General features: G+C 68.8%; 44 protein-coding genes and 2 pseudogenes (2 of these 46 running past the window's edge). 12 read left to right on the top strand and 34 right to left on the bottom strand.

Features of this window, described 5'->3' with window-relative positions; all coding sequences use genetic code 11:
- The 12 genes from ACI79U_RS00760 to ACI79U_RS00705 form a co-directional block, all read right to left on the bottom strand.
- On the bottom strand, positions 1–2,968 hold the 5' portion of the coding sequence (locus ACI79U_RS00760) for a type I restriction endonuclease subunit R (protein WP_457065156.1). 203 nt of this gene lie to the left of the window's left edge; only the first 2,968 of its 3,171 coding nucleotides appear in the window; it begins with the start codon at positions 2,966–2,968; its stop codon lies beyond the left edge, outside the window.
- On the bottom strand, positions 2,965–4,263 hold the full coding sequence (locus ACI79U_RS00755; RefSeq protein WP_457065158.1) for a hypothetical protein: 1,299 nt from the start codon (positions 4,261–4,263) through the stop codon (positions 2,965–2,967). The genes ACI79U_RS00760 and ACI79U_RS00755 overlap by 4 nt, the downstream gene beginning before the upstream one ends.
- A complete protein-coding gene (locus tag ACI79U_RS00750) occupies positions 4,260–6,215 on the bottom strand; it encodes a type I restriction-modification system subunit M (protein ID WP_457065160.1) in 1,956 nt (651 codons plus the stop codon). Before ACI79U_RS00750 ends, ACI79U_RS00755 begins: the two co-directional genes overlap by 4 nt.
- Before the next feature lie 147 nt (positions 6,216–6,362).
- The gene (locus ACI79U_RS00745; RefSeq protein ID WP_457065162.1) at positions 6,363–8,498 is read right to left on the bottom strand and encodes an N-6 DNA methylase; all 2,136 of its coding nucleotides are present in this window, start codon (positions 8,496–8,498) and stop codon (positions 6,363–6,365) included.
- Complete coding sequence (locus ACI79U_RS00740) at positions 8,495–8,953, bottom strand: NYN domain-containing protein (protein WP_457065165.1); 459 nt, start codon at positions 8,951–8,953, stop codon at positions 8,495–8,497. The genes ACI79U_RS00745 and ACI79U_RS00740 overlap by 4 nt, the downstream gene beginning before the upstream one ends.
- A gap of 607 nt (positions 8,954–9,560) precedes the next feature.
- Positions 9,561–10,088 carry a hypothetical protein gene (locus ACI79U_RS00735; protein ID WP_457065167.1) on the bottom strand — a complete coding sequence of 176 codons (528 nt, stop codon included), beginning with the start codon at positions 10,086–10,088 and terminating at the stop codon, positions 9,561–9,563.
- 71 nt (positions 10,089–10,159) lie between these two features.
- Positions 10,160–11,704, bottom strand: a complete 1,545-nt coding sequence (locus ACI79U_RS00730) for a hypothetical protein (RefSeq protein ID WP_457065169.1) — start codon at positions 11,702–11,704, stop codon at positions 10,160–10,162.
- A 90-nt stretch (positions 11,705–11,794) separates the two neighbouring features.
- The gene (locus ACI79U_RS00725) at positions 11,795–11,956 is read right to left on the bottom strand and encodes a helix-turn-helix domain-containing protein (protein ID WP_457065171.1); all 162 of its coding nucleotides are present in this window, start codon (positions 11,954–11,956) and stop codon (positions 11,795–11,797) included.
- 95 nt (positions 11,957–12,051) lie between these two features.
- Positions 12,052–12,231, bottom strand: coding sequence for a hypothetical protein (locus ACI79U_RS00720; RefSeq protein ID WP_457065173.1), 180 nt, complete (start codon positions 12,229–12,231; stop codon positions 12,052–12,054).
- Between the two features lie 362 nt (positions 12,232–12,593).
- Positions 12,594–14,894, bottom strand: a complete 2,301-nt coding sequence (locus ACI79U_RS00715) for a DUF4209 domain-containing protein (RefSeq protein WP_457065175.1) — start codon at positions 14,892–14,894, stop codon at positions 12,594–12,596.
- A gap of 777 nt (positions 14,895–15,671) precedes the next feature.
- Positions 15,672–16,526, bottom strand: a complete 855-nt coding sequence (locus ACI79U_RS00710) for a GIY-YIG nuclease family protein (RefSeq protein ID WP_457065177.1) — start codon at positions 16,524–16,526, stop codon at positions 15,672–15,674.
- 94 nt (positions 16,527–16,620) lie between these two features.
- Positions 16,621–17,601, bottom strand: coding sequence for a hypothetical protein (locus tag ACI79U_RS00705; RefSeq protein WP_457065179.1), 981 nt, complete (start codon positions 17,599–17,601; stop codon positions 16,621–16,623).
- A gap of 980 nt (positions 17,602–18,581) precedes the next feature.
- On the opposite strand from ACI79U_RS00705, the gene ACI79U_RS00700 reads away from it, so the two are divergent.
- The 3 genes and pseudogenes from ACI79U_RS00700 to ACI79U_RS00690 all read left to right on the top strand — a co-directional run bounded on the left by ACI79U_RS00700 (position 18,582) and on the right by ACI79U_RS00690 (position 22,703).
- A complete protein-coding gene (locus tag ACI79U_RS00700; RefSeq protein WP_457065181.1) occupies positions 18,582–21,230 on the top strand; it encodes a hypothetical protein in 2,649 nt (882 codons plus the stop codon).
- A 95-nt stretch (positions 21,231–21,325) separates the two neighbouring features.
- Positions 21,326–21,930, top strand: a pseudogene (locus tag ACI79U_RS00695) (IS3 family transposase); the annotation flags it as partial.
- Between the two features lie 608 nt (positions 21,931–22,538).
- Complete coding sequence (locus ACI79U_RS00690; RefSeq protein WP_457065183.1) at positions 22,539–22,703, top strand: hypothetical protein; 165 nt, start codon at positions 22,539–22,541, stop codon at positions 22,701–22,703.
- 155 nt (positions 22,704–22,858) lie between these two features.
- Here the strand turns inward: ACI79U_RS00690 and ACI79U_RS00685 are convergent, their stop codons facing one another.
- From ACI79U_RS00685 to ACI79U_RS00665, 5 genes are all read right to left on the bottom strand, one after another.
- On the bottom strand, positions 22,859–23,020 hold the full coding sequence (locus ACI79U_RS00685; RefSeq protein WP_457065185.1) for a hypothetical protein: 162 nt from the start codon (positions 23,018–23,020) through the stop codon (positions 22,859–22,861).
- A 90-nt stretch (positions 23,021–23,110) separates the two neighbouring features.
- Positions 23,111–23,785 (bottom strand): GntR family transcriptional regulator, encoded by a 675-nt coding sequence (locus ACI79U_RS00680; protein WP_457065431.1) that lies wholly within the window; start codon positions 23,783–23,785, stop codon positions 23,111–23,113.
- Between the two features lie 142 nt (positions 23,786–23,927).
- On the bottom strand, positions 23,928–24,572 hold the full coding sequence (locus ACI79U_RS00675; protein ID WP_457065187.1) for an ABC transporter ATP-binding protein: 645 nt from the start codon (positions 24,570–24,572) through the stop codon (positions 23,928–23,930).
- Positions 24,573–24,643: 71 nt separating this feature from the next.
- Positions 24,644–27,394: an ABC transporter permease subunit gene (locus tag ACI79U_RS00670; RefSeq protein ID WP_457065189.1), complete on the bottom strand. Its 2,751-nt coding sequence runs from the start codon at positions 27,392–27,394 to the stop codon at positions 24,644–24,646.
- 24 nt (positions 27,395–27,418) lie between these two features.
- A complete protein-coding gene (locus ACI79U_RS00665; protein ID WP_457072776.1) occupies positions 27,419–28,753 on the bottom strand; it encodes an ABC transporter substrate-binding protein in 1,335 nt (444 codons plus the stop codon).
- Between the two features lie 254 nt (positions 28,754–29,007).
- Here ACI79U_RS00665 and ACI79U_RS00660 point away from each other — a divergent pair, with 254 nt between their 5' ends.
- From ACI79U_RS00660 to ACI79U_RS00620, 9 genes are all read left to right on the top strand, one after another.
- Complete coding sequence (locus tag ACI79U_RS00660) at positions 29,008–29,766, top strand: SDR family NAD(P)-dependent oxidoreductase (protein WP_457065194.1); 759 nt, start codon at positions 29,008–29,010, stop codon at positions 29,764–29,766.
- A 33-nt stretch (positions 29,767–29,799) separates the two neighbouring features.
- Positions 29,800–30,591, top strand: coding sequence for an N-acyl homoserine lactonase family protein (locus ACI79U_RS00655; protein ID WP_457065196.1), 792 nt, complete (start codon positions 29,800–29,802; stop codon positions 30,589–30,591).
- A 58-nt stretch (positions 30,592–30,649) separates the two neighbouring features.
- Positions 30,650–31,381 carry an SDR family NAD(P)-dependent oxidoreductase gene (locus ACI79U_RS00650; RefSeq protein WP_457065198.1) on the top strand — a complete coding sequence of 244 codons (732 nt, stop codon included), beginning with the start codon at positions 30,650–30,652 and terminating at the stop codon, positions 31,379–31,381.
- A 135-nt stretch (positions 31,382–31,516) separates the two neighbouring features.
- Positions 31,517–31,948, top strand: a complete 432-nt coding sequence (locus ACI79U_RS00645) for a carboxymuconolactone decarboxylase family protein (RefSeq protein WP_457065200.1) — start codon at positions 31,517–31,519, stop codon at positions 31,946–31,948.
- A complete protein-coding gene (locus ACI79U_RS00640) occupies positions 31,941–33,587 on the top strand; it encodes an NAD(P)-binding domain-containing protein (protein WP_457065433.1) in 1,647 nt (548 codons plus the stop codon). Before ACI79U_RS00645 ends, ACI79U_RS00640 begins: the two co-directional genes overlap by 8 nt.
- A 19-nt stretch (positions 33,588–33,606) precedes the next feature.
- A complete protein-coding gene (locus tag ACI79U_RS00635) occupies positions 33,607–35,100 on the top strand; it encodes an NAD-dependent succinate-semialdehyde dehydrogenase (protein WP_457065202.1) in 1,494 nt (497 codons plus the stop codon).
- A gap of 64 nt (positions 35,101–35,164) precedes the next feature.
- Positions 35,165–36,094, top strand: coding sequence for a PDR/VanB family oxidoreductase (locus ACI79U_RS00630; protein WP_457065435.1), 930 nt, complete (start codon positions 35,165–35,167; stop codon positions 36,092–36,094).
- 38 nt (positions 36,095–36,132) lie between these two features.
- Positions 36,133–37,305, top strand: a complete 1,173-nt coding sequence (locus ACI79U_RS00625) for a cytochrome P450 (RefSeq protein WP_457065204.1) — start codon at positions 36,133–36,135, stop codon at positions 37,303–37,305.
- Between the two features lie 58 nt (positions 37,306–37,363).
- Positions 37,364–37,849 (top strand): HtaA domain-containing protein, encoded by a 486-nt coding sequence (locus ACI79U_RS00620; RefSeq protein WP_457065206.1) that lies wholly within the window; start codon positions 37,364–37,366, stop codon positions 37,847–37,849.
- Between the two features lie 864 nt (positions 37,850–38,713).
- Here the strand turns inward: ACI79U_RS00620 and ACI79U_RS00615 are convergent.
- The 17 genes and pseudogenes from ACI79U_RS00615 to ACI79U_RS00535 all read right to left on the bottom strand — a co-directional run.
- Positions 38,714–39,388 (bottom strand): GntR family transcriptional regulator, encoded by a 675-nt coding sequence (locus ACI79U_RS00615; protein WP_457065438.1) that lies wholly within the window; start codon positions 39,386–39,388, stop codon positions 38,714–38,716.
- A 154-nt stretch (positions 39,389–39,542) separates the two neighbouring features.
- Positions 39,543–40,712 (bottom strand): serine hydrolase domain-containing protein, encoded by a 1,170-nt coding sequence (locus tag ACI79U_RS00610; protein WP_457065208.1) that lies wholly within the window; start codon positions 40,710–40,712, stop codon positions 39,543–39,545.
- A 65-nt stretch (positions 40,713–40,777) separates the two neighbouring features.
- Positions 40,778–41,536, bottom strand: a complete 759-nt coding sequence (locus tag ACI79U_RS00605) for an SDR family NAD(P)-dependent oxidoreductase (RefSeq protein WP_457065210.1) — start codon at positions 41,534–41,536, stop codon at positions 40,778–40,780.
- A gap of 11 nt (positions 41,537–41,547) precedes the next feature.
- Complete coding sequence (locus ACI79U_RS00600; RefSeq protein ID WP_457065440.1) at positions 41,548–42,729, bottom strand: cytochrome P450; 1,182 nt, start codon at positions 42,727–42,729, stop codon at positions 41,548–41,550.
- A gap of 171 nt (positions 42,730–42,900) precedes the next feature.
- Positions 42,901–43,707, bottom strand: a complete 807-nt coding sequence (locus ACI79U_RS00595; RefSeq protein ID WP_457065212.1) for an ABC transporter ATP-binding protein — start codon at positions 43,705–43,707, stop codon at positions 42,901–42,903.
- 31 nt (positions 43,708–43,738) lie between these two features.
- Positions 43,739–44,581 carry an ABC transporter permease gene (locus ACI79U_RS00590; RefSeq protein WP_457065214.1) on the bottom strand — a complete coding sequence of 281 codons (843 nt, stop codon included), beginning with the start codon at positions 44,579–44,581 and terminating at the stop codon, positions 43,739–43,741.
- 11 nt (positions 44,582–44,592) lie between these two features.
- A complete protein-coding gene (locus tag ACI79U_RS00585) occupies positions 44,593–45,318 on the bottom strand; it encodes an ABC transporter permease (protein WP_457065216.1) in 726 nt (241 codons plus the stop codon).
- A 225-nt stretch (positions 45,319–45,543) separates the two neighbouring features.
- The gene (locus ACI79U_RS00580) at positions 45,544–46,509 is read right to left on the bottom strand and encodes an ABC transporter substrate-binding protein (RefSeq protein ID WP_457072775.1); all 966 of its coding nucleotides are present in this window, start codon (positions 46,507–46,509) and stop codon (positions 45,544–45,546) included.
- Positions 46,510–46,828: 319 nt separating this feature from the next.
- On the bottom strand, positions 46,829–47,872 hold the full coding sequence (locus ACI79U_RS00575; RefSeq protein ID WP_457065220.1) for a zinc-binding dehydrogenase: 1,044 nt from the start codon (positions 47,870–47,872) through the stop codon (positions 46,829–46,831).
- Complete coding sequence (locus ACI79U_RS00570; protein ID WP_457065222.1) at positions 47,869–49,269, bottom strand: MmgE/PrpD family protein; 1,401 nt, start codon at positions 49,267–49,269, stop codon at positions 47,869–47,871. The genes ACI79U_RS00575 and ACI79U_RS00570 overlap by 4 nt, the downstream gene beginning before the upstream one ends.
- A 415-nt stretch (positions 49,270–49,684) precedes the next feature.
- Positions 49,685–49,804 (bottom strand): annotated as a pseudogene (locus ACI79U_RS00565) (IS110 family transposase); the annotation flags it as partial.
- Positions 49,805–51,724: 1,920 nt separating this feature from the next.
- Complete coding sequence (locus tag ACI79U_RS00560; protein WP_457065224.1) at positions 51,725–52,225, bottom strand: undecaprenyl phosphate translocase family protein; 501 nt, start codon at positions 52,223–52,225, stop codon at positions 51,725–51,727.
- A complete protein-coding gene (locus ACI79U_RS00555) occupies positions 52,222–53,124 on the bottom strand; it encodes an EamA family transporter (RefSeq protein WP_457065226.1) in 903 nt (300 codons plus the stop codon). The genes ACI79U_RS00560 and ACI79U_RS00555 overlap by 4 nt, the downstream gene beginning before the upstream one ends.
- An 89-nt stretch (positions 53,125–53,213) precedes the next feature.
- On the bottom strand, positions 53,214–54,986 hold the full coding sequence (locus tag ACI79U_RS00550) for a thiamine pyrophosphate-binding protein (protein ID WP_457065228.1): 1,773 nt from the start codon (positions 54,984–54,986) through the stop codon (positions 53,214–53,216).
- Between the two features lie 115 nt (positions 54,987–55,101).
- The gene (locus ACI79U_RS00545) at positions 55,102–55,821 is read right to left on the bottom strand and encodes a class II aldolase/adducin family protein (protein WP_457065230.1); all 720 of its coding nucleotides are present in this window, start codon (positions 55,819–55,821) and stop codon (positions 55,102–55,104) included.
- A 75-nt stretch (positions 55,822–55,896) separates the two neighbouring features.
- On the bottom strand, positions 55,897–57,375 hold the full coding sequence (locus ACI79U_RS00540; protein ID WP_457065232.1) for a tripartite tricarboxylate transporter permease: 1,479 nt from the start codon (positions 57,373–57,375) through the stop codon (positions 55,897–55,899).
- Between the two features lie 109 nt (positions 57,376–57,484).
- Positions 57,485–57,671, bottom strand: partial view of a tripartite tricarboxylate transporter TctB family protein gene (locus tag ACI79U_RS00535; protein WP_457065442.1) — the 3' portion only. It continues 356 nt past the right edge of the window; the window shows 187 of its 543 coding nt (coding positions 357–543); the start codon falls outside the window, past its right edge; its stop codon occupies positions 57,485–57,487.

Genomic DNA, 57,671 nt, shown 5'->3' with positions numbered 1-57,671 from the left:
AGTCGAGGTCGGTGTTGGCCTTTGCCTTGGCCACGAGCGCCGGGTCCTTCTTGGCGTCGCGTAGGGCGTTTTCGATTTCAGGGACGGCGTCGTCGGCGGACAAGCCGCTGTCGGCGAACAGGCTGTTGATCGCGTCGATGATGTCGTCCCAGTGGGCCCGGTCGCGCTCGCGGGCCTGGGCGGTGCCCATCTCGACCAGTGGCGTCAGGGGGGTCGCCGCGCCGGCGGCGAGGTTGAGGCTCACCGGCTCCTTCTTCTGCACCTTGAAGCGGCTCAAGACCAGGTCGTCCACCGCGACCGTGATGCCGGGGGTGTCGTCCTGCAGCAGCTTGGCCAGCAGGCGGTAGTAGATCGACCGGCTCTCCATCTCCAGGTCGTAGGGCACGATCTGGGACAGGAAGTCGTAGGCCTTCACGTAGTTGGACAGGTCCGAGCGGAAGGTCTCCAGGCGGGCCATCTCGTCCTCGTCACCCGCGTCGCGCGCCTCGTTGCGCAGCTTGACGAAGCGCTCGGCTCCCGGGTCGACCGCGGCGACGAGGGCGCCGTGCGTGGCCTTGGGGTCGGTGGCAGCGACGGCAGCGGCGGCCATCTCGTCGTGGGTGTAGATCCGGTCCAGGCCGGTTGCGTCGAGCTTGAGCGCGAGCTGGTTGACCAGGTCGGGATCGGTGACCTGGGCCAGCGAGGCGCCCTCGTAGTAGGGCTTGAAGGCCTTCAGGATGTTTTCGGCGTCGTTGACGAAGTCGAGCACGTAGACCCGGTCCTTGCCTGCCCAGGTGCGGTTGAGTCGCGACAGGGTCTGCACCGCCATGACGCCGTCCAGGCGCTTGTCCACGTACATCGCGCACAGCAGGGGCTGGTCAAAGCCGACCTGGAACTTGTTGGCGGCGATCATGACCTGGTAGTTGGGGCCGTTGAGGGCGTCCTCCAGCGGCCGTCCGTTGGTGCCGGTGTTCACCGACGTCTCGGTGTAGTCCCCCACTGGGAGGAGGTGGTCCGGCGGGATGTCGGTGTCGTCGGGGGTGACGTTGACCGTGCCGGAGAAGGCCACGAGCGCGTGGACGTCGTCGATCCCGTGCTTGTCGAGGTAGCGCTCGAGCGCCTTGTAGTAGCGCAGGGCGTGCTTTCGCGAGGAGGTGACGATCATCGCCTTGGCGGTGCCGCCCAGCAGGTGGGCGACGTTCTTCCGGAAGTGCCGGACGATGATGTCGACCTTCTGGGAGATGTTGTGCTCGTGGAGCATCACCCACCGCTGCGCGGCCTTGCGGGCGGCCTCCTTGTCGACGGACTCGATGTCGTCTTCGTCCGCGGCGACCTTGCGGCCCAGCTCGTAGGCGACGTTGTATTCGGTGTAGTTGAGCAGGACGTCGAGGATGAAGCCCTCCTCGATCGCCTGGCGCATGGTGTAGCGGTGGAAGGGCCCGGGGGTCGGGTTGCCGTCGGCGTCGGGCTCGCCGGCGCCTGGGGTACCGAACAGCTCGATGGTCTTCGACTTCGGCGTGGCGGTGAAGGCGAGGTAGGTCAGGTTGGGCGTTTCGGCGCGCTGGGGCAGCTCGGCGGCCAGGATGCTCTGCGCGTCGACCTCGCCCTCGTCGTCGAGTTCGGCCTGCTCGGCGGGGCTGAGGACGGCCTTGAGCTTGGAGGCCGCCATGCCGGTCTGCGAGGAATGCGCCTCGTCGGCGATGACGGCGTAGTTGCCGCCGGTCTTCTCGGCCTGCTCGCGCAGCTTCTCCAGGGCGTAGGGCGCCGTCTGGATTGTGACGACGATGATGGGGGTCGTCAGGCGCAGGGCCTCGCCGAACTCCTGGGACTTGGAGCCACCCGTGCCATCGATGTTGACCATCTGGGCGGCGTGGGGGTCCAGCTGGCGCATGGCCGCGGACATCTGCTTGTCCAGCACGTTGCGGTCGGTGACGACAATTACCGAGTCGAAGACCTTGGCGTTCTCGGCGTCGTGTAACGCGGCGAGGCGGAAGGCCGTCCACACGATCGTGTCAGTCTTGCCAGAGCCGGCCGAGTGCTCGATGAGGTAGCGCTCGCCGGGGCCGTGCTCGGTCACCTTGGCGACGATCTTCTCGACGGCGTCCCACTGGTGAAAGCGCGGGAAGCGCAGCGAGGTCGACTTGACCACCTTGCCGGTGATCGGGTCGGGCTTCTCGTCGGTGCGCACGACCAAATACTTCGTCAGGATGGTGAGGAAGGCGTCGCGGTCGAGCACATCGCGCCAGAAGTACTCGGTGCGCGAACCCTGGGGGTTGACGGGGTTGCCGCGGCCGTTGCCGTTGCCCACGTTGAAGGGCAGGAACGTGGTCTTCGCCCCATCGATCTTGGTCGTCATCGAGACCTCGTTGTCGGTCACGACGAAGTGAACGAGTGCGCGCTTGCCCCAGGCGAACAGCACGTCCTTGCCGTCGGGCCCGGGGTCGCGGTCGTTCTTGAACTGGAGCTGGCCGCGGGCCACGGACTGGGTGAACTCGGTCTTCAGCTCGATTGTCGCCACGGGGATGCCGTTGCAGAACAGGACCAGGTCGACCGACTTGTGGGGGTTGGTCGGCGAGTAGTGCACCTGCTGCACTACTCGCAGGATGTTCTCCTCGTAGCGCTTGACCGTGGTCGGGTTCTTGGTCTCGGTCGGCTTCGCCTGCACCACGTCGAACCGTGAAGAGACACGCCGGAAGCCCTTGCGCAGCACGGTCAGCGTGCCGCCCTGGGGGCTGTCGAGGGTGGAGGCGAGGGCGTTGAGGATCCCGTCGCGGGCTTTCGCCGCGGCGGCGGGGTCGAGACCCTCCTTGAGGTGCTTGGCCAGCTCCTCAGGCTGGGTCTTCTCCAGCCACGTGAAGACGTCGTCGGGGAACAGCCCGCGCTGCCGGTCGTAGCGTGCTGCTGCGCCCTCCTCGTGGCACCAGCCGTGGGCGTCGAGGTAGGCGACGATCTCGGCCTCCATGGCCGCCTCGTTCTTCTTCAAGGTCATGGCGTCTCCTCGACGGTCTCAATACCGGTGCCGGGGTCGATGCCGCCGGTGACGGCGGCGGTGATGAGGGCCTCACGCCGCTCACGGAGGAGGCTGACGACGTCGTTGGCGGCGTCGATCATCTCGGCAAGCTGGGCGGTCTGCTGGTCGAGGGCAGCTGCGATGCGTCGCTGCTCGGCCAACCCAGGCGCGGCGAAATACTCGCGGTAGAACTCCTGGGCGTCGAGGTTCTGAATGCCACTGGTCTGTCGCACGAACACCTGGGTGAAGCCGGTGCTGTAGGCCGCCTCCTGCAGGTAGCACCAGAAGGCCGGGTCGTGCTCGTCGCGCAGGCGGACACACTCGATGAAGTTCGAGCTGATCGCACCTTCGGGGCCGTCGTATAGGACGACGGTGCCGACCGGGTTCTTGGCCGTGCCGCCGGACCGCTCGACCAGCAGGTCACCAGGGCGCAGGGCCTTCGCGCAGGCCTTGTCCGCCGAGACGGAGCGAGTAGTGGGGATGGCCGTGCCGGCCCGACGGTGAGCCCGATGGAAGTCGGCGACGCGCACGCACGACACGTCGACGTCATCGCTGCCGGGTTCCCCGCCCCACTCACCGGTGAAGCGAGACGCGATGACGTACTTGAAAGGAAGCAGCTCCCAGCCGGCGGGCAGGTCGTCGGCGTCCTGCTGGAGTCGCACGGCGGCAACCACCTCGGCGGTGCGCCGGGATCGCAGGACCGCGATTAGCTCGAGCTGCGCCTTGATCATCTCGTCGATCTGCGCGATCTCACGATCGAGGAAGTCCGCGATTGCTGCCCTTGCGAGCCTTGCTGGCCAAGGGATGCCCAACGTGCGGATATCACTTGGGGCGACTCGCTGATGACTGTTGGTGACCGAAGTGGTCATCGCGGCCAGGTGGGCGGCAACGACAGCGCTGCTGGCGACGTAGAAGAGGAACCGGTCGTCATCGGGGTCGTCGGTAGTCAGAGGGACGAACTCGCTGGACGCCACCGCAAGTTGTCCTGCCGGATCCGCTATTGCGACCGTCCCCTTGCGGGGGTTGAGCTTCGAGACAAGAACGACTGGTTCGGAGACAAGCCACTTATCGCTATCGATGGTGTCACCAGACTCGACTACGCCCGTGCCGGTGGCTTGGACATTGGGGATTGAGAAGTGGAGTACATCGAGTCCGTCGAGTTCCGCAGCAGTGACTTTGAACCTCGACGTGCGAGCCACCGAGTCCAATCGACGCAGCTCACCCGCAGCGTCGAGGAATCCTTGCGGCGTGTTCCTGGGTGCCGACTGCGTCATGCCTTGACCTCTGCGAAGAGAGCCTGGACACGGGCGATGGCACCCTGCACGTCGGAGTCGATCTCGGCCAGGGGACGCGGAGGCTGGTAGACGTAGAAGGTCTTGGCAAAGGGCACCTCGTAGCCGATCTTCGTCCTGCTGTGGTCGATCCAGGCCTCGGGTGCCCAGGGCAGGACCTCTCGCTTGAGGTAGGCGTCGACGTCCTCGGTGAGGGGCACGTTCTCGGTGTCCCGCAGGTCGGGGTCGGGCTCCGGCGCACCCGTCTTGTCGGTCACGAGCGTCCCTTCGGACGAGGACACGGCGAAGGCTGCGGTGACTGACCGGCGGTTGGCCGGGGTGAGGCCGATCCCCTGGCCGCCGAGGGCCGAGCCCAGGGCCTTGTCGAAGTCGCCCAAGGAAGTCCAGGTGGCTGTCTGGTCGAGCGAGCCGAGAGCCTCACGGAGGGCGTGGCGGGTGTCCTTGTCGAGCTTGTTGATGCCCCGCAGCCCCATGACGCGCTCGATGCCGTCGTCGTCCACGGCGAAGACCTGCCGGAGAGGTTGCTCGACGGTGATGGTTCGGTAGCCGAAGTCTTCGTTGCTCAGGACCTTTGAGAGCTTCGGGTCTGCGTCCTCGAACTCGCCGTAGAGGGCGACGATGGCGTTGATGTTGGCCCGCGAGAGCATCCGGCGCTTGTCGCCGATCGACTTGGGCATGGGGACCCAGAGCGAGGTGGCGTCGATGAGCTGGACCTTGCCCTGCCGCTCGGCGGGCTTGTTGTTGTCGAGGACCCAGATGTACGTGGCAATGCCGGTGTTGTAAAACATCTGGGTTGGCAGGCCGATGATCGCATCCACCAGGTCGTTCTTGAGCAGGTGCCTGCGAATCTCGGAGGGGCCGGAGCCCGCACCTCCGGCGAAGAGGGGCGATCCATTAAGGACGATGGCGCCGCGGCCACCGCCCTGGTCGGCGGGACGCATCTTGGAGACGAGGTGCTGCAGGAAGAGCATGGCGCCGTCGTTGACCGAGGGCACGCCTGCGGCGAAGCGGCCAGTCTCGCCGTCCGAAGCGCGCTCGGCGAGGACTGCCTTCTGCTGCTTCTTCCAATCCTGGCCGAAGGGAGGGTTTGCCAGGCAGTAGGTGAAGGTCTTGTCGGCGTGGCCGTCGTCGAGCAAGGTGTCGCCGAAGTAGATGTTGCGCGGGTCCTGGCGCCGGATGAGCAGGTCCGACTTCGCCATCGCGTGCGAGATCTCGTTGAACTCCTGGCCGTACAGGCTCAGGGTGGCCTGTCCGCCGTGGTCCTCCATCCACTGGTGGGCCTCCGACAGCATGCCTCCGGTGCCACAGGTGGGGTCGTAGACCTGGCGGATGAGGTTGGGGTCGGACAGGTCGTGGGTGTCCGGGGAGAACAGCAGCGAGACGCACAGGCGCACGACCTCGCGCGGGGTGAAGTAGTCGCCCGCGAGGTCCTTGCTGCTCTCCATGAACCGGCGGATGAGCTCCTCGAAGACATCGCCCATCTCGGCGTTGCTCACGAGGTCGGGGTGGACGTTGAGGACGGCGAAGCGCTTGACGATGTCGGGCAGGCGGTCGCGGTCGTCGAGCGTGCGGATGACGTTGTGCATGTCGAAACGCTCGAAGATCTGGCGGACCTCCTCGTTGTAGCCGTCGATGAGGTTGATGAGGTTTGCGGCTAGCTGGCTGGGGTCACCGAGGTCGGACAGGCTGACCTGTGAGGTGTTGTAGAAGTCCTGGCCGGCAGCGCGCTTCAGCATCGTGTCGCGCAGGAGCGGCGGGGAGTCCTCGTACTTGGCTGCCGCGGCCAGCACTGCCTTCTTGGTTGGGGCGAGCACCGACTCGAACCGCGCTAGGACCGTGAACGGCAGGATCACCGTGCCGTACTCCTTCGGACGGTAGGGGCCGCGGAGTAGGTCGGCGATCGACCAGATGAAGTTAGGGTCCGGCTTGGTCACGTTCGGTGCTCCTTTGAGGGGCGGTGCGGAGGGGGCGGCGGGCAGAGGACGTTAAGGAAACCTGCTGACATTTCCGGTTCATTGGGGGCACCGTCTGTCACCGAACGGGTGAATCGGGCCCGCTTGCGGCGGTCTGTCACCAGTTCGTCAGTCGCTCTCGTCGACGGTGAGAACTCCGGCGGCAAGGCCATCGACGACCCGTTGGGACATCCTCCCGGCCAGAATCGCGGCCAGTTCGCTGTCCCGACGTAGGGCATCGAGCTGTTGAAGCTGTCCGACGACGGACTGCTGGGCGTCGGGTGGCAGTAGCGGGACCTCCAGATCCCGGACGTGAGCGCGCGGAATGGCGTTGCCCATGAGGTGCCGGTTGTTCCACTCACTCGCCAGACATGCCGCCAGATAGCCCGGATGGATTGAGTTCGGGCGGGGCCGCAGCACCCACAGCGGCCAGGCGGCGATCGCCCCGCCCTTTTCGACGACGACTGCGCGGATCGGCCCACCCTCCGGCAGCACGAGCACGTCTCCGGCCTGGGTGCGCTCCACCCGTCCCTGGAGGACGTCGGCCGGCACGCCGAGACAGTCGGCCGGATCCGGCACCGCGCCCTGTCGGACATGCGAGGCCGTGATAACAGGTACCTCGCCAGCTGCATCCAGCTCATCGCGCGGCACGCGCTCGCCGCGGTACAGCGTCAGCTCTCCGTCGGTCACGAGTCGCTCTACCGACATACGCCGCGTCGCATGATCCGTGGCCGCCTGGACGTCCAGCCGCACATCCGGAGATGCGCCGAGCGCCCGCAGCGCGGAGGAAAGTCGACCGGCGTCCCGCCGCAACTCACCGATCACCTGCTCCGCGTCCGCCGACTCCAGGGCCGTCGGGATCCACCGGGACGGCAGGAGGGTGGCTTCGATCCCCAGCAGATCCAGCAGATTTGGGGCAACTGCCCAGTCCGCCTCACCCAGCTCGCCCGTGCGCCGCCACCGGTGGTACAGGTCGACCACGTCCGGTGCCCGAGACGAGAACGACGCTCGCTCGAAGGCCGTCGCGTCGATCAGCAACACCCGGTCCCGGGCCGGCGACTCCTCCGGCCGCGTAAGCACCCACAGGGCCAGCGCGATCCCGGTGCGGGGCACAAGGCCGCCAGGCAGCGCCACCACGGCTTCGACCGCGCCCTGCCGGATCAGCTCGTGCCGAATACGGCCATCTCCACCGCCGCGGGACAGTGACCCCGCGGGCAGGAGGACGAACGCGCGGCCACCGGGCGCCAAGTGAGCCACCGCGTGCTGCACCCAGGCCATGTCGGCGCTCTTCCCGGTCGGCTCCCCGAACCGCCAGCGGCGGTCGTGTCGAACCTCGTCGGCGCCCCAGTTGCTCAGCGCGAACGGCGGATCGAGGACGATCAGCGACGCCCTCAGCCCCGGCTCGCGGTCGTGAAGCAGGGTGTTCCCCCGGCTGACGGAGCCGTCGGCGCCGTGGACGATCAAGCGCAGGTTGGCTAGGCGCCATGCGCTCTCGTTCACCTCTTGGCCCGTGAGCTGGACGGGGCCCTCCGCCTCCCGGCGCGCCTCGAGCAACGCGCCGGCGACGCCCGCGGCCGGGTCATAAACCGTGCCATTGACCGGACGAGCCAGGTTGACGACCAGTTCGCTCAGCGGCTCCGCGGTGGTCCACTCCAGGCCACCCCGCCCGGTCGCCCGCCGCAGCATGCCGATAACCGCCTCGACCAGCCGCGCCGTGTCCTCGACCGGAATCTCCCCCACTAGCTGAAGCAGGTCCGCTGCCCTCTCCGGCAGCCGATCCAGCGGCGGCGCCAGCAGCCCGGTCAGCGACGGAGTTGCCGCCTCCACCCTGACGGCGGCGTGCCGCAGGTCGTCCAACTGCCGGTGGGGCGGGCTGGTCTCCACCGAAGCCCACATCTCCGGGGCGGGCGCTGCCCCCTCGGCGAGGTTGCGGGCGCGCTGCGGTAGGCCGGTGACGTAGCGCAGCGTCGCAACCGCGCAGACCGCCTCGAGCACGGTCTCCATCGGGAGCTCACCCCGGAACCGATCCATCGCCTTCCACAGCCGGTGCTCCACCCCGGGACGGCCCACGTACCGATCGGTCTGCCGAAGCCACTCCTCCACCTGCAAGGGGTCGAATAGCGGGCTTGCGGCGGTGCCCGCGACCGGCTGGGGGAAGTCCGCGAATCGCTTGCGCCAGTTGCTGACCGCGGGGCGGCCGACGTTTGCCAGCACCGCGATGTCCGCCAGCGTCAGCTGCGGCTGGCGCGCGCCTTCCCCCGTCATGCCGCGCTCCCCGCGGAGACCGGGACGGACACCCCTACGACGTCGAGATCGGCGAGGTAGACGACGTTCTTGGCCGCCAACGACAGCTGCGCCGACAGGCTGGCGCGCCGACTCACCACGGTGACCTCACATCCCGCGGTGGCCAAGCGGCCGGCCGTCGGGGCGAAGATGCCATCACCCGAGGCGATCACCACCCGCGAGAACCGATCCGACACGCCTTCGGTCTCGAGGACGTCGAGCAGCTCCCAGTCCGCGCCGTCGCGCCCGACTCCCAGGCGGTATCGGGCACAACCAGGCCCCCAGCCACAACCCACGTCGATCGGGCAGCCGCGGTTGCACGCGATGACGAACTGGCCCAACGGCCCGACTCCCACCAGGTCGAGGTAGGCGGACCGCGCCGCCACGACGTCGGACAACGCGGGTCGCCCCGACCCCACCAGGTTCTCGATGTCCACGACGTGCAGCGTGCGCACCCGCGACTGGACCGATCGCTTCGTGGCCCGCCGGGCTGGTCTGGTCGTCATGCGAATCATGCTGGCACAGATTCACGGGCCTTGCAAGTGTGAACCTGTGAACTAGTCTATTTCCTTTAGGACGGTCTGCAGCCGCGGGCGACAACAGCCTTGCTTCGCGCAGGTCGGCCGACAGCTCGGCGCCGTCTGCAAACGCCCGGTCACCGTAGTGACCGCGGAACGCGATAGTCAGCATTTGCCTGGGCGTGGCCGGGCGGCTGCCGGCGTACGGCATCGGACTGATCGCCCGAGCGCGCAGAGTCACCTGGCAGTGCTGTGGCGGCAGGGCAACGGCGTCCCGCTCGAACCGGCGACCCACGCCGCCACGCACTGGGCTTCCTCAGCTGCGAGGGACTGCAAACCCACAGGATCAGACGGGCGGGCCAGATTGCGCCGGGCACGACGCCACCCGCCTTTCCTGCGTTCCGGCTGCGGTCCGGCGCCGAGGCCGCGGATGCTCGTCACCGCCGACGATCACGCGTACTGCAGATCGGCAAGGAGCATGGCTGTTCGGTGAGGCGCGGTCCGGCGCTGGCTCGGCCCGGCAGCTCTAGTCCACGGTGATGCGCAGCCACGCCGGTTGCCCGCCGGGCCGCAGGCGGACCTCTCCGTAGTCGGCGGGATCGGCCTCCCCGATCGCGACGAGCCGTTGCAAGAAGTCAGCGAAGTCATCCTCGGAGAGTGACTGCCGGACCGTCGTGGGCAGCCGCTGGTACATCGCGGCCGGGGGCCAAGGCCAGCTCAGTTGCTGGGCTGTCGTGCGCAGCCGGAGGTCGACCAGAAGGCGGCGATCCTGCCGGGTGAGGCGGGCCCGGCGGATGTCGAAGAGCATCGGCAGGACGGCGGGCAGCACGAAGCCGGGCAGCTGGTCCAGGCCGGCCGGCCACATGGCACCACCGATCAGCGCAGCCGCGACCGTGGTTCGCACGATCGAGCTGGACAGGTCGACGATCCAGCCACCGGGCCGCATCTGAAGAGCCCGATCCGGCTCCAGTGCCCCGAGGATGGCGTCCTCGCAAGACTCCCACGCGTCGGGATGATCGGTCGCCGTCCAGCCGGTGAGCGACGCCCACAGCACGTGCAACTGCTCCTTGGACGCCGGTTGGTCGCCGAGGAGGTCCTCGAGCGCCGTGGACGCTGATGGGCCGGTCACGAGGCATCTCCCGCAAGGAAGTCGAATATGCCCTCCTCGGCGAGGAGATGGCCCATCGTGAGGCCCAACAGCTCCTCGTGGCCATCGGCGAGCTCGTCGCAGCGGCGGAGGACGGCTGCCAGGTCGGGCTGGGCGGCGATCCACACCTCCAGCGCGGCTGGAAAGGTGGGACTTACGACGGCGATGTGCAGCCGCGATCGGCCACCGGACTCGCTGGCCAGCTGCCAGATCACGGCGGTGACCTCTCGTTCGGCCGCCTGATAACGGACGAGGGCGTACTGAGCAGTGTGGGTGCCGCCGGTGAGCCACAGCCGGAGGTGTCGGGTCGGCGACAGGTCGACCAGCACCGTGCTCGACACCGTTGACAGTAGGGGCGCCCACCGCGTGCGCGTCGCATCATCGGCGAGGGACCGCATGCTGATGTTGGTGACGATCGGCAGTCCGGGGGCGCAGACGTCGGCGGGGGGACGGTCGCTGACGTCCAGCATCGTGACGACGCGCTGACCACCGCGGTGCGTGGTGCCGCGCAGGACCGCTGTGTGGGGACCGGTGGGCATCGCTGCGCCCAGCGGCTCATACAGGCGTGCCAACCGCGCGGCCGGCCGGATGGCGAGGAACAGGTGCCTGCCAGTACCCCGGCCGGCCGCCAGCTCCTCCGGCGCCGTGGCGCGGTCCAGCACAGTGCAGGACTGGACGGCGCGGACGCGCACCGTCTCGCTCTCCATGGCTCGCAGCACCACGTCCTCATCGGCCTGCAGGCCCTCGGTGGACGCCGAAGCAGGCACCAGACGGATCGGCCCGCCGACCTGCTCGACCGCCCGCTCGTGCAAGTCCTCGACGCGCAGAAGCTGACCTTCGTAGGGAAGTGTGGGGCAGCCGCCAGCGGTCAGCAGGTTCGCGCAGCGGCCGTAGTAGTCGCGTGCAACCGCTTCCCAGGCCCGGTCGTGCTCGTTCGCGTAGTCCTCCACCGTCAGCGAGCGCCCCGCCGTGGCGACCGGGCCCCAGCCTTGGGCTCGCACCGCGGCGGCGAGGATGCGCAGCCGGTGATCCGGGCGCGCCGAGCGGGCGAAGGAGCCGGCGGACAGCTCTGCGAGCGGTCGGGATGCGGCCTCAGCTGCCTCAGCCGACTGCATGCAGGCGCGGTAGAACGCGTTGATCGCGTGCATGCGGGCGTAGTCGCTGCTGTGTGTTCCGACCCGCTCGGTGGCGCGGCGGGCGTGCTCGGCGTACGTGGGGTAGGCCTGCCGGAGGTCGCCCAGCAGCGGACCGGCCAACTGTTCGGTCATCCACGAGGCGAACTCCTCGTGGGTGCGGGCAGCTCCCAGCAGCAGTTGATCTGCTCGCTGCGTCTCGTGTGCGGAGTTCAGGGCTTGGCCGACGGCCCACAGCACCTGGATCAGCAATCCGTACATCGTCGTGAACTGCAGCCGGTCGTGCCACGCTTCGTGCACGGTGACCAGTCGAGCCGCCGGCCCGAGCCGGTCCGCGGACAGGTCGATGACCCAGCCGGTCCCGTGGTAGCGGCCGTGTGCGTCCTGCATCGGCTTGGTCTATCAGCAGCCTTGCTACTGGCGCACATCCTGGCGAGGGACGCCCACGGATTGAGGCCTGGCCACGAGGTGAACTCGACGTCAGCAGTCAGGCGGGCAGAGAGTCTTGGCTCCGCTGTCGCGGCGGGGGATGCCGCGTTTGTGCAGGATGTTGCGCACGGCGCTGAACGACCGGTCGGTGAGCTCGGACAGCTCGCGCAGGCTGCGTCCGGCGGCGTACTGCTCCACGATGAACGTCTCCACCTGCGCCTGCACAACAGGATCCGGACGAGAGCAGGCACTGCCGCGGAACTGCGGCAACGGGGCCAGCTGTGGGCGCGGCGGGTAGGGCATTGCCGTCAGCCGGCCGTGGTGAGCTCGGCGCGGTACTCGAACCAGATGCGACCACGGAGATCGGCGGTCTCGACTGGTCCGGCCACGGTGAAGGTGCCCCAGTCCGGCTGGTCGCCGGGAGCGAGGTCGTGGCGCAGCTGCGCACGCAGTGCCGCCGTCGCTCGGTCCCGGTGCGGATACGGCAACGCGGTCCTCGCCCGCAACATCGGCACCACCGAATCTTCCCGGCTTGCAAGCCTGCGCACCGCCCGTGCCAGGCCGTCGTCATCCCCTCGGGGCCCCCGGACCCGGAGGACGCGCCGGCACCGGGACCTGACCGGTCGCCCGTGGCGCACCGTCGAGGTGCTGTCCGGAGGTGCGGGGTGTGGCGACGGACCGCGTGTCGGTAGTGACGGCTGAGGCGACCTGGCGAGTGTCCGCCTGAGCTCCCGATCGGCGCTGGCGGGCGGCTGCGCTCCGATGAAACCGTGCTGAGCCCTATCCCTCGGCGCATCCGGTCCGGTCAGTCCGCGGCGGTGGGCGGTTGTCGCCGGCCTGCTGGCGGCGGCTACCGGCGCGGCCGCCTGAACAGAGTCGCCGTGAGGACCCGACGCATGCTGCGGACTTCGGCGGCGATCAGGATTGGAAGCCGGCGTGGATCGCGGGCCGCGAGGCGGAGTGCGAACGCGGCGGCGTCGACGATGGTGCCCGGCCACGCGGTGAGGATGCTGTCGTCGGCGGGGCGCTGCTCGGCGACGTCCGCGGCGACCAGCAGGGTGAGGACGGCGAGGGCCCGCACGGCCAGTGCTGCGATTTCGCGGGTCGGCGGCCGCAGGACGAAGCCGTGCGCGACGTCGTTGCGCACGTTCATGCCGAGCGGACCGGTGAGAAACGTGCGCAGGAACCGCTCCCACGCGGGGTCCAGGCCCACCTCCGCCAGGATCGACAGCAGCACGCCGAGGCCGACGTACTTGCCGGGTTCCTTCGCGCGGGCCACCTGGTAGGCCGCCTGGTCCAGCTCGAGGACGAGCGCCCGGGCAGCCGCCTCGATCCGGGGCACCGCGGTGTGCACCACGGCTTCGAAGTCGCCCGCCCAATAGCGGCTGAAGGCTCGGGCCAGGGCTGCGGCAAGCAGCGGATCTTCGGCTCCCAGGTCGTCGAGGTAGATGGTGAGCTCGGCCTCGGTCGGGCTGCCCTTTGCTCCGACCTGATCCAGCGCTTCGGCGAGCAGGAAGCCTTGCAGCCGGATGTGGTGCTCCTCCAGGCGCGCGCGCTCCCGGGCCGCTTCGTCCCCCTCCTCGCGGGCGCGCCAGCGAGGCAACTGACCGGCGCCGAGCAGCACGGTCGGTAGGACGTTGGCCAGGCTGGGCGTCTCCCGCAGCCGGCGCACCGCGTTTTCGGTCGCGGCCGGATTCCCGGTCGGCGAGTCGCTGTTCAGCCAGCTGTGCAGAGCGCTGCGCCAGTCCGGGCCGTGTGACATGTGCTCGATGGCGGTGTCGATGATCTCGGCAGGCAGGCTGACGGCGTGCCGGACGGGCGTCAGCCCCAACGAGGACTTGTCCATCGCCTGCAGCTCGCGGGTGACGGGGTCCGCGAGGTCGGGTCGCTGCAGGCTGTGCGCTAGGGCGGCGGCCTGGTCCAGCAGCAGCAGCCGTGCGGCCGGAGGTCTGCCGTCGGCGGCTGCCACATGGGCGGCGACGCGTCGCTCGTCGAGCATGGCCCGCCGCGTCGGGTCGAGGGTGATGAGCACCGCGGCGGCGGCATCGACTAGCCAGGGCCGGTCGGCGAGCCGGATCGAGGCGCTGTCGGCGAGGCGGAGCAGTCGTGTCCGGTCATCGGGACTGAGGACCGCCGCCGCAGCGGCGAACTGCAGCAGCCCGATGGCGGTGGCCGCCCGCAGCGGATCGGCCAACCGGTGCTCGGCGGTGTCGAGTGCGAGGGTAAGGGCGTCGTCAGCGGCCGGCGGCCCGTCGGGATGATGATTGGCGATCCGGGCCAGCGTGAGCGCCCGACAGATCGCCAGGTCCACCGACCGACCGGCCCACTCGACGTCTAAGAACGACGACGATTCTGTGCCGGGCGGGGAAGTCGGGTCCGCGCCGCGGGCGATCGTCTCCCCGCCGTCTGCATCCGCACCGTCCTCCCCGCCGGCCTCCGCACCGGACTTGACCTCGGGCTCGACCGCGGGCTCGACCGCGGCCGCCACCTTGTACTCGACTTGGGTCGAGCCCTCCCCCGGCGTGGACCCTCGTACGGACTCCTCTGGAGCCTCCGCGACGCGGTAGCGGCCGAGACGGGCCAGGTCGAGGTAGGCGCGCATGGCCGCAGCCGCGGTCGCCGGTGTTCCCGGTCCGCCCCGCACCACCAGCAGGTCCAGGAAGCGGGCCCGGGTTGCGGGGTGTCGCGCCTGCGTTCCGATGCGGCGCCACAGCTCCGCAGCCTCGGCTGTGGCGTCCCGCGGGCGGGTCGGTCGGCTGCCCAACGGCAGGTCGACAGGCTCTAACACGACCTCTGGTCGTCGACGTCCCGGATAGAGGCGTTCGCGGAGAGCGACGCGCACCCCGAACCGGAGCGCCACCAACCCCGGGCTGTCGAGGTTCAGCCCAACGTCCTGCGCCGTTCGGGTCAACGCATCGGCAACCGCCCACCAGTTGTCACTGACGGCGAAGACCTCATCAGCCAGCTGCACCAGCGCGTAGGCGGACGGTTGGGCGGGGCCCTCGTCCGGGTGTGGCGCCCTCGACTCCGGCGGCCGATCTTGATCCCCGGCCTCCGGGACCTCCACCTCCGGCGACCCCGCCCGCGGTGCCGTGCCGACCGGCGGTGCCCCCTCGTGTGTCGGCTGGAGGTCCGGGGTGTCGGGGTCCACGGCACTAGCCTCCTCCGCCGCGAGGTCTGCCTGCACGTCCACCCTGAATAGCCGGATCCGTGGACGCCACCCTTGGGGCCTGGTGGAGGTCGGGCGGGCAGCATCGGCGGTGCCGCGGTTGTCAGACCCCAGCGGCACGGTGGGCCCTATGGCGAGGCGCCGGGTCCCGAGTGCTCTGCGGCGACCGCAACCTCCACGGTGCCGACCGTGTGCCGCTCAGGCCCGGCGGGCGCGCCGACGCGAGGTCGGCCGGTTCGCCGTCGCGAGGTGGGCCGGTTCGCCGTCGCGAGCAACGATCGCGCCTCCGCCGCGACCGCCTCCCGAGCCGAGGTGCGCGTAGTCGCCCTGACCGCCGAACTTCTCGGCCGACGGCTGACGGCCGCCGCACGCAGCATCACGGTCCTGCGTCCCGACGGGGACGAGTGGCTCCCCGTCCCCCCCGCCCGCACCCGTTCAACCAGGAGACACCGTGATACCTGACGGTGGCTCCCCCTCCCCCACCCCACCGGGACGCCCCCACAACAGGTTCAAGTCCCCCTCGGACACAACTGAAGAGCCCCGCGGTCACCGACCGTGGGAGTTCCGCCTTCTCAGGTGCGACGCGCGCAGGCGTCGCCTGTCGCGCCGTGCAGTCCTGTCAGGGGAGTCTCCTCGTGACTACTCGCTTGAGCGACCCCGATGCCGTCCTGGCGGGGATCAAGCTGAGGCTCGTCCGGGCTCGTGTCGCGGTCGGCCAAGCTCCGGCCCACCGCGACGATGCACCGGAGCACCCGCCTTCTAGTTCCGGTTGAGGCCGTACTGCCGGGTGAGGAGCGCCCGCTTGTAATGAGCCTCTGCCGCGTCGACCTCAGCGGTGGTCGCCGTCGGGCCGAACACACGCAAGATGCTGAAGACGAAGTGCCGACGGTGAGCCACGTCGACCTCCGCAAGATCGCGAAGCGCGACGTTGCCGCCATGGCCGTCGCGGGCGTACGCGCTCCACCGACCCAGAAGGCGCTCCGTGCCATCCGCCTTCCCGACGTACAGCTGGCCACTGCTGGTGTCTGCGACGAGGTAGACGCCCTGGACGGCGGCGAGCGCTGTCCTCCACTCCGCGTATCGCGAGTCCTCAGCAACCGCCACGAGCTCGTCATACGTGATGAGGACGCTGTCGAAGCCCGGAAACGGCACGCGGGCAGGATCGGCGATCTCGACCACCGGCATCTGCTCGGCCTTGCCGCCTGCCTTGGCCCAGTTGATCGTGTCGTTCGACCACTCGATAACGAGCCGGTTCCGCAGCGACACGAGAACGTCGGATGGGTGGAGATCGAAGTACCGCAGGACGTCGGTTCGCTCAGCGAGAACTTCACCCCTGTTCTCGTAGGCCGCCAGGAAGCGGGACCGCCGCTTGCCATCCCCCACGAAGTTGAGCCACAAGGCGGGCGGATCCCTAGGGATCTTGCTCTGCCGGAGCGCCTGGGCCCGGGAGTAGGTGAGGACGTCCTCCACCGTGGCGTCTTGCGGGCCGGAGAGGCCGTCGGCGCTGTAGGTATGCCGGACAAGGAGCACGTCGTCCGTCGCGATGCCCGCCACCCTCAGCAAGTCCGCGAGGCTCAGGTCACCGCGCAACGAGGACGCTTGGGATAGCTGCATGATCGAAAGCTACGGGCAACGCCAGGATGGGAGAGGGTCCGGCCACGGCGGCGCACCCCTGCGAGGCCGGACGCTCCACAGACCCGACCCCGGCTCATCCTCCCGCCGAGGTCGCCGACGGGGAAACGGACGCCGACCAAGAGGCTTCCACCAGCCCGCTAGTAGCTGCAATGAGGTTTGCCAGGTACGTCTCGGTCTTCGTTCCGCCAAGCCTGGGCATGACCCAGCAGGACTGGCCGTCGCATATACCGAGGTCGTACCAATAGCCGGTGCCGCGCGACGGGAACTGGCGCTCGAAGGCAGCCTGGACGGTCTCCCCCTCGGCCGGTTGCACGGCCAGCCAGCGCTTGGGCGCCGTGGCGGCCCGAATGGCGTCCGCCGGCACGCCCGCTGCCCACAGACCGGTCACCATCGACTTGATCGCGGTCTGCTTGCTGAGGCCCTGTCCGGCGGTGCCGGCCACGACGATGTCGTACTTCGTGTAGTCGCGCTCGCTGAGAGCAGCCGCCTTCTCCTCCTCCTTGCGACGCTGCTGGATCTGGAAGTCGACCGCCTCAGGCAGCGGGATGATCTGTTGAACGTCGATCAGCTTCTCCGTGCCGAGCTGGTACGGGACGAGTCGCACGCAGGCGATCTCGAGCCGGTACTGCTGCGTCAGCCACAGAACGGTGCTGGTGATCTCGGTGCTGAAGTCCGCAGACGCCAGGATGATGCGCACCCGGTCAGACAGCTGACGGTCCTCGTCGGGCTCACTGCCCGTCCACTGCTCCAACCTCTCCCTAGCGACGTCCTCATCCACGTCGTTGTGGTGGGCGTAGACGCCCACCAACTGGTCCCAGGTCATCGTGGAGACCATGGCCGCGTACCGCAGGGCCTGGAGATCCATGTGCCCCCCGTCGGCCGTTCGCTTCAGCTCGATGACGACGAGCTGCCCCGTCCGGTCCACGGCTAACAGATCGATGCGACGCTGCGAGCCGTCGAACGCCCCGTACTCCTCGGCCACAAACATGAGGTCCTCGCCGAGGATGTCCAGGCGGCTGCGCAGTAGCCGCTGGAGGTCCTGCCGCTCCTTCAACTCTGCAAGCGCGAACGTGTCTTCGGAACCGGATGGAGGGCGTCATCGGTGACACGGAACAACACCATGCCCGGATGGTGCCCCACGTCCCACCAAGCTCGGGCTCACAGCAGCAGGACCCGCTACTCGCGGCGCGGGGATAAGGCGGCAAGTGCCTCGCTCGCCCCTTGCTGGACGGAGCTGAGCCGCTCGCGGAGCTCGCTCCGCGCCGCCCGAGCGCCGTGGATCGATCTCGCGACTACATCAATGCGTTGGAACTCTGGCTTGAGGTGTCGTACTCGTTGTGCGTCGCGCGCGGACACCGCTTGGCGGCGTAGTCCCCCAGCAGAATCGGGCGCAAGGTTTCCGTCACACGTCGTTCATCGGCACCCGGGGCACCCGGGGCACCCGACCACAGCGGAACGGCGCGGTTTCGCCATGAGGGGCATACCAGCGTGCGCCACTCCACTCCACTCCCCTGGACCGGCGGAACGGGACCGGCAACAGGCACTAGAGGGCGAGGCGCACGCAGCGCGACAGGCACCGTTTGGAGCCATGCTCCGAGAGGACGGGCTGTACCGCGACAGCGGCCGCCACGGGACCATGGACGCGAGCTCGGGCTCCGACGAGTGGTACGTGCGTTGTGAGACCTGCGACCTGAAGCTGGCCGGCGGCAGCACCCAACTCCCCGACCACACATCGCCTGGCTAACGCTCCCAGCACCGAGCCGGCTAGCGCCTTGCCGGTCACCACCGAAGCCGGAACTGGCTACAAGGAGCTCCGTGTCCCCCTCGGACATCAGCTTTCGCGCACGCTTCCCGACGCGTGCGAGCACCTCAGCTCGATCCGCGAGTTGGCCCTCCGCGTCAGCCACAGCGCCACCTGGAACAGCGGCGCTAGCAGTTGCCACCCGGCGATAATGTTGCAATGGAGATAGGGCAACGCGGCACCAGCATCGAGAGGGCGGTCGGTGTCCCGTCCACCACTGCAGACTGCGCGTCGTGAACACCGAAAGCGTGTCAGCCGCCCGGGATCTCGCCGAGCGCCGAGCGACGCTGCTAGCGGACGCCTGGTACCTCAGCGCGAATGACCAGCTTCTGACGGACACGGCGGCGTGGATCGACAGTCTGGTCGTGACCGCCTTCACCGATCCTGCAGTAGCGCAGGAGCAGGCGACGCTACGGGGAGGCGTCGCTCTCCGCGTCGGTGAGGCGTGGCCGTTCGCCCGTAAGGTGGGCGCGGCCGGCTGCTCCGCGGTCGTGCTGAAGGAAGGTGACTCGAGCACCCTCCTCCCGCTGTTGGCGCCAGCTCACGACCCGCTAACTCCCCGCCCCACGCACGTTGACCTGGCACGCTCGCCGGGCCAAATCGCGGCACTTGGTCGCGGCGGCCTCCGCCTGTCAGAGAACTGGATGTTGGCACGGTGGCGTCGCTACGACCTGCTCGACCCCGCGGCCGCAGCCTTACAGCAATCGGGGCCACTGCAGGACTGGACGACCGGATCAGCACTCTTTGAGCTGCACTGGCATGGCCAGCCCACCTGTATCCGCACCAGTCAACTGCTTGGCCCCTTCGCGCCCACCGACGGCTTGATCGTGTACTGCAGCTCGCTGGCCGAAAGCCGGCGTTTGGCTCAGTCCCTGCAGGCGGGTGACTACCTCAGCGTCGACGCCGCTGTCACGGACAGCCCCACCATCGATCTCGGCTCCGGCTTTGCCGCCATGGCAGTGACCGACATAGCAGCACGCCTTGCCGAGCTCAACCAGCCCGCGCGGGCCTACTGCATCAATCCCACCGCCCCCCGCTACGACACCGCCTGGGGGTTGGCCATTGACCCAGAGACCTTCTACACGGTGGGCGGCCGGTGGCTATGGAGGGCAGGGAACGATCTGACCCTGGCCGAGCCCCGCGCATCATGGTCTGGCTTCGATACGTGTCACTACGACGGCGGCGTTCGTGAGACGCAGCTCGGCAGCCGGTTCTCCTTTCGCCCGACCCTTCCCATTATCGACACCGAGGACCTGTCGCCGGCCGACTATGAGGAAGCGCTGGCATACGAACTTGCTATGCCGTGGAGTCAGTCAGTGGACAGGACCCTGCAGCCCGGCCCACCCCAGTCGCTTGATGACTTCCTGCTTGTCGGATGGGACCTCGCCACTGGCACGCCCTCGCTGTTCTATTTCCGCGACGTCTTAGAGGCCTGCCGTTGGCTGGTCACCTATGAACGGGACATCGAACGCACGCTCGACCTGCAATGGCTTCCCCAGGCGGCACCTGCCGCCGGGGACAGCCCTGCGGACGACGGTGCCGGCCGCTCGTCGCTGCACCGCAACTTGGAGCGGTTCTGTTTCGACATAGCACAGCGCGGCTACCGGCCAGAGGACGCCAGCCGACTCTTAGGTATCGCCAACCACTGGCTCCGGACTGTGCACTTGCACTTCGCTGGCTACCTGAAAGACGCGGCGTATGACAGCAGTGCCGAACCGTTCGACCTCGCGACGATAAGCACCGGTCTTGACTTTCCTGCGGTACTCGACTGGCTGAACAGCGCCGAGACCCCCGCCTCCTCGCCGCCCGACCGGACGGCAGCACTGGACGACGTCTGGAACCAGCTTGCCCCAAGGGCGCGCAGCTTTCTGAGCAGCGCCGAAGTTCTACGAACTGACTATGCTGGAGTGCCGAACTGGGACGCGGCGCCGCTGGTCCTCCAACTGTGCAAGGCCGTCGAAGTACAACTGCACGAGCTCGTACGCCGCGCTCTAGCGACGGTCGATACTTCGGAGTTCATTGACTCCAGCGATCCTGGCGACCAAGCGTTAGTGCGCTTTGCCTCGGGCACGGGGCGACTGGAACTCGGCAGCCTCGGGTCGCTGCTACGCGGCGCGCACCCGGGACCGCTCACCCTAGCGTTGCGCGAGACCCTGGCCGCTGCTGGCGGGGACGCGCTTCTCGCGCGGGCTTTTGGCCGCAGCCTGACCGATTTACGCGACAACTACCGCAATCCAGCGGCACATGATCGACGTTTCTCGCTGGCCGAAGCTGAGAAGCTGCGGGCCCGTTGGCTAGGCGATGGAGATGGTCCGGCAAGGTTCCGGACGCTGCTCCTCCCCCAGCTGCCACCAGTGTCCGAGGACTACGCGGGGCCCGACGCCGCGGCAGGCGTCGACTTCATGCAGGTTCTGCAGTCCCTCCGCTTCAGTGCTCGCCGCCCCGAGCTGGCCGAGACTCTGTACCAGCGACTGTCGGAAGCGCTCTGGAGCTCGTCCGCAGCGTGGGATGCGAGGGAGCTGGCTGGCGTCATCGTCCTGGCCCTGGATGAACACCGGCGCATGGTGCCTTCGCTCCCGCCTGTAGGACGCGCTGAGCTGCGCCCCAACCAGGCCCTCCGTCGCGGCATCGACTTCCTCGCCGCAAGCAACGAGAACGTCTTCGTGGTTCGACTGGTAACGGCCCTTGAGGACCAGCTAAGCCGCGGCCGCACGCTAGCCCGCGAGATGCCGCACCAAGCCACTCTTTGGACGTTGCTGACCTTGCTATCGGGACCGAACTCCCCGTCGATGCAGCTCCAGCTTGAGGTGATGAGCGAGCTGCGTCACCACCTCGAGCCGCCAGCGCGCGGCCCGTTCGTTGGGCGACTGCCGCGGCTCTAGCTGTACCCAGCCAGGACGTTGGTGACGGGGGACTGCCCCCGGTTCGGTTGACTCCTTGCCTGTGAGGCTGCGGCCTCGCTGGAAGGATCAGCATCGTGCCCAAGCCGTTCCCGCCGGAGTTCCGGCGTGACGCGATCGCCGTGGCCCGCAAGGGCGAGGCGTCGATCTCCCAGGTCGCCCGCGACTTCGGGATCTTGGAGTCCTGTCTGCAGCGCTGGCTGAAGATCGCTGATCGGGAGGACGGGCTTGCGCCAGCGGGCTCGAGCGATCGCGGTGGGGGTGGCAAGGCGGATGAGTCCGCGGAGCTGCGGGGGTTGCGCCGGCGCAACAAGCTGCTGGAGCAGGAGAACGAGATCTTGCGCCGGGCGACCGCGTACTTCGCCCGCGATGTGCTCCCAAAATGATGTACCCGCTGGTCCGTGAACTCGCCGCCGAAAAGATCCCCGTCGCGGTGACCTGCCGGGTGCTCGGCTTCTCCAAGCAGGCGTACAACGCGTCGCGTAAGCAGCCGGTGAGCCGGCGGGACTGGGACGACGCACACCTGATCAACGCCGCCCTCGACATCCACGCCGACGACCCAGCTTTCGGCTATCGGTTCATCGCCGACGAACTCCGCGAGCAGGGCATCACCGCAGGTGAGAACCGCGTCGCCCGGCTCTGCTCCCAGCAGCAGATCTGGTCGATCTTCGCCAAGAAGCGCACTGGTGAGCTCGTCTTTGTGCTCGGGCAGCGCCCAAAGCACCCGGCCGGGAGAATCGCCTCAAGGGTGGCGTACCAAGCCAGGAGGGACTCGCGGAGGCGTACATGTAGGTCGAACGACCGCCGAAGGCGGCTGGAATCCGCCGTCTTCTGGCGGCGCAACTGCTCGTCGGACGCAGTGCTGACCAGCACCAGATCGGCGAACCCAGACGGCCAGCGGCAAAAGCGGCTCGGCAGCGCTGGAGCTCGAGCTGGAACCGCTCCCAGGGCGCGACGCCAATCGCGGCCAAGCACCAGCTGTAGTGCAGCTTCAGCGGGTCGCTGTCGCAGACGGCGACCCCGTTGCTGCGTTCCAGCTCCAGCGCCTCGGCCCCCCGGCCGCTGTTGACCCGCACCCAGTAGTCCGCCTGGGCAGCGAGGTCGCTTCCGTCGGGTTCAGCGCCGGTCGGCACGTACTCGGGAACGAATCGAGGCGCGTGCGCGCGGCACCACGTCGTCTTTCCTGCAGCGCTAGGACCCTCGACCGCCACGATCACTTACGCATCTTCACCTGGTGTGAGCGCAGGTGTCTCATAGGAGGCGCGTCCGTCTTCCGCGAAGATGCCGGGCATGACCACGTGGGAGTACAAGGTGCTGGAGCCGAGCATGAAGATCCGCGACCGCATCGAAGTGATGGAGCGGGAGTTCAACAGGCTCGGGCAGGACGGATGGGAGCTGTGCTCTGACCACGCGGCCTCCTACACGTTCAAGCGGCCAGCACGTCAGCTTCCCTAGCGACGCTGGATGAGTACCTAGCGAGACCGCCAGGTTCCGCAGGTACTGTCGCGGGGGCCTCCGCCGGTTTCCCCCCGTGGCCGGCGGAGGCCCTTCGGTCAGTAGCTGAGCCCAGTCTCGGCTCGCTCCAAGGTGTCAACGGCCACGAGCCGGGCTCACCGCTTACGCCGCTCCGCGACCGTCGTCCGTGGGTGCGACCGCCCGTACTTGGCGGTCACGTACCGGCCCGTGATCGCCGACCGGTGGTTCTTCGCCGCCGGCCGCCGCTTCTTCCGCGCCGCCACGCCCCGCCGCCTACTGCCCTTCGTCCTCGCCATCAGGCGAGTCTCCGCCAGGAGAGCAGCGGCGGCTAGGTGTACCCGGCCATCAGGTTGGTGCCAGGCAGCACGAGGCAGAGCCCCGCCGTGTCAGGCGGTCGGACCCGCCGGCTGTCGAACGAGGTCGTCGAGCACGACGGCGGCGGCGGCGCGCACATGCCGACTCGCTGCTGCCTCGGCGGCCGCAGGATCGCGCCGCTCGATGGCGTCCACGATCTCCTGGATCTCCAGCTCGCTCTGCGCCGGCCGGCCCGGCTGGGCGAGCGTGAGCGCCCGGAGCTGCGTCACCCGCCGGTGCAGTGTCTGCACGAGTTGGTGGAGCACCTGGTTGTCCGACCCGTCGAACAGCACGTCGTAAAGCTCGTTCTTCGCCGCCATCACCGTGCCGGCCTCGTCACCTCGGCGGACACACTCGGACAGTCGCGCCATCGACTCTCGCAGCGCTGTGCGCTGGGTGTCGTCAGCCTGCTCGGCGAACAGCCGGGCAGCCAACCCTTCCAGGTTGGCGCGCACGTCGTAGACCTGGCGAGCGACGGCCGGGGTGATGCTGCTGACGATCGTCCCGCGGCCGTTGACCGACTCCACCAAGCCCTCAGCCTCTAACTGACGGAGCGCCTCGCGGACCGAAGGCCGACTGGCCGAGGTCATCTCGCACAGCTCGCGCTCGATCAGCACCTGCCCGGGCGACAGGCGCATGTCCACGATCGCCTGCCGCAGGATTGCGGCGACCTGCTCTCGGATCGGGGCGTGCCGCTGAACCCGCATGCCGGTCACGCCCACAGCATACGTCCCGTCCGCGACAGCCTTCTGCTGCAAGACAGCTGCGTCCCCCCTGCGGACCATACGGTTCGCCGCGCCGACGGCTCGTGGATGGCAGCCCTCCGGCGCTCCGCATCGATGCGCCCGATCACCGACTCGCCCCCGATGAGGCGAAGTAGAGATCGCTGATGGCTTCAGGATTCGCTCGCGCACGAGCCGCGGTTTCGGACAGGACGAGGCTTCCTTGTTTCAGCACGTACACCCGATCGACCATCTGGAGCGCGACCTGGACATGCTGCTCGACGACGAGCACGGCGGTCCCACCCTCCGCCGCCTGGCGAAGCGCGGTCAACAACCGCCGGACGACGAGCGGCGCGAGCCCCAGTGACAGTTCGTCGGCCAGGATGGCCTGGGGCCGGGCCGCGAGGATGCGCGCCAGCCCAAGCATCTGCTGCTGCCCACCCGACAGCAGACCGGTCCTCCTGTCGAGGTGCGCTTCGAGCTCCGGGAAGAAGGCCAGCGCGTCCTCGACGTTGCCCCGACCCAGGCGGAGGTTCTCGCGCGCGGTGAGGTCCATGAAGACGGAGCGGTCATCGGTCAGCAGGCCGAGCCCCGCTCGCGCGCGACGGAAGAGCGGCCGCGAGCTGGGATCTCCCAGCACGCTCACCGAGCCGGAGAGCACCGGGATCTCCCCGGCCAGCGTCAGCAGCAACGTCGTCTTGCCCGCCCCGTTGGGTCCGAAGAGCGCCACGACCTCGCCGTGCCGCACTTCGAGGTCGATGTCCGTGACCACCGGAGCTCCGTGGTAACCCGAGCTCATCCCGGTGACCTGGATAGCGGGCTCGCCGCCCTGTCGGACCGTACTCATCGAATGACCCCCAGCGTGTCCGAGACGTCGTGGCCGTTGGCGGCCGGATCCGGAACCCCGGTGTGATCGCCGTCCTCGGGCGCCCCGAGGTAGGCACGCACCACTTGTGGGTCCTGGCGGACCTCGCCGGGAGGCCCGTATGCGATGACGCGGCCGAAGTCCAGAGCCAGCACCTGGTCGGAAACGCTCATGACCAGGTCGACGTCGTGCTCGATCAGCAGGACTGCGATGTTCCAACGCTCGGCCAAGCCGCGGACGAGGGTCTTCAGCTCGGTCCGCTCCTGCTCGCCGAGGCCGGCGGCCGGTTCGTCCAGCAGCAGAACCCGGGGGCGGCTGGCGAGTGCTCGCGCGATTCCGAGCAGTCGACGATCACCGTAGGCCAGATCCTGCGGCGCCTCGTCGAGGCGATCGGCCAGGCGGAACTCCTGCACGGCGGCCAGTGCGACGTCTGACAGCTCCGGCCGTCCAGGACGAATGCCCGCTACGAGCGGATCGAACCAGCGTCGCCGTTCCGCGGCTGTCAACAAGTTGTCGGCCACGCTGAGGTCCTCGAACAGTTCGAGAGACTGGAAGGAACGGGTAACGCCTGCTCGACTGAGCGCCGTCGGCGACTTGCCCGTCAGGTCGATGCCGTCCAATGTGACCGAACCCGACCGCGAGGAGCTGTAGCCGGTGATGACGTCCACGAGAGTGGTCTTCCCCGCGCCGTTGGGGCCGATGACCCCGAGCACCTGCCCGGCCCGGACGGTGAGGCTGACCCCGTCGAGGACGACAGTGCCTCCGAAGGCCACCGACAAGTCGTGGACCTCGAGCGTTGCCGACGCGACCGGAACCACCTCGTAGTCACGGAGCATCCGCTCCGAGCCGGGTGGCTGACGACGGCGCAACCGGGCGACGAGGGGACCCAGCTGGCGCTGCAGATTCGCAGCGATCCCGTCGGGCGCCGTGATGACCGTCACGAGCAGCAGCACACCGGCGATTACCGGAACCCAGCTGCCGGCGTCGAAGCTGTCGAGGATCTGGCTGCCCACTCCCCCGCTTTGCACCACCGTCCCCGCGAGCGCACCTCCCGCGAAACCGAGGCCCCCGATCGTGGCTTGGGCGACTGCGTTGAGCGAATTAAAGGGATCGAAGACGCTCCCTGGGTTGCTCAGCACCACGACCGGATTTCTGAACGCGAGCAGGATCCCCCCGGTCGCGGCGATGAAGCCGCTGAGCACGAATGCGTACAGCTTCGTCCGTGGGACGTTGATGCCCAGCGCGGCCGCAGCTCGTTCGTTCGCCCGTACCGCGACCAGCCGCCGCCCGACGGATGAACGTCGGACGTTCAGCACCACGAGCGAGGTGAGCACGAGGACGACGAGTGAGAGGACGCCGTAGGCGCGCGGGTGCAGAAGCGGGTCGAGGGTCAGGCCGAACAGCGAGAGGGGCGGTACCGGTAGGCCCGCGAAGCCCCCCGAGATCGAGCCGTTGTCCAAGACCATTCCCTGAACCGTGACGGCGAGCCCGAGCGTGACGATGCCCAAGCTGATGCCCCGCGTCCGGACCGCCGGAAGGCCGACCAGGAAGCCCACCACCCCGGCAGCCAGAATTCCGGCCGCGGCTGCGGCCAGGAACGGCCAGCCGGCCCGCGAGACCAGGTGAGCCGCGACGAGCGCCCCTACTCCAGCGAGCGCGAAGGACGCGAGGGACAGCTGTCCTGCGTAGCCGATGACCAGCACGAGCGACAGCAGGATCACCGCCACGATCAGGCTCGTCGTAACCGCCAGGACCCATGTCTCGGACAGGACCCACTGGATCAGCACGACGCCCACCGCAGAGCCAGCCGCTACCAGTAGCCACGGGATGCGCCCCGACCCAGGCCGGGGCAGGACGTCGGCCTGGAAGCCGCGGCCGGGCAACGACTGCCCCTGCAAAGCGAGCACGACCATGATCACGAAGAACGGCACCGCGCCCTGCAGCCCCTGCACGGGGATGAATCGGCCTGTCTCGGCCTGGAGGATGCCGACGAGCAGCCCACCGGCCAAGGTCAACGGGAACGAGGCCATCTTCCCCAGCAGGGCCGCGGCGAGTGCCGGCAGGATCAGCACCAGGGCGAGCACCGGAGTCAGACCGGTGATGGGGGCAAGCAGAACCCCCGCGATCGCCGCCAGCGCCCCGCCGACACCCCAGTTGACCAGGCCGATGACTGTGGGAGACCAGCCCAGTCCCGCCAGGGACCGCCGGTTTTCCGCGAGAGCCGACGTGGCCAGACCGAAGGTGGTCCTGCGGTAGGCGATCATCAGGACGGCCGTGAGCGCGAGCGACAGCCCCAGGACGATCACCCGGTCGAGCCCGACCGAGATGTCCCCCGCGCCCACTGGATCGGTAGGCAAGAGGCTCTCGACCACTTGTGGGTTGGTCCCGTACCGCAGGCCCAGGACGGCCTGCAGGAGGATGAGCACGCCGATCGAGCCGATGGCCCGGCTCAGAGAGCTGGCCGCCCGCAAGGGACGCATGACCAACAGGTCGACGAGAAGCCCGAGAAGGAGCCCCACGGCGACGGCGATGACGAGTGCCGCCGCCGCGGGGACCCCGGCCTGGCGGAAGTCGTTGAAAGCGTACGCCGCACTCACCGCGATCGCTGCGTGGGCGAAGTTGACCACGCGAGTGGAGCGGTAGACCACGACCAACCCGAGGGCCAGGACCGCATAGAGTCCGCCCGCTGCCGCGCCGAGGACGGCGAAGCGCAGAAGATCCGTGAGCACGACTTTCCTTCCTCGACCGCTCGCTCAGTTGCCGTTGTAGGCGGTACGCAGGTCGATAGCCGGCTGGTCCGACGGGACGTAGCGCCCGTCCTCCCCGACGTAAACCTGGAAGACGCTCTGCGCGAGACGCGGGACGGACGGGAGGAAGCTGCCGTCACCGAAGTCGACCGGTGCGAAGAGCCCGACGTCGATGGGCCCCGCCGAGTCGAGGGCCTTTAGGACCGCTTCCCCGGTCACCTCCTCGAGGCCATCGGCGACCTCGGCGAAGACGAGCACGGCAGCGTAGGCGTTGAGCGCAGCGTCGTTGACCGGGGCCTCCGCGTCCACCTCGGCGATGTCTTCGGCGGCCTGCACTGCGACCGGCTCGTCGGTGCTGGGCAGGAAGAAGGGGCTCACGGCGAGCACGCCGTTACCGTCCTCACCGAGCTGCTCGAGCACGGACTCGGGCAGTCCCAGGCTCGTCGTCGCGACTCGCGCCTGACTCCCGGATGCACGCGTCTCGCGGATCACGGCCGCCGTCTGCTGCGCGCCCGTGACCACGGCGAGGCACTCCGCACCGGCCGAAGACGCCTGCGCGACGAATGGGGCCATGTCGGTGGCCGCCGCCGGAACGTAGACCGCGTTCACTTCGGTAGCACCGAAGCCGCGGATGGCCGGCTCCCAGAACTCCTCGAAGTTCGAGTACGACTGGTCAAAGTCGGTCGCCATCGTCGCGACGTTCCCGCACGCCTCGGGCTGCAGGGCTCCACCTACGGCAGCGGTGATCAGACTGCCGTCCTGCACCGGAAAGGAGACAGGACTGGTGAGCTCGGTCGTGCTGATGGCCGTCGGCAGGAGGTAAGGGATGTTCGCGCGTTCGAGCAGCGGTACGACGGAGTCGCCGAACAGCGTGAACGTGCCGACAACCGCAGCGACGTCCTCATCCACGGCCTGACGTCCGCAGGCGGCTGCATCGTTGGGATTCCCGTTGTCGTCGCACTCGATCAGTTCCAGCTCGCGACCGTTGACGCCACCGTCCGCGTTGATGCGGTCCACCGCGGCCTGCGCACCCGTGACGATCTCGGGAAGGATGTAGGGCGGCTGCGTGAAAGAGCCGAAGACCATGATGGGAATGGGCTCTCCTGCAGCCGAGCCGCCGTCGTCCGAGCTGTCCGAACAGCCGCTGGCCAGCAGTGCGGCGGCCGATGCCGCGGCGAGAACGCGGGACGTCCTGGGAATTCGACTCACAGCTTCGCTGCCTTTCTGAGGGGACGGTGGGAGGCCGCGCCGGACACTCGACGAAGAAGGGCCCCGCTCGCTGTCGAGCACTGGGCTCTCGTCGCTGTCCGCCCGACCGGTGATCTCGGTCCGGCGCACCATCGCTCCTGTGTGACGGGCATCTCAGGAACGAAGGCGACCATACGGAGAGCTGTCAGACAGGTCAATAGCTGCTTTCGTATAGCTGCACGGTTACTCCAGGAGCGGGACGCGGGATGATCCGCCGCGCGCCACGCCGGACCGCTGTCGATCCAGCCACCTAGACGTGGCCCTCGTCACCGTCTACGTTGAGAGCTGCTGCTAGCTGTTGTAGGACAGCTGGCAGTTGATCTCCCACCCCCTACGGAGGAGCAGCCGTGCCCGAGACCAAGTCCGCTGGTGTTGTTCTCGTCACAGGAGCTGGCGGTGGCATCGGTCGAGCCATCGCGATCCGCTTCGCATCGGCGGGGCATGTGGTCGTGGTCGCCGACCTTGACGACGCCGGAGCCGCCGCGACCGTCAGTGCCGTAGAAGCAGCCGGCGGGCGGGCAGAAGCCATCCATCTCGACGTCACTGATCGGGCAGCCGTGAATGCCGCCGTGGACGGGATCGTCGAGCGTCACGGATCGATCGACGTTGCCGTGAACAACGCTGCCCTGCAGCACTTCGAGCCATTCGAGGACTTCACCGACGAGACGGTCGACACCATGCTGGCCGTCAACTTCAAGGGCTACTTCTGGACCGCGCAGGCAGCGGTTCGTCACTTCCGGCAGCAGGAGACGAAGGGGACGGTGGTCAACCTCGCCTCGGTGTCCGCCTTCATCGGTGTCGCCCGGAGCACGATGTACAGCGCCATCAAGGGAGCGGTCGTCTCGTTCACCCGGACGCTTGCTGCCGAGGTCGGCCCCGAGGGCATCCGGGTCAACGCGATCGCCCCCGGATCGGTCCACACGCCGGGCTCCGGAGCGTTGCACGACGAAGCAGCGTTCGAGCGGCGTCGGCAGAAGGCAGCGCTCAAGCGCCTCGCCACGCCCGAAGAGGTGGCCAACGGTGTCTTCTGGCTCGCCTCCGAGGAAGCCGCGTTCGTCACCGGCGAAGTGCTCGTGATGGACGGCGGCGCCACGACTTCGCTCTGACCGCTCCCGATGAGCAGAACGGAAGGACTCAGCATGACGACAGCCGCAACAGCCCTGCGCCTGTGGGCCCTGGACGCGCCGACGCTCACGATCGACGCCGGCGACCTGGTCGTCGGCCTGGAGGGACCGGTCACTATCCCGTGCCCGGCCTTCCTCATCGAGCATCCCGACGGCTGGGTCATGTTCGACACCAGCCTCGCCCATGGTTCCTTCGACGACCCGGTCGCCGAGTACGGCGAGGAACTGGTGAACGCGATCCAGATCCGCACGCGGCCGGAGCAACGATTGGACCGTCAGTTGGACGGGCTCGGACTAGCGACCCGGGACATCACGCACGTCGTCCTGTCCCACGGGCACCCCGATCACTCCGGCGGGCTGTTCCTTTTCCCCGGCGCGAAGTTCTTCGTCGGTCCGGGGGAGCTGGAGCGTTACGAGAACCCCCCGCCCGGCGTCGCCCACCTGTACCGCAGGGAGGACTACGAGCCGACGCGCGACTTCGACTGGACCCAGGTGTCGCCCGAGGGGACCGACATCTTCGGTGACGGGGCGGTGCGAATCATCCCCGGGCCCGGACACTCCCCCGGTCAGCTGATGCTGCTCGTCACCCTGCCGAGCCAGGCGATCCTGCTCACCGCCGATGCCGTGCACCTCCAGGCGGGTCTGGACCGCGAGGTTCCCGACGGCGTGGCCTGGGACGACGACGCCTCCGTGCGCACGCTCAAGCTCATCAAGAAGTTCCGGGACGACGAAGGCGCACACGTCTGGATTCCCCACGACCCCGATCACTGGGCCAGCCATCGCCATGCGCCCGAGTACTACAGCTGAGCCGCCGCGTGGCACTCACCGCAGACCGGGGACGGTCCAGGACGTCGAGGGGACGGCGATGACGAAGACTGCCGTGGTGACCGGTGCAGCCGGCGGAGTCGGCCGAGCCGTCACCGCTCGCCTGGCCGAGCAGGGCTATGCCGTAGTGGCCGAGGACATCGACGAAGCCGTGATGGATCTGGCCGTTCCGGGGAGAATCGTCCCGCTGCGCGGGGACGTCGCGGACACTGCGACCGCGCAACGCGCAGTGGAGCTTGCGATGACCGAGTTCGGGCGATTGGACCTGCTCGTCAACAATGCCGCCGTCTTCATCCTCAAGCCCACATCGGAGACGACCGACGATGACTGGGACCGGGGCCTGGCGACGAACGTCCGCGGGGTCTTCGTACATGCGCGCGCAGCTCTTCCCCGCTTGGCGGAGGCGTCCGGAGCGATCGTGAATGTCGCGTCCGTCTCCGGACTGGTCGGGGCCCCAGGGCAGACGGTGTACGCCGCCGCGAAGGGCGCGATCGTCCAGCTGACCCGTCAGCTGGCTGTCGAGCACGCGGCCTCCGGGGTGCGCGTCAACGCCGTCGCACCGGGGATCATCGACACCGGCTTTTTCGCCCATGTCTTGGCCGACTCCCCGGATCCGGAGGCGCATCTCACCGCCATTGTGGCCGAACACCCGCTCGGGAGGATGTCCACGCCCGAGGAGGTCGCCCATGCGATCGCGTTTCTGGGTTCGGCAGAGGCCAGCGCCATCACCGGGGCGATCCTCCCCGTCGATGGCGGCTTCAGCGCCCGCTGACGACCGCCACCGAAGGGGCGCCCACTCCGCCGGGCTGCGCGGGCGCAACTCGAGCATCACAGCGCATCAGGCGCCCCCAACCTTCGACCTCTCCGACGAGGGGCCGCCCAGTCGAACATCGTTGAAAGGACAGCCATGACGTCCCCGGAAGCATCGAACGGCGACTCGCCAGCAACGGGATCAGGGCATCACCGCCCCCTGCTGGCTGCGGGGGACGAGGTCCGCCGCCGAGTCCTGGGCGATGCGCACGTCGACCGCTCTCGCAGCAACGCCACCGAGTTCTCCCGCCCGTTGCAGGATCTGGTCACCGAGTACTGCTGGGGAGCGATCTGGACCCGGCCCGGCCTGGAGCTCAAGACACGCAGTCTGCTCAACATCGCCGTGTTGACGGCGCTCGGGAAGCCGGACGAGCTCCGCCTGCACATCCGAGGTGCGGTCCAGAACGGCTGCACCGTCGAGGAAATCCAGGAGGTCCTGCTGCAGACCGCCGTCTACTGCGGAGTGCCGGCCGCACTCGAGGCCAGCCGCAACGCGCAAGCTGTCCTCGAGGAGCTGGGCCGTGCTTGAGGCACCGCCACCGGCGGCCGAGCCGATCGGGTTCGTCGGCCTGGGCAACATGGGCGGCCCGATGGTGCGCCGGCTCCTGGCCGCAGGTCGAGCGGTCATGGTCTTCGACACCTCTGCCCCCGCGGTGGCCGCCATGGCCGACGCCGGAGCCCGCGCGGTCGCAGACAGCGCCGAACTCGCCGCCCAGTGCTCCACGGTGATCCTGATGCTGCCGAACTCCGACGTCGTCGACGCGGTGGTCGGCCGGCTCACTGCTGGCAGCGGTGAACCCCGCCGCCTGCGCCGGATCGTCGACATGAGCTCCTCGGAGCCGCTTCGAACCCAGGCGCTGGCCGAGCGACTCGACGACCAGGGCATCACTCTGGTCGACGCCCCGGTCAGCGGTGGGGTCAGTGGAGCGGAGTCCGGCGAACTCACCGTGATGGTGGGTGGACCGGACACAGCCGTGGACGATCTCCGCCCTCTGTTCGAGGAGCTCAGCAGCCAGGTGACGCACGTGGGGCCGGCGGGGGCCGGACACGCCGTCAAGGCGCTGAACAACCTGTTGTCGGCTGCGCACATGATCGTGTCGACGGAAGCTCTCGTCGTCGCGGCCCGCTTCGGCGTGGAACCGGAGACGGTGTTGTCGGTGGTCAATACCAGCAGCGGCCGCAGCGGTTCCACCCAGACCAAGTTCCCGCGCTTCGTCCTGCCCCGCACGTTCGACTCGGGCTTCACCGCGGCACTTCTGGAGAAGGACGTGGGCATCGCCGTGGGGCTGGCCGAGGCGCTCGGGATCGATGTCCCCGTAGCCACGAGCGTGCTGGCCGGTTGGCGTCGGGCCGGCAGCGAGTTGCCCGCCCATGCCGACCACACCGAGGTCGTGCGTCCCTATGAGTCTGCGGCCGGCGTAGAGCTGTCCGTGGGTGGGCACCGGCGATGGCAGCTCCCCGACCACTCGAGCGGGAGTCCCGGCGTGAGCACCGGTACACCGTCGCCCTCAGCGGCCGGCGCGTGGACCGACCTGTCCCACCGACTGGTCGACGACCTGCCGCGCGTGTCGACGTTCCCCTCGCCGCGGTACTCGCGCTTCCTCTCGATGCCCGAGCACCCGCTGAACGTGACCCACGTCGACATGGTCGTCCACGTCGGCACTCACGTGGACGCCCCCTGTCACTTCATCGACGGCGGGCCCGCCATCGACGACCTCCCCGTCGACCGCTTCGCCGGTCCGGGGATCGTCTGCCGGGTCCGCGCGGGAGATCTCGAGGTCTACGGCCCGGATGCGCTCGCCGACCGCGACGCGATCGAGCCCGGCGACATCGTCCTGTTGGAGACGGGGTGGTCTCAGCACTTCCGCACCCCGAGGTACGACGAGCACCCCTCGTTGTCGTTCGAGCTCGCGCACTGGCTGGTCGACCGGGGCGTGAAGATGATCGCCCTGGACACTCCCACCCCGGACCTTCCGGTCCACGTCCGCCCCGAAGGGTTCACCTGGCCGGTGCATCAGGTGCTCCTGCGGGCGGGGGTCTTGATCGCCGAGCACGTCACCAATCTGACCCCCCTGTCCGGCCGCCGTGTCGAAGCGGTCTTCGCGCCGCTCAACATCGGAGGCGCCGACGGCGCGCCGGTCCGCGCCCTCGCCCGCCCGCTGTCCTGACCCTCTGTTCGGAGGTCGCGTGTTCCCCGCTCCCCTGCTCCCCGCCCCCGCATCACGTACCCGGGTGGCCGGGATCAACCGGACCCTGCCGACCGGCGTCTTCGCGGGCGGCCACTGGCTGCCCGCCACGGGTGGCCTCACCTTCCCTGTGATGGACCCCGCCGACGGAACCGTGCTGGCCGTCGTGGCCGATGCCACCGCGGACGATGCCGGCGCTGCCGTGGAGGCCGCCGCCGCGGCACTGCCCGGCTTCGCGACCACGCCGCCGCGCGAGCGCGCGGAGATGCTGCGACGGGCGTTCGACCTCATGACCGCACGGACCGAGGAGATCGCTCTCCTGATCACCCGGGAGAACGGCAAGACCCTCGCGGACGCGCGGGCCGAGGTGGGATACGCGGCGGAGTTCCTCCGCTGGTTCGGCGAGGAGGCCGTCCGCATCGACGGCGACTACCGGATCGCTCCCGCCGGCGGCACGCGCACCGTCGTCGTCCGCCAGCCGGTGGGCGTCTGCCTGGCCATCACGCCCTGGAACTTCCCAGCAGCGATGATCACTCGCAAGATCGGGCCCGCCCTGGCTGCCGGCTGCACGGTGATCCTCAAACCGGCCGAGGCGACCCCGCTGACCGCGCTCCTGCTGGCCGAGCTCCTCGCCGAGGCCGGCGTCCCGGACGGCGCCGTGAACGTGATCCCCACCTCCACGCCCGCCGAAGTGGTCCGGAGCGTGATGGCCGACCCCCGGATCCGCAAGGTGAGCTTCACCGGCTCGACCGAGGTCGGCAAGGTGCTGCTCGGGCAGGCCGCCGAGCAGGTGTTGGTCAGCTCGATGGAACTCGGAGGCAACGCACCATTCATCGTCTGCGCCGACGCCGACCTGGACGCCGCCGTCGAGGGCGCGATGGCCGCCAAACTGCGCAACGGCGGAGAGGCATGCACCGCCGCCAACCGGTTCTACGTCGAGGAGCCCCTGGCCGGGGCCTTTGCGGCTCGGCTGGCCGAGCGGATGGCGTCGGTGACGGTCGGCCGGGGCGACGATCCCGGCGTCGGGCTCGGGCCGCTCGTCGACGAGGCCACCGTCGCAAAGGTCGATCGCATCGTGAGGGAGACCGTTGCCGCCGGGGCGAGCGCGGTCATCGGCGGCAAGCGCCCGGGCGGCCCGGGCTGGTTCTACCCGCCGACGGTTCTGCTCGACGTCCCCGAGGGATCGGCCGCCACCCGGGAGGAGATCTTCGGACCCGTGGCGCCCGTCGTGCGGTTCCGCGGCGACGAGGAGGTGGTGAAGATGGCGAACGGAACGCCCTTCGGACTGGTGGCCTACGTCTACACCGCTGACCTGTCCCGCGGATTGCGGCTGGCCGAGGCGCTGGAGGTCGGCATGGTCGGACTCAACCGCGGCGTGGTCAGCGACCCTGCGGCTCCGTTCGGCGGAGTCAAGCAGTCCGGGATCGGACGAGAGGGCGGGCACGAGGGGCTGACCGAGTACCTCCAGACCAAGTACGTGACCTTCCCCCTGTGATGACGCGATGACGACGACCTCTCCCAGCAGGCCCCTGACAGAGACTGGACAGGACAGCATGGAGATGACCGTGACCGCCCTCGAGGCGGCCTCGTCCACCGTCATGTCGGTGACGCTGGCCGCCACGGATGGAGGGACCCTTCCCAGCTGGGACCCCGGTGCGCACATCGATGCGGTGCTGCCGAACGGGCTGGTCCGCCAGTACTCCCTTTGTGGCGATCGGGCAGCCGCCGACACCTACCGGGTGGCGGTGCTGCGCGAGTCCGAGGGACGCGGAGGCTCGGCGTTCGTACACACCGAGCTGGCAGTCGGGAACCGCATAGAGGTCCGAGGTCCCCGCAACAACTTCCCGCTTGTGGGGGCATCGGCCTACCGGCTGGTGGCCGGAGGCATCGGTATCACCCCGCTGCTGCCGATGGTCGCGCAGCTCGCCGAGCGACGTGCCGACTGGTCGCTGGCCTACCTCGGCCGGAGCCGCGAGACGATGGCCTTCCTCGACGAGCTGGAGCACTACGGGCCGGAGCGCGTGACCGTCATCGAGACCGGCACCGCGGGTCGCCCGGTCCTGACCGAGCTGATCGGGCCCCCGCGACCCGACGTCGCCGTGTATGCGTGCGGCCCAGAGTCGCTTCTCCGTGCCGTCGAGGAGCAGGACGCCGGATGGCCACCGTCAACGCTGCACTTCGAGCGGTTTTCGCCCCGAGGCGACGTTGGCGAGGCGCGATCCGGCAGCTTCGAGGTTCACCTCACTGAGGCCGGCCTCACGCTTCAGGTTCCCGAGGAGAAGTCGATCCTCGACGTCGTCGAGCAGGCTGGCATCCCCCATCCCTACTCCTGCCGGGAAGGCACCTGCGGCACCTGCGAGGTGGCGATCGTCGACGGCATGGCCGATCACCGAGACTCAATCCTCAGCCCCGAGGAGCAGGAGCAGAACGACACCATGATGATCTGCGTCTCCCGCGCTCGAACCCCCCGCCTCGACCTCGAGATCTGATCACTCCGCCCGCTCGCGCCCATTCTGAGGAGGAACCCGTGGCGATCGATTTGCCCGTCGTGACTGGTGACCTGACCGATACCGCGGAACTGCACGCGCTGCGACGCCAGCACTGGGTGGCGCGCAGCGACCGCGGCTACGAGGTGCTCACCTACGACGAGGGCTTCGAGGTGCTCGAGCATCCGGATCTCCGGAAAGGGCCTACCTTCCAGTACCGCCTCGACGCCATGGGGATCGACGGCGAGGCCCGCCGGTACTACGACCTCACCATGCCGAATTCGGAGGGCGAGTACCGCAAGCGGCTCCGGGCACCGATCGCCGGACTGTTTCGGCCCGCTCAGGTCAAGAAGCAGCGTGAGGAAGTGCGGCGGATCGCGCGCCAGACCGTCGCTGAGATCGAGGCCGCCGACGAGGTGGACCTCATGCAGCAGTTGTGCTGGCTCGTCCCCGCTCGCACGTACTGCGCCCTGTTTGGGATGCCACAGGAGCTCGCCCGGGACGTCATCCGTATCGGCGACTCGACGCTCGGCGCCGTGCTCACCGTCGACCGATCGCGGCGGCAGGAGGCCATGGAGACCGTCCTCGAAGCGGTAGAGCTCGCCCGGACCTATCTCCACAAGCGCCGGACCGATCCGGGCGAGGACTTCATGTCGGTGCTGATCCGGCAGCAAGAGAAGGGGCTCCTCACCGAGGACGAATTGTTCGCGGAGACGCTCAGCATCCTCCAAGCGAGCGTCGACAACACTGCGCACCAAATGGGGAACACCTTTGGCGCGCTCCTCGAGGACCGCTCGCGGTGGGAAGCGTTCCTCCACGATCGGGCCCTCGCCAAGCCAGTGGTCGAGGAGGTCATCCGGCTTTATCCAAGGTTCTGCACGGTGTTCCGGTACGCGCCGGTCCCCGTGACGATCCGGGACCTGGAGGTGGAGGCCGGGTCGTGGGTGTTCGTCTCCACTCGGGCCGCGCAGCGCGATCCCGAGGTCTTCCCGGACCCGGACTCCTACCGCCTCGATCGCGACGCGAAGCGCCCCCCCATGTTCGGTGCCGGGCCGTACAACTGTCTCGGCCAGAACCTCGCGCGTGCGGAGATCGAAGAAACCGTCCTGGCCGTGGCGGACGCCTACCCGGACATCCAGTTGACCGGCGCGTGGGGCCGGCGCCGAACCAACGCGGTCAGCGAGACCACTGGACTTCCCGTCAGTCTAGGCTGAGAGCGACACCCACGGTGGTTCCCCTGGACACGACGAGGCGGCGCCCGGGAGAGAGTCGGTGAGCGGCGTGCTGGCCTGGGGCCTGCGGGCTTCCTTCCTGGACTACTTCCTGGCGGTGCCGGACGCGTCGATGCGCCTGCAAGGGGTGGCCTTCGACGAGGTGCACCGCAGGCTGGTGTTCCCGCTCGAGCGGGTGTGCCGCAGCAAGCACGAGCTGGTGGCGCAGGCCGGCGGACAGGCTCTGCTGACCGCCCACGAAGGTGAGATGCACCTTGACCTCCTGCGTCCCGCCGTGCTGCTGACCGCGACTGAGGGCCTGCTCACCTGTGACGACTCCGGCGGACACCGGCTTACGGTCGCCCGGCTGCTCGACGCGACGACCGACCTCGACCTCGTGGTCGGCCTCGCATGGCGCTTCGAGGACGTCGCACTGTCAGTGGAGGGGACCGGGCTGTTCGGTGCCCAGTACGCACCATGGACCCGCATGGCGCCGGTCGAGGTCAGCCTCGATGAAGAACCGCTGCGGCCACGCCACGGACCTTAGGAACGGGATCGGCTCGGCCCGGTAACCTCGGCCCCGCGCCGGGGAGCTGACCGCTGCGGGCACGCCGGCGGCGGGAACGGCCCGCTCGAGGGGCGAGCCTTCGATGTCGAGGTCGGACAGCATCCGGTCCAGCCAGCGCGGCGGCCACCAAGCGCGCCCCTCCGAGCAGTGCCATCACCGGCGGCGGACGACCGTCACCCGCACGGAGAAGGCATCGAGCCCGACGCTGAAGGGGAGGGCGAGCCGACCCTGATCAGCGGGGCCGCGGTGGCCACCCGGGCGCCTGGCCGGAAGCCTCTGCTCATGGCCCCTCGCAGTTCCGCCCCGCGCACGTGCTCCTGGCGCACCCGGCTGACCAGGTCCCACTTCGTCGTCCATCACCGGTCCGAAGAGCAATCCGACCACCAGGACCCGCAGGAAGCTCACCACCGGACGGGTCTGGTCGACCCTGACAAGGTCGACCAGCCGACACCCCTCGAACACCGCCAAAGGTCGGCAGCTCCCCGGTGAGCTCGTCGGAGACCTGACCCCGGAAGACCAGGGCTGGCAGCTGCTCGGGGACGCCCGCGTCGACGGGTCCCGAGAGCGTCCGACTTCAACCGCCTCCCCCGGGGCCTGGTGACCGAGCAGATACTGCACCGGCGCGATGCAGCATCTCGCGTCAGCGAGCGCCAGCGGCCTCCGTCTGCACCCCCCGGGCGGCCCCCTGGCTTGGCTGGGGAAGGGCACCACAACGTCGCGAGGATCCCGGGTGGCGTGTCGCCATGGCGAGCGCTTCTCGCTGACGACGATCAGCTCGTCGGACCGATGGGGCAGCCCGCCCGCGCCCCGAGGCCCGGGCGGGCGACCGTGCCGACCATGCGGCTACGCGACGCCGTTGGCCTCGTCCAGGACCATCCCGTCGAGCACCACCGCGGCTGCGGTCCGAACGTGACGGCTCGCCGCTTCCTCCGCCCCTTCGGGATCGTGATCCGCGATGGCGTCGACGATGGCCCGGATCTCGGACTCGCTCTGCGCCGGGCGTCCCGGCTGCGCCAGGGTCAGCGCACGTAGCTGCGTGACCCGCCGGTGGAGCGTCTGTACCAGCTGGTGCAGCACCTGGTTACCGGCCCCGGCGAAGAGCACCGCGTACAGGTCGTTCTTAACCGCCATCACCGTCGCGGCGTCGTCCCCGCGGCCAACGCTCGCGGACAGCCGGGCCATCGTCTCCAACAGAGCCGCGCGCTGCGCCTCGTCGGCATGCACGGCGAACAGCCGGGCGGCCAAGCCCTCGAGGTTGGCGCGGACGTCGTAGACCTGCCGAGCCACGCTAGGTGTGATCGCACTGACGATCGTCCCTCGGCCGTTGACCGAATCCACGAGGCCCTCCGCCTCGAGCTGGCGCAGTGCCTCCCGGACCGACGGCCGGCTGGCCGAAGTCAGTTCGCAGAGCTCGCGCTCGATGAGGACCTTTCCGGGAGGCAGGCGCATCTCCACGATGGCCTGCCGCAGGATCGCCGCAACCTGCTCACGAATCGGCGCATGACGTTGGACCTGCATCCCCGACACGGGATGACTGTACGGCCCCGCCGTAGCACCGGAATGATGCACGACCGGTCGGTCGCTCATGAGCCCGCCTCCGCCCCCTCCGAACCGCCTTTCTGCGCAGTGAACAGTGCCGGAAGGCGCAAGACGGATGGTGTCACTGCGACGTTCACAACGCCGCGGAGACGGCGATGTCGGCCAGCCGCTGGAACCGGTCGATATTGGCGGCCTGGCTCAGCACTCCGGCCGTGAGGCCGACGAACGTAAGGTCGAGTTCGGGCTCGACCCAGTACACCGCGCTCCCAGCACCGTAGTTCCCGAAGGTCTCCGGAGAGGTCAGCGTGCCAAGTTGGTGCCGGACGATGCGCTCGCCCCGGACGTTGAAGCCGAGGCCGAGGTAGGCAGGTGGCGGTGCGTAGCCGGCACGCAGCGCCACCGCCCGGTACAGCTCGTTGGGCAGGTCGCCCGTCCAGTTGCGTCGCGCGATCTTCACGCTGCGCGGTGACAGGATCCGCGCACCCTCCAGGCCGCCGAGGTTGCGCAGCATCTCGGCGATCCGCAGCACGTCACCGGTCGTCGAGGCCGCACCGACCCAGGTTGCCTCGTTCGACTCCGCCTCGAAGAGCCCGTAGGCGCCAGGCGTCGTGCCGGACAGCACCTTCACCGGGATGAGGCCGCGCATGTCGGGGACCACGTGTCGGTCCCTCATGTGCGCCTTGATCCCGAGAGCGGTGTCCACCATGCCCAAGGGGTCGAAAAGGTCCTGCTGGAGGATATCGGTGATACTCCGCCCCTGTGGGTCGGTCCGCCGCAAGGCCTCTCCGAGCAGAGCGTGGTTGACCATCGGGGAGTAGTCGCAGCGCGCCCCCGGCTCCACCGTCCCATGGACCCGTTCGCATGCGGCGGCCACGACGTCGTCGAGCCGGTCGAGGTGCATGCCGGGCTGGATCTCCCAGAGACCGGGCAGGCCATTGGTGTGGGTCAGGAAGTGGAAGATGGTCGCGCGCTCCCGGGGCTGCCCGGAGAACTCGGGGACCAGCTCGACCATTCGAGTTGTCAGCGCGAACTGCCCCCGCTCAATCGCTCGCAGCGTCAGGATGTTCACGAAGGTCTTGGTCAACGAGAAGATGCTGAAGACGCTGTCGGGCCGAATGGGCCTCGTCGCCGCCGCATCGGCATGGCCGAGGGCGAGGTCGAGCGCCAGCTCTCCGTGCCGCGCGATCTTGATGGATGCCCCGTAGTACAGGCCGGCGTCGACATCGGCCTGCACGACGGATTCGAGGTGCGAGAGCCGTTCAGCGGACATGCCGTCACCGGTCGCGACGCGAATCGAAGTCATGGATAGCGTTCCTCGCTTTCGAGGTTCTGGCGCGCCGCCGGAAGACGACGCAACTGCGTCGGGAATCAGAGGGAGAGAATTCCGCCGTCTACGGCGAGCAGGTGCCCGGTGACGAAACGAGCGTCCTCCGAGGCCAGCCACGCGATTGCGGCTGCGACGTCCTCCGGCGTCCCGAGGCGGCCCAGCGGCGACATCTTCCGGCGAATCTCGTAGCCGGCGTCGTCGACGACGGCTCGGGCGCCCTGGGTCGGCACAGCACCGGGGACCACCGCGTTGACACGGATCCCGACCGGGCCTAGCTCCTGCGACGCCTGGCGCGTGAGGCTCGCCACGGCCCCCTTGACAGCTGAGTACACCGCGCTTCCCGCCACTCCGCGCGTGGCAGCCGGGGATGAAAGGTTCACGATCGCTCCCCCGCCCTGCCCGGTCATCGGCGGGACGGCGGCCTGCATGGTCCAGAACGATGCCTTGAGACCGACGGCGAGCAGCCCGTCGATCTCCTCCTCGGAGAATTCGGTCAACGGCTTGTACAGCACCCACATGGCGTTGTTCACCACCACGTCGATCCGACCGTGACTTTCCACGATCTCCGCGACCGCCTCGAAGACCGCCGCCCTGTCGGTGACGTCGAGAACGGCTGACTGCGCCTTCCCACCGCTGACCGTGATCCCCTCGGCCGCTTCCCGGGCGAGCTCCTCGGACCGGTCCGCGACGACGACGGTCAGCCCGTCGTGCGCGAGCCGTTCGGCCGTGGCGCGGCCGATTCCTCGCCCCGCGCCGGTGACCAGCGCGACCCGGCGGGTGGCACCGTCCGGTTCAGTCATCGCCCCGCTCCTCACTGGCCGGTCAGCGAGACACGGACGTCGCGGACCTCGGTGACCGCGTTGGTGTCCCACCGGGTCCACGGCCGGGTGAGCCGCATCTGCGGATAGCGCTCGGCCAGCACGCCGACGAGCTCCTGCAGTTCGATGCGAACCAGGTGCTGACCGAGGCAGTTGTAGATGCCATTGCCGAACATGAGCGGCGCCACCCGCCCGCGGTCGATGTCGAAGACATCGGGGTCGGTCCACACGCGAGGGTCGCGCTGCGCGGTACGGACGGATACGTACACCCACGTCCCGGCGGGGACGTGCCGATCGAACAACTCGATGTCCTCGACCGCCAGCCGGAAGATCGTCCCGAAGCGCGGGCGGAAGCGGATGGTCTCCTCCACCGCGGCCGGTACGAGGGAAGGGTCGGCGGCGACGCGTTGCCATACGGCAGGGCGGTCGAGCAGTTCGCCGAACATCAACCCGGCCTGGTTGACCGTGTTGTCGATGCTAGCGATCATCAGCGACACGCCTTCGTCGACGAGCTCCTGCTCAGTGAGGAGACCGGCCTCCTGCTGCTGGATCATCAACGAGGTGAAGTCGTCACCGACGTGGCCACGACGGCTCGCCACGTGCTTTCCGACGAAATCGAAGGCTTCCGCCATACCATCGATGTGCTCCTGTCGGCGGGACAGATCCGCAGTGAGCACCGGAGCGGCGCAGCTATCCGACAACCGGGCGGCATGCTGTGCGAACTCGACCGGCGCACTGACGAGGTGGCAGTACATCCGGGGTGGGAGCTTCCAGCAGATCTGCTGCATGAAATCCACGTCGGACGGGTCGTCGATCTCGTCCAGAACGTCGTGGGCGATCCGGCGGGCCACGCCGCGCAGCGCCTCGACCTGCCTGGGACGCAACAGCCTCGACAAGGGGACGCGGAGATGAGTTCGCCCCGGCCCCTCGACGCAGATGAGCATGCGCTCCCACTGCTCGCGCACCGGCCCGTCGGTGATCCCCATGATGTCGAGGCGACGCGGCCATGCGTGCCCCTTCTCCAACTTGGGGTGCCGAAGTGCCTCGAACCCCTCTGCGTAGCGGAGGATCTCCACCCCCCGGTCGCTCGTCGCCACCCAGCTGCGTTCCCGGGCTTCACCCAGCTCGTCGAGCGTGGCGGCCTCCGGATCGACATGGGGTACGGCCGTGGACATGGACACGATGAGGACCTTTCTGTCCGGACTCTAGGTTGTTGGATTGGGGAGACCATCCGGGCCGGCCCCGTACGCTGCGGTGACGGAAAGGACTCACGGCAAGGGAGGTGGCGCGTGGGGGCAGCCGCCCGGGAGCACCTGTCGACGACTTGCCGCGCAGTGCTGCTCGGACTAGGCGACCGACCCGCCGCTCCGGACCAGCCGCGCGACGTGTCCACGGATATGGACGAAGCTTTGGTCCTCCTTGGTGATGATCTGGTCCCTGGGATCGGGCAGGTGGACGGGGACAACCTCGACCAGCGTGGCGGGAGGCCGGGAGAGCACCAGCACGCGGTCGGCCAGGTAGACGCTCTCGTCGATGTCATGCGTGACGAATAGAATGGTCATGTCGTACTGCTGCCGGATGCGTAGCACCAGATCCTCGAGGTCGGAGCGCGTCTGCGCGTCGACCGACGCGAATGGCTCGTCCATGAGGAGGAGTCGCGGGCGGTAGGCCAGCGCCCGGGCGATGGCGACACGCTGCTGCATCCCGCCCGACAGCTGCCACGGGTACTTGTGCTGATGCCCGTCGAGTCCGACTGCCGTCAGGCTCTCGTCCGCCAGGCGCTGGCGCTCGTCCCGGGTGCCCTTGGTTCGGTCCAAGGGAAAGAGGACGTTGTCCTTCACCGTCAGCCAGGGCAGCAAGGACCGGCTGTAGTCCTGGAAAACCATGGCCATGCCCTCGGGGACGCCCGTCACGACCCGACCGAGCAGAGAGACGGTGCCGGCCGTCGGCTGCAGAAGACCGGAGAGGATGCGAAGGAGGGTCGTCTTGCCGGCGCCGGAGGGCCCCACAATGGAGACGAGTTCTCCGGTGTTCACCGAGAACGACAAGTGGTCGATTGCGATGTACGCGGATTCGCCGCTGCCGTACGCGTGGTGGACACCGGCGACCTCGAGGATCGCTTCGGTCATCGTCGGGCTCACGGAGGTCGTCATGGTCATCGTCCTTCGAATGTGTGCCGTCAGGTCAGTTCGAGACCCGGGCGAGCCGGTCCCACGCCAAGAGCCTGCGCTCGATCAGTTCCATCGTGATGTTGAGAAGGAAGCCGAGAACTGCCAGCAGGACGATCCACGACCACAGGTCGGCGATGCGGAACTGGGTCTGGGCGATGATGAGACGGTGTCCGATGCCGTTGCTGGCGAGGACGAGCTCGGACACCACCGCCGCCAGCAGGGAGACCGTCGCGCCGATCCGCAGCCCCGCGAAGATTTCCGGCAGGGCCGCCGGCACGATGATCCGCACCAGCACCTTCCACCGTGGGATTCGAAAGACTCTTCCCATATCCAGGACTGTGGGATGGATGGACCCCACGCCGCTGGCGGTGTTGATGATGACGAACCACATCACCGCGTAGGCGATGAATGCGATCCGCATCCCATTGTCGCCGCCCAGCAGGATGATGAACAGCGGAAGCGTCGCGGTGGCGGGGATGGAGCGGAGGAACTCGATGGTCGGGTCGGTTAGTTGGCGTAGGATCACCGACCGGCCAATGGCCGTGCCCACGAGGACGCCGACCACGGAACCGAGCGCGAAACCGATCAGCAGTCGCGACAACGAGCCGAAGACGTCGATCGTGACGGCATCGGTCAGGAAGAGGCTGTCGGCTGGTCCAGAGAAGAACAGCCGCATCGAGTTGTCCCAGATGACCGACGGGCGTGGGAAGAACAGCGACGGCCAGGTGGTCGTCACGACCTCCCAGGCCAACACGAGAGCGATGAGCGCGCCGAAGCCATAGGAGAAGCTCGCGCCCAATCGAGCCAGCACGGCCGCTGGCCGGCGTCGAGGGGTGACGGAGATGTCCGAGGTCATGGAGATGATTCCTACGTCCGGGCCGTGCTGTTCCAACGGAACATTCGGCGCTCGACTGCTCCGAGCGTGGTGTTGATCGCCAACCCCAGCAGGCCCGTCACCAGGATCCCGGCGTACACCAGCGCCTGCTGGTCACCGAGAAGCTGCTGCCGCATGATGAAGGCACCGAGTCCTTCGGTGCCGCCCGCGATGAGCTCCACCGTGATGATCACGATGATCACGATCGAGGAGGAGACCCGGACACCGGTCGCGATTAAGGGAGCCGCACTCGGGATGACAACCCGCCGGACGATCGCAAACGGCCCCAGACCGAAGCTGCGCGCCATCTCCTTCGCTGCCGGGTCCGTTCCGTGCACCCCGTAGAGAGCGTTGAAGAGAATCGGCCACATCGCGGCGTACACGGCGATGATGAGCTTCATCCCCAGGCCCTGACCGGCCACCAAGATCACCAGCGGGATCAGGGCCACCGCGGGCATCGTCCGGACCAGTTCGATCACCGTGCGGGACGCACGGTAGGTGACGTCGGAGAGCCCGAGCAGCATGCCAATCGGTACCGCGACGAGAATCGACAGGCTGAGGGCGATCGCCCAGGTGAGGACGGTTGACAGTAGGTCCGTGAGGAAGTTGCCGTCGTCGAAGAGCCCGATCGTGGCGACGACGACGGTGGAGAAGGGGGGCAGGTACCGCTCACTGACCAGGCCGGCACGGCTCACTGCTTCCAGGACCGCGACGAGCACGAGGATCCCGAGCAGCCCTAGCACGACTGGCTGAGCCGGCACCCGCCGCGCCCGGGATCGGGCCGGGTGCGGGGATCTCAGGCCGGAGGGGCTGGCTGACACCTGCTCGGTTTCTGCCGAGATGGGAGAAGTTGACATCGGTGTTCCTGTCCGTCGTCTCACCGCTGGGTCCGTCCAGCGATCGGGTCGGGGACACCGAGGTGCGCCTCCGACCCGATCGGAGGATCAGCAGTTGTCCGGAAGGGGGATGGTGATCTCGGAGATGTCGAACTCCTCGGTGATCCACTCCATCTCGTACATGATGTCGGGGATGATCTGCGGCGGTTCGTTCGCCGCGGGAAAGATCGGCTTCACGTCGGCCTGGATTGCTTCCTCGCTGTAGCCGAGCTCACGCAGCGTGTCCTCGTACACCTGCTGGTCCTCGGTCACCAGTTCCTGCCCCCGGAGGACGACCGCGCACTGGAACGCGGCAACCGTGTTCGGGTTTTCCTCCGCCCACTGGGCGCTCACCAGCCACTGGGCTTCGGGGAACTCCTCGAACTGGCCGGCGCCGATGTCCAGGATGGCCCTGCTCCCGAACTCGGTCTGCACCTGCAGCTGCGCAGGCCCGGTGACCGTGACGGCGTCCACGTTCCCCTGCTCGAGGGCGGCCGGCATCTCGTTCCACCCCAGGGAGACGAACTCCACCTGGCTCGGGTCGAGCCCCTCCGCGAGCATGGCCGAAGCGATACGGCCCTGGTGGCCGCTGTTGAGGCCTACGACGGCCACCTTTTTGCCTTCGAGGTCCTCGAGGCCGTCGATGCCGGAGTCCGGCAACACCTCGACGGTCTGCAGCCCCTCCGAGCCGCGGATGACCTCTCCGATCACCCGGAGGTCGGCCCCCTGCTGGATGGCCGGCACAGCGAACCACGCGTTCACCTGCCCGATAGGCACGTCACCGGAGACCATCTGGGCCAGCATCGCGGGTGCGTTGGGCGCCGGCTGGAGCTCCACCTCGAGGCCGTACTCGTCGAGGATGTTCTGGCTCTGCGCGACGAAGAGGGGCGTGGTCCCGGCGTTCGGATAGCCGGCGACCGTCACCTGGTCGACCTCAGGTGAACTGGGATCGACATCCGCCACCGTCACGGCCTCGGCGGGTGCCTCCTCCTCCCCCCCACCACAAGCGGCGACGAAGAGAGCGCTGACCACCATGGTCGTCAACAGGTGCGCGGGACGGAGCGTGCGGCGCCCCGATCGAGTCGGCGGGAGTGGCTTCACTGTCGCGTGCCTTCCTCTGGATGCTCACGGCGGCCGGGCCGCCCGCTCGGAAGCTGAAGAGCTCGGGCACCAGCCGTGTTGCATATGACGTCCACGGATGAGCCGGGACTCACCTCGCGAGGGGAACTGGCCCGCACCTCGGGATCACCGAGGAGATGGAGCGACCGAGGTCCCTGCGGGCCCCCGAGGCGCTGGCCGGTGTGACAGCTCACAGTATGATGTCCTATGTCAGACAGGTCAACACCCCTGTCGCTCAAGGCAGTCGGACGAGCAACTTCGCGCGGTTCGCGCCCGTGAAGAGCCGGGCCAGCTGCTGCGGTGCGGACTCCAGCCCGACGGACTCCTCCGCCTGGTGCTCGATCCACCCCTGGTCACGCAGGCGCCGCAGCTCGGCGTAGTACTCCTCCCGCCGATCGAGGAAGTGCCCCGCCAGGAATCCCTCGACCCGGAGATGGCGGACGAGGACTTGGAACATGTTGCGAACACCGTGCCGAGCCTCACCGACGTCGTAGTCGCTCATCACGCCGCACACCGCAATGCGCCCACCGGGGTTCATGGCGAGGAGCGCGGCGTCGAGGGTCTGGCCTCCGACGTTGTCGAAATATGCGTCCACCCCCTCCGGGGCCGCTGCGTGAATGGCGCCGGCGAGATTTGAGCTGCTCCGGTAGTCGATCGTGGCGTCGGCTCCCGCGTCGGTGGCGATCGCCAGCTTCTCCGGACCGCCGGCGATGCCGATGACGCGGCAGCCGTGCGCCTTCGCGATGCCGACTGCCAGGCGCCCTGTCGCTCCGGCAGCCGCCGAGACCAGCACGGTCTCACCCTGGGCGATCCGCGCGACTTCGTGCATCCCGACCATCGCTGCGAGACCCACGTGAGAAAAGATCGTGAGGTGTGAGGCCAGCGGCTCGCCTTCGCGGAGCTTGACTCGTCGCATGCGGTCGGCGGGCACGACGGCCTCGTCCTGCCATTCACCGATCCCGGCTACGAGGTCACCCCTCTCGAAGCCGGTCGCCCGTGACTCCTCTACCCGACCGATCAGCTCACCCACCATCGAGTCCCCGACACTGAGGTTGCGACCGATCTTCTCGTAGAGGGTGTTGACCGGATCGAGCTTGAGCCAGTTGCGATTCGTCGGATCGAGGGACAGATACAGGACACGCACGTGGATGTCCCCGTCGGCGACGGAGGGCAGCCGGCGTTCGGAGAGCTCCAGCACGTCCGGCGTGTAGGACTCGCGCGCGGCGCGAGTCACGACGAGAGCCCGCGTCGAGCGGGAACGGCCGTCGACGCCGGTCACAGCAGGTCCTCCGCAGTGCTCGGCCTCGCGAACCGGTCGAGGATGGAACGTGGTGCAGCCGAGGGCAATGCGGCGATCGCCTGGACGAGCCCGTCCGCGGCGGAAGACCCGAGTGACTCCTCGGCTGCCTCGCGCAGGCGCTGCTGGGCATTCGTCCAGTCGGGGCGGAGCTCCGCCGGGTCGACGTCGGAGTCGTCCGCCGCCATGACCGTCCCGTCAACGAAGGTGACGACGACTCGGGCGGACTGCTCGTGGCGCACGTGCCGGTCAGGAAGCAGGTGCGAGTGCACCCGGTCGACGAGTCCAACGAGCCGCTCATCGGACAAGGCGGCACGCAACTGCTCCAGCCGGAGCGGCGCGCCCTCCGCCAGGACAGTGGCCGCCAGTGCGAAGGGCCGGCTCAAGAGAGCACTCTCAGAGGTGAAGGGGCCGCGGCTGGCGCACCCCGGGAAGTCGTACGCCGCACGGGTCACGGAGGCGTCGATGGACACAACCGCGGTCGGATCGACAGGCCGGCGGCCGAGGATCGTCCGGAGCGCACCGATGGCCACCTGGTTGGCGCCGCACGAGGCGTACTTCTTGTGGGTGACCGCCTGGAATGGGGATGATGCTGCGAGGGCGTCGAACTCCTTCCGCCAGTCAACGTCGGGAACTCCCGCGATGGCCGGGTACAGGCCCGCGGGACTCTCGATGCTCGATGAGACGAAGGGAAGAAGGTCGGGCTCGAGGGCCGCTGCCAGCCGAGCCGCCGCGAGCCCACTCAGCGCCGCGAGCCCTCCCTGGAACCGCCATTCGGGTGAACCGTTCCGAAGAGCCTGCATCGTGCCGCCTGCATTCCCTGCCCCGATGAGGATCGCCGCCGCGAGCCGCTCATCGTCCAGACCGAGCAGCACACCGGCAACGGTCGCGGCGCCGATGCCGCCGAACAGCGGGGTGTTGCGCAGACCTCGTGCGACGGCATCCCGGGCGACAGGAGCAGCCGCCGCGATCATGGCGTCGTAGCCGGCGACCACGGCACCCACGAGTTCCGCCCCCGACGACCCACGCTCCTCGGCGACCGCAAGGGCGACGGGGATGACCACGGACCCTGGATGGAGCATCGTCGGGGCGTGCGCATCGTCCAGCAGGAGATCGTGCACGAGGGCCGAGTTGGCCAGCACCGCCGTGGCTACCGACACGCGCCTCCCGTCGAGGAACGAGGTCGCCGGTCCCTCAGCGTCGCTCTCGACCATCCGGGCGAGGCTGCGCCCGGTCGGAGACGTCCGTGCCGCGAGAGCTACGGCAAGGGCATCGGCGAGGACCACGCGCACCTTCTCCTGATCTGCTGCCTGAAACTCGACGGCTGCGCGAACACGCTGCACCAGCCGGCCTACCACCGTGTCCGTGCCGATGGACACCACCCTCGGGCTCATCCCACTCCCCTGCTGTCACCTGCGGCCGATGGGACGCACGCTGGATGGGCACGGGTCCCGACACCACATCCGGCCAAGGCTCGGACGGGTTCCACGCCTCATCGTTCGCCATCCGCGGGTCCGTGCGACTCCTCCGGGAACCACCGCATTCGCCGCTCCTGCTCGAGCGCGTACACGCCGAAACCCGGCCCCGGTGACAACGCAGAAAGTGTTGCCCTGATGTCCGCCCAGGAGAGGGAGGAGGACGTGAGTTTGAGCGACCTTCCCGAGGTTGACATCGACCGTCCATGTACCGCGTCCCGGAGGCCTGCCCAGCCGGGCAGGCATCGCACTAAAATACGCAGATCGACGGACAGCAGGTAGAGGCATCGCGATCAGGCGCGGCATCCGCAACCGGGCAGATGTCTGGCGGCGGCACGAACGAGGGGCGCAGCAGCCCGGGCGCCAGCAGCTGGGTGATCCATTCGGCGTCCTTGATGTCGGTCTTACGCTGCGGCACCGCCTTCATGTGCGCGGCGTTGAGCAGCCGGACCTCCATGCCTCCTCCAGGCAATAGAACAGCGACTTTCAGTACGTCGAGGTCGACTCGCTGAGACCAAAGTACGCCGGTGGGCGACCACCAAGATTCGATCTCCAGCAGCTTGCGGACTCTCCTGCGGCGGCGCACGGGGTTACCACCCGCCGACCGTCAGGGCAGCCGGTGACAGAACCGGGAGCGGAAGCGTCCGCCAGAGGACTCTCTCCGCCAAGGCCAGCCGCGCCGAGACACCCCGCTAGCACCATGCAATTCGGGTCAGACGTCTGCTGATGTTCTCGAGATCAGGTGGCACACACATGTTGCATCGGGGGTCGGCAATTCGTGGTGACGAGTTACTGGAGCCTCGTCTGCACCCTCCACGGCATGGGACACAGCGGAACCCCCGACTACCGGGCTTGACGGCGGGCGTAGGAGCAGCAGCGGCGCCGGCAGGCCCAACGTGCGCAGCGCAAAAAGGCTGGCTCGGCGGCGCCCGACGCCGGGGTTGACGGTCGGGCACGACGGGCAGCGGCAACTGCCTGCGGATGGTGCGGTGGCCGGATCACACCGCTCGCCCACCGGGACTGGCCGCAGGCGCTACGTGAACTGGCCCAGCAGCTGGATGACGGACGGATCTACGACCGCGACCTCGCCGGTCTGTCCGTGGCACTCAATGCCGTCCTCGAGGCTTACCAGCGCCGGCCAACGTCCGCCTCTCCGCCACCGACTGATACCGCGCGACCTGAAGATGCCTGCACGGTTCTCAGTGAGCCGCCGGAACACTAGAACTACTGGAGACCCACAGGAGGTTTTGGTACGAGAGTGCCCCTGCGGACCGGGGGCGGACCCCCCTTCTCCAGTGTTGCTCCAGTAAGGGGCTTCGGCGCTTGGACGAGCTTCGTGGCCCGCGCTGTGGAGCCGTACCGATGGCACCTCGCCGGCCATCAAACAACTAGAGGACCCGAGGCCCCTCCCCCGTCCCTGAACCCAGCGGTGAGGCTCGGTGGCCGGCCGCGTCCACGTTGCGCAGGGAGGTGCGGTGGACCTCGACGAGCTCAGGGCCAGTCGCGCCACCGTTGTGACTGTTGCCTAGGCGGCCTCGGTCATCGGCGTCGACGTCCGCACCGTGTCCCGCGCGATCCAGAACGGCGAACTGCCGGCCTTGCGGCTCGGACGATGAGTGCTGATTCCCCGCCTGCACCTGCTGGCTGCTCTGGGTGTCAGGGTCGAAGATGCCCTCCCCGAGACTCACGACACCGGCTCCGGCGACCGGTAGCCACGCACCCCGACGAGGCCTCATCGAACCGCCTCCGCGGTCGTCTGCGGCAGCAGCGAGCACCCCGGCGCGTGTCCTGATCACGTGGCTCGTGAAGCGGCATGCTTGCCCCGACCGAGGTGGTCCCCGCCCAAGTCGGCCCTCTGATCGAGACCAGGCTAGTGATACTTCCGTGATACCGCCGCCGCCGGATCTGGGGTATTTCGAGGTATCTCGGTGCCCGTCGACGGCTGTGAGAGCGCGCATAAGCGCAGCTCAGAGCACCAGGATCCACTCACATGTTTAGCGCCGGACAGGAGTTCAAGTCCCCCCTCGGACACCGAGTTGAACCCCCACGGTCATCAGGCCGGTGGGGTTTCTTCCGTTTCCTGCTATCGGCACGTTCGCTCGATGCCTGAAGGACCCCGTTGGCCGGCTGGCTGATCTTGCTTCTCGGATGCCCTTCGTCGTCGCCTCACAGGCAACGGTCAACTGAACCGGGGGCAGTCCCCGGCGGTCGCTGACGCGACCCGCACCAACACGTCATCGGGGACCGCGGTGCTGGACATCGACACCGCCACGCTGTTGAGTCGCCTTACCGTCTCGCCGAGATCGACGCCTCCGAACGGGAGGGCGAGCTCGGATAGGAAGAGGCAGTGCAACGCCTATCAACCGCTCGCCGTGGTCGGCACCGACCGTCCACTTGGTCCAGCACCGCGAGCCCGGCGCCGACAGCGAGGGCCATTATCGGCCGCGCCGCCGTCAGGCACGAGCAGGCCTGGCTCCTTGCCCAGCCACAGCGCAAGCAACGACCCCGCCATTAGCCCGGTAATCAGCGTCAAGGTCAGCGAACGGTGCCGGCGGAAAGCCGTCTGCAGCACCTTGACGAACAGCTGGAGCCCCAGAGCGGCCCTAAGGGCGAAAGGCGCCAACGTATACGGCTCCCTGTCGTTGACCGCCTCGAAAGTTGGTCGGGACAGGACCACTGTCAGCAGCAGGGCCTCGTCGGAGCCGCCACACCAGCAGTCGGCCCGCCGTCGTGGTCGGAAGCCAACGGCCCCGGCGCTCCACGGCGCGCCGACGGCCTCACCGACCGCGGGAGGACGTCGTCGACCGAACGCCTCGCCCCGGCGCGTGCACGCCCCGCCCGTTGCTGATCCACGGCTCATCTGAGGATCAGTCCGGTGACTCCCGCCAGGACCAGGAGCGCCCCCAGAAGGGTGGACAGGCTGATTGCCTCGGCCCGCCGGAGGAACACCGCGCTGACGGGCAGGACGATGACCGGGACCGCGGCCGCGATGACGAGAACGATCGCGACGGGCAGGTGCACGGAGGCAGCGACCACGCAGGACTGGGCACCGGCAGTGGTCACGCCGGACCACACCCACAGGCGCCGGCCCCGGGGGTCTGCGCCACGGAGGGCGGTGCGGAGCTTGCGCAGATCAGCGCTGCGCAGGGCGTAGACCATCAGCGCTGCCGTGGCCCCGATGAGCGTGCCGAACACCGGGGCCTCCCAGTCCCGGACGGCCGCGCCGCGGGCGACGTTGCCGACCCCATAATGGAGAGCGCCCAGTAGTGCCAACCCGACCTCGGGAAGCGGAATGGAGCGGACCTCGGCGTGCCGCCGGTCCCCTCCCCCGCTGCCTGACCGGCGGGACGTGAGGTACAGCCCTCCCAAGATGGTGAGGCCCCACAGCACCGCTGAGGGAGGCAGCGCCTCGCCCAGGAGGAGCCAGGCTGCCAGGCCGGCGAACAGCGGGTTGGTGATCTGCAGCGCGCTGGCCCGAGTGGGGCCGATCGTGCCGACGGACCGGAAGAAGAACCAGCGACCGAGGAAGGTGGTCAGCAGGCCACCCAGCGCGAACAGGCCGACGGCGTCCCATTCGAGGGGCGGCGGGGGTCGACCGACGCTGTACGTCACCGCCAGTAGCACACCGGCGAACCCGACGTTACCCACCAGCGCCAGCAGGAACCCCAGGTCCTGCGTCAGTCTCAGCGCCGAGAAGCGGACGAGGAAGACGTTGACGCTGAACATCAGCAGGGCCAGGACGGCGAGCAGCTCACCCACGGGACCGACGCAGGAGCTCGGGTGGACCGGTCACCCGGACCGTCGCGGAGGCACCGGCGACACGGCGGGCGGCGGCTGCCGCGACCCGGTCAGCGCGAACGCTCAGCGATGGCCGCCGCCGTGTCCCCCGAGTAGCCGCGCTCGACCCGCACATCGACGACCGTGGGCCGCCCCTCGAGGACTGACCGAACAGCGGCCGCCACGGCGTCGCGGAGCTCCTCCGGCGTCCGCACCGGACCGATGCCGTGCAACCCCTGCGCGACGCCCAGTTGGGCGAGATCCGGTTCGGGCCCCTCCAGTCGCATCCCGATGTGGGCGTGTTCCACCGCGCGGCCACGCGCACGGGCCACGCGGTCCTGGTGCAGTTCGTCGTTGAAGAATGAGTTGTTGTTCGCGATGACCACCAGCAGCGGTATGTCGTAGCGGGCCGCCGTCCACAGGGCTGTGACACCCATCATGTAGTCACCATCCCCGAGGACGGCCAGGGCGATCCGCTCCTGACCCTGCAGCGCCAGTGCGGCGCCCACGGCCAGACCAGGGCCACTGCCGATCCCCCCGCCACCGTCGGTGCCGAGATAGTCCAGCGGGCCGCGCACCGGCCACAGGTCCGGATTCCAGGCGAACGGTGCGCGCACCAGCGTGACGGGCTGACCGCTCGTCGCCTCTCGCAGGGTCTGCGCCAGGAAGCCGACGGTCAGCCGGCCGGTGGGACCGGTGGGCTCGGCCAGCTGTGGGACACCGACGTCCCCGACGGCAGCGGAGCCAGCCGGTGAGCGCTCGGGCAGCCGGTCGAGCAGAGCCGCCACGGCGACGTCCGGCCGGCTCTGCAGGGAGATGTCGACGGCGGAGAGGAAGTGATCGTTCTTGGTCCAGCCGTTGAACAGCTGGTGGTCGACGCCGGCGGAGATGATTCGCGCCTGCGGGTCTGCCGATCCGGTGGCCTGGCGCAGCGTGCCACCCAGGTCCAGCCAGTCCAGGCTGAGGACGACGTCTGCTCTCCGGAGCAGTTCGTTGTTGTCCGGTGACAGGAAGAGCCCGGGCGTCCCGTGGTGCAGCGGGTGGTCGGTCGGGAAGGCCGCCGCCACCTTGAGGTCAGTCAGGACGGGGGCGCCCAGCCGCTCGGCCAGCTCGACGCGCCGGTCCCACGCCCCCTGGTCCCGACTCACCCGGCCGGCCAGGATGACCGGCCGCTGCGCCGCCGCCAGCACCTCCGCCGCCGCGGCGACGGACTCCGGCGCGGGCAGCGACTCCGCGATGGGGCCGTACCGCGCGGGCTCGACGACGACGCGGCCGTCAAACGGCTGTTCCTGGACCGCCGCGTCGAAGCACACGTAGACCGGCGCGGTGGGATGGGTTCGGGTCAGCTGGTTGGCCCGCAGCAGGGAGGCGGCCGACGCACGGACCGACGCCGGCTGGTCGTCCCACTTCACGTATGGGCGCACGAGCGCGGCCTGGTCCGCAGACGTGTGGATCCAGTCGATCCACGGACGGCGGCTGTCGGCGTCCACCGGACCGGTCGCCCCCAGGAGGAGCATGGGCACGCGGTCGCAGTAGGCGTTGAAGACGGCCATGGTGGCGTGCATCAGGCCGACGTTGCTGTGCACGGCGGCGGCCATGGGCTGGTCGGTGACCTTGGCGTACCCGTGCGCGATGGCGACGGCGTGCTCCTCGTGCAGGCACAGGAGCATCTGCGGTTGCCGGTTCCCGAGGTAGTTGACCAGGCTGTCGTGCAGGCCGCGGTAGCTGGCCCCCGGGTTGAGTGCCACGTACGGGACGCCGGTGGACCGGATGGTCTCCGCGATCACGTCGCTCCCCCACTGGCTGTCCACGATGTCGGGCATCAGCACACGCTCGTCGTCCACCTGGGTCCTCTCCTCGATGTCGGGCGCAGTGATCTCCGCGTCGCGCGCCGGGTCACGGATGGATGGGGCGGCCCGGCCGGTGACGTCTCCGCCCCGTGGCCGGTCGGTTGGTGATTCAGATCGGGGTCACGGGGAAGGACCCGGCGCGAGCCCGGCGCACGAGGTACTGGTAGCCGATCTCCAGTTGGGACGGGTGGGCGACGGTGTCCCGCTTCACCAGCACCTCCTCGTCGTCGGACCACCGGACGGGGCCACCGGCCTGCTCGGTGAGCAGCTGGGTGGCGCAGGCCCGGTTGAGCAGGACCGCCCGCATGACCGCCTGCCCGGGGCTGGCCCCCACCGTGACGAGGCCGTGGCCGGGGATGAGCAGACCGGCGGAGTCGCCCAGCGTGTCTGCCAGGGCGTCCCCCATGTCCGCGTCCGTGATGAGCGCGCCGGACCGGGTGAACCGGGGGACGTCGGGGTCGACGAAGGAAACGGCATCGTGGGAGACCGGCCGCAGCGGCCGGTCGAGCGATGCGAACGCCACCGCGCTGGCCGCGTGCGAGTGCACCACCGCGCCGACGTCCGGCCGCACGGCCATGACACGGGTGTGGATGGGGTACTCGATGTGCCGCTTTCCCTCGCCGGCGAGGACCTCGCCGTCCGGGGAGACCAGCAGGACCCGATCATCGGTGATCTCCTCGAAGGCCCACCCCGACGCCTTCATCCAGATTCCCCGGCCGTTCACATCCCGCACGGATGCGTGGCCCCACACCATGTCGGAGTGCCCCGCGACGCCGAGAGCCTGGTTCGCCTCGGTCGCCTGACGGATCTGGTCGGCATCGGTGGTCATCACGAGGATGTCTCCTTCGGTTGCTGAGTGCGGCCCTGGTGGGGACAGGGATCGGATGAGGCGTGAGCCTGGCTGTCACGCCGACCGAGTGGTCTCGTCCCTCCGGTCAGGGGTCGACGGGGCCTCCTCCGCTGGCTGCCGGCGCTGCAACGGTCGGTACAGCAGCGGCCGGATCACGAGCAGGAGCGCGACGATCGCCAGAATCCAGTGGATCGGCCCGTCAAACAGTGCCGTGGCATTCCCGCCGCCGACGAGGAGCGCACGGCGCAGGTTGACCTCCAGGATCGGACCGAGGATGAACGCAATCAGCAGCGGTGCCGGGGCGAAGCCGTAGAGCTCCAGGAAGTAGGCCACGACGCCGATCCCGACGAGCAGCAGCACGTCTTCGATCAGGCGCCGGTCGCTGAACACGCCGAAGACCAGCAGGACGGTGATGACCGGGACGAGGATGTGCCCCGGGACGGAGCTGATCCGGGCGAGCGTGCTGACGGCGCCGAGCGCTGCCGGCAGCAGCACGAGGCCGCTGAGCAGCATGAACAGGACGATGCCGTACAACACGTCGGAGTGGTCGCGGACGAGCTCGCGGCCCGGAGTCAGCCCGTGCAGGACGAGCGCCCCCATCAGGACGGCGGCCGACACGGTGCCCGGCACGCCGAGGGTGAGCGTCGGTATCAGCGAGGGCGCCACCGTGGCGTTGTTGCACGACTCCGGGGCGATCACCCCGCGGATGTCCCCCTGGCCGAAGCGGCCGTCGCGGCCGGCCTGCCGCTGCGCGCTGGAGTAGGCAATGAGGTTGCCGCTCGATGCGCCGAGGCCGGGGAGTGCGCCGGTGGCGATCCCGATGGCGGTCGAGCGGCCGGTGACCTTCCAGTGGCGGAAGACCGCCCAGACCCCCTCGCTCATCCGACCACCCGACGCCCTGTCGACATGACGGATGCCCCCGGCGCGCGACTGCGCCAGCCCGAGCATGTGGGCGATGCCGAACACCCCCAGCACCAGCGGCAGCAGGGGGAACCCCCCGAGCAGGTAGGAGCTCCCCAGGGTGTACCGCGCCGTGCTCACCAGGGGGTCGATGCCGATCGTGCCGAGAATCAGGCCCGCCGTTGCCGCGATCAGCCCCTTGCGCACGTTCTTCTTGACGGCCTGGGCGATGAAGATCAGCGCGATGAGGATGATCCAGAAGTACGCGGCGGAGTCGAGGGCCAGTGCGGCGACACCGAAAACCGGCAGCAGCAGGAGCAGGGCGATCCCGCCCAGGATGGCGCCGCTCACGGACGCCATGATCGAGGCACCGAGGGCGTACTTGCTCTTGCCTTGCTCGGTGAGCGCGTACCCGTCGAAGACGGTGGCGATCGAGCCGGCATCCCCCGGGATCCTAAGCATGATCGCTGTGACCGATCCGCCGTAGACCGCGCCCATGTAGATCCCGACCAGGAAGGCAAAGGCCGACGTCTGGTCCATCCCGTAGGTCAGCGGGAGGACGACGGTCATGCCGGCCACCGACCCCAGGCCAGGCAGGACGCCGAACACCATGCCCAGGAGGACCCCGGCCACCACCCACAGGCCGGCGACGAAAGTCAGTTGCTCGAACCCCGAGAGTATTGAATCGATCATGAAGGCAGTCCTTGGTGCGCTTGTGTCGGAGGGCCGGTGAGGCCGCTGGCTAGAGACCGGGAATGACGGACGGCAGGCGGATCGACAGGACCTGCACGAAGATGAGGTTCACTCCGACCACGGAGGCGGCCGAGACGAGGACGATCGCCGTCCATGAACGACGCTCGGGAGCGATCAGCCACATGCACGCCACCATGAACAGCGCCGTACCGAGCACGTAGTCGACCTGGGTGGCG

It is taken from the genome of Modestobacter sp. SYSU DS0904 (assembly GCF_054051115.1).
This window is presented reverse-complemented; position numbering and strand designations above follow the sequence as displayed.

Bases quoted from the DNA above. Each gene is read 5' to 3' on its own strand.
- ACI79U_RS00755 (WP_457065158.1), bottom strand. From the start codon at position 4,263: ATGACGCAGTCGGCACCCAGGAACACGCCGCAAGGATTCCTCGACGCT.
- ACI79U_RS00745 (WP_457065162.1), bottom strand. From the start codon at position 8,498: ATGACGGGGGAAGGCGCGCGCCAGCCGCAGCTGACGCTGGCGGACATC.
- ACI79U_RS00730 (WP_457065169.1), bottom strand. From the start codon at position 11,704: ATGCAGGACGCACACGGCCGCTACCACGGGACCGGCTGGGTCATCGAC.
- ACI79U_RS00710 (WP_457065177.1), bottom strand. From the start codon at position 16,526: ATGCAGCTATCCCAAGCGTCCTCGTTGCGCGGTGACCTGAGCCTCGCG.
- ACI79U_RS00690 (WP_457065183.1), top strand. From the start codon at position 22,539: ATGACCACGTGGGAGTACAAGGTGCTGGAGCCGAGCATGAAGATCCGC.
- ACI79U_RS00685 (WP_457065185.1), bottom strand. From the start codon at position 23,020: ATGGCGAGGACGAAGGGCAGTAGGCGGCGGGGCGTGGCGGCGCGGAAG.
- ACI79U_RS00680 (WP_457065431.1), bottom strand. From the start codon at position 23,785: ATGCGGGTTCAGCGGCACGCCCCGATCCGAGAGCAGGTCGCCGCAATC.
- ACI79U_RS00665 (WP_457072776.1), bottom strand. From the start codon at position 28,753: ATGGTGCGCCGGACCGAGATCACCGGTCGGGCGGACAGCGACGAGAGC.
- ACI79U_RS00655 (WP_457065196.1), top strand. From the start codon at position 29,800: ATGACGACAGCCGCAACAGCCCTGCGCCTGTGGGCCCTGGACGCGCCG.
- ACI79U_RS00650 (WP_457065198.1), top strand. From the start codon at position 30,650: ATGACGAAGACTGCCGTGGTGACCGGTGCAGCCGGCGGAGTCGGCCGA.
- ACI79U_RS00645 (WP_457065200.1), top strand. From the start codon at position 31,517: ATGACGTCCCCGGAAGCATCGAACGGCGACTCGCCAGCAACGGGATCA.
- ACI79U_RS00630 (WP_457065435.1), top strand. From the start codon at position 35,165: ATGACCGTGACCGCCCTCGAGGCGGCCTCGTCCACCGTCATGTCGGTG.
- ACI79U_RS00615 (WP_457065438.1), bottom strand. From the start codon at position 39,388: ATGCAGGTCCAACGTCATGCGCCGATTCGTGAGCAGGTTGCGGCGATC.
- ACI79U_RS00610 (WP_457065208.1), bottom strand. From the start codon at position 40,712: ATGACTTCGATTCGCGTCGCGACCGGTGACGGCATGTCCGCTGAACGG.
- ACI79U_RS00605 (WP_457065210.1), bottom strand. From the start codon at position 41,536: ATGACTGAACCGGACGGTGCCACCCGCCGGGTCGCGCTGGTCACCGGC.
- ACI79U_RS00600 (WP_457065440.1), bottom strand. From the start codon at position 42,729: ATGTCCACGGCCGTACCCCATGTCGATCCGGAGGCCGCCACGCTCGAC.
- ACI79U_RS00595 (WP_457065212.1), bottom strand. From the start codon at position 43,707: ATGACGACCTCCGTGAGCCCGACGATGACCGAAGCGATCCTCGAGGTC.
- ACI79U_RS00590 (WP_457065214.1), bottom strand. From the start codon at position 44,581: ATGACCTCGGACATCTCCGTCACCCCTCGACGCCGGCCAGCGGCCGTG.
- ACI79U_RS00580 (WP_457072775.1), bottom strand. From the start codon at position 46,509: ATGGTGGTCAGCGCTCTCTTCGTCGCCGCTTGTGGTGGGGGGGAGGAG.
- ACI79U_RS00560 (WP_457065224.1), bottom strand. From the start codon at position 52,225: ATGAGCCGTGGATCAGCAACGGGCGGGGCGTGCACGCGCCGGGGCGAG.
- ACI79U_RS00545 (WP_457065230.1), bottom strand. From the start codon at position 55,821: ATGACCACCGATGCCGACCAGATCCGTCAGGCGACCGAGGCGAACCAG.